Source organism: Streptomyces sp. NPDC057438 (assembly GCF_042802995.1).
Classification (GTDB): domain Bacteria; phylum Actinomycetota; class Actinomycetes; order Streptomycetales; family Streptomycetaceae; genus Streptomyces.
This window is the reverse complement of sequence record NZ_JBHVDD010000037.1, coordinates 1-57,671: the sequence shown is the minus strand read 5'-3', so window position 1 is coordinate 57,671 and position 57,671 is coordinate 1. Positions and strand designations below refer to the sequence as shown.

Annotated in this window: 40 protein-coding genes and 8 pseudogenes; 21 read left to right on the top strand and 27 right to left on the bottom strand. The window is 68.9% G+C overall.

What is annotated here, in order from left to right:
- Positions 1 to 2,125 precede the first annotated feature (2,125 nt).
- On the top strand, positions 2,126 to 3,466 hold the full coding sequence (locus ACFU5F_RS21340) for a glycosyltransferase (protein WP_383889476.1): 1,341 nt from the start codon (positions 2,126 to 2,128) through the stop codon (positions 3,464 to 3,466).
- A gap of 7 nt (positions 3,467 to 3,473) precedes the next feature.
- Here the strand turns inward: ACFU5F_RS21340 and ACFU5F_RS21335 are convergent, their stop codons facing one another.
- Together ACFU5F_RS21335 and ACFU5F_RS21330 are read right to left on the bottom strand one after the other, a co-directional pair.
- Positions 3,474 to 4,424 carry a DMT family transporter gene (locus tag ACFU5F_RS21335; protein WP_383889473.1) on the bottom strand — a complete coding sequence of 317 codons (951 nt, stop codon included), beginning with the start codon at positions 4,422 to 4,424 and terminating at the stop codon, positions 3,474 to 3,476.
- Positions 4,425 to 4,457: 33 nt separating this feature from the next.
- On the bottom strand, positions 4,458 to 5,903 hold the full coding sequence (locus tag ACFU5F_RS21330; RefSeq protein ID WP_383889519.1) for a sigma-70 family RNA polymerase sigma factor: 1,446 nt from the start codon (positions 5,901 to 5,903) through the stop codon (positions 4,458 to 4,460).
- Positions 5,904 to 6,327: 424 nt separating this feature from the next.
- Between ACFU5F_RS21330 and ACFU5F_RS21325 the strand changes: the two genes are divergently transcribed.
- Positions 6,328 to 7,353 (top strand): nodulation protein NfeD, encoded by a 1,026-nt coding sequence (locus ACFU5F_RS21325; protein ID WP_383889470.1) that lies wholly within the window; start codon positions 6,328 to 6,330, stop codon positions 7,351 to 7,353.
- Positions 7,354 to 8,121: 768 nt separating this feature from the next.
- Here the strand turns inward: ACFU5F_RS21325 and ACFU5F_RS21320 are convergent.
- Complete coding sequence (locus tag ACFU5F_RS21320) at positions 8,122 to 8,619, bottom strand: nitroreductase family deazaflavin-dependent oxidoreductase (RefSeq protein WP_383889467.1); 498 nt, start codon at positions 8,617 to 8,619, stop codon at positions 8,122 to 8,124.
- Positions 8,620 to 8,780: 161 nt separating this feature from the next.
- Between ACFU5F_RS21320 and ACFU5F_RS21315 the strand changes: the two genes are divergently transcribed.
- From ACFU5F_RS21315 to ACFU5F_RS21305, 3 genes are all read left to right on the top strand, one after another.
- A complete protein-coding gene (locus ACFU5F_RS21315; protein ID WP_383889464.1) occupies positions 8,781 to 9,869 on the top strand; it encodes a PP2C family protein-serine/threonine phosphatase in 1,089 nt (362 codons plus the stop codon).
- A 63-nt stretch (positions 9,870 to 9,932) separates the two neighbouring features.
- The gene (locus ACFU5F_RS21310; RefSeq protein ID WP_383889461.1) at positions 9,933 to 10,436 is read left to right on the top strand and encodes a MarR family winged helix-turn-helix transcriptional regulator; all 504 of its coding nucleotides are present in this window, start codon (positions 9,933 to 9,935) and stop codon (positions 10,434 to 10,436) included.
- Positions 10,437 to 10,490: 54 nt separating this feature from the next.
- A complete protein-coding gene (locus ACFU5F_RS21305) occupies positions 10,491 to 10,628 on the top strand; it encodes a hypothetical protein (protein ID WP_383889459.1) in 138 nt (45 codons plus the stop codon).
- A 390-nt stretch (positions 10,629 to 11,018) separates the two neighbouring features.
- On the opposite strand, the gene ACFU5F_RS21300 is transcribed toward ACFU5F_RS21305, so the two are convergent.
- A complete protein-coding gene (locus ACFU5F_RS21300; RefSeq protein WP_383889456.1) occupies positions 11,019 to 11,771 on the bottom strand; it encodes a DUF4142 domain-containing protein in 753 nt (250 codons plus the stop codon).
- A 783-nt stretch (positions 11,772 to 12,554) separates the two neighbouring features.
- On the opposite strand from ACFU5F_RS21300, the gene ACFU5F_RS21295 reads away from it, so the two are divergent.
- From ACFU5F_RS21295 to ACFU5F_RS21285, 3 genes and pseudogenes are all read left to right on the top strand, one after another.
- Positions 12,555 to 12,932 carry an STAS domain-containing protein gene (locus tag ACFU5F_RS21295; RefSeq protein WP_383889454.1) on the top strand — a complete coding sequence of 126 codons (378 nt, stop codon included), beginning with the start codon at positions 12,555 to 12,557 and terminating at the stop codon, positions 12,930 to 12,932.
- A 338-nt stretch (positions 12,933 to 13,270) separates the two neighbouring features.
- On the top strand, positions 13,271 to 13,672 hold the full coding sequence (gene mnhG, locus ACFU5F_RS21290; protein WP_383889451.1) for a monovalent cation/H(+) antiporter subunit G: 402 nt from the start codon (positions 13,271 to 13,273) through the stop codon (positions 13,670 to 13,672).
- Positions 13,673 to 13,886: 214 nt separating this feature from the next.
- Positions 13,887 to 14,398 (top strand): annotated as a pseudogene (locus ACFU5F_RS21285) (thiamine pyrophosphate-requiring protein); the annotation flags it as partial.
- Between the two features lie 241 nt (positions 14,399 to 14,639).
- Here the strand turns inward: ACFU5F_RS21285 and ACFU5F_RS21280 are convergent.
- Positions 14,640 to 15,524, bottom strand: coding sequence for a universal stress protein (locus tag ACFU5F_RS21280; protein WP_383889448.1), 885 nt, complete (start codon positions 15,522 to 15,524; stop codon positions 14,640 to 14,642).
- A gap of 124 nt (positions 15,525 to 15,648) precedes the next feature.
- Here ACFU5F_RS21280 and ACFU5F_RS21275 point away from each other — a divergent pair.
- Positions 15,649 to 16,053, top strand: a pseudogene (locus ACFU5F_RS21275) (hypothetical protein); the annotation flags it as partial.
- A 382-nt stretch (positions 16,054 to 16,435) separates the two neighbouring features.
- Here ACFU5F_RS21275 and ACFU5F_RS21270 read toward each other — a convergent pair.
- Positions 16,436 to 17,716: a hemolysin family protein gene (locus ACFU5F_RS21270; RefSeq protein ID WP_383889445.1), complete on the bottom strand. Its 1,281-nt coding sequence runs from the start codon at positions 17,714 to 17,716 to the stop codon at positions 16,436 to 16,438.
- A gap of 311 nt (positions 17,717 to 18,027) precedes the next feature.
- Here ACFU5F_RS21270 and ACFU5F_RS21265 point away from each other — a divergent pair.
- Together ACFU5F_RS21265 and ACFU5F_RS21260 are read left to right on the top strand one after the other, a co-directional pair.
- Positions 18,028 to 18,458, top strand: a pseudogene (locus ACFU5F_RS21265) (S1C family serine protease); the annotation flags it as partial.
- Positions 18,397 to 18,985 (top strand): annotated as a pseudogene (locus tag ACFU5F_RS21260) (AI-2E family transporter); the annotation flags it as partial. The pseudogenes ACFU5F_RS21265 and ACFU5F_RS21260, both read left to right, overlap by 62 nt.
- Before the next feature lie 372 nt (positions 18,986 to 19,357).
- On the opposite strand, the gene ACFU5F_RS21255 reads toward ACFU5F_RS21260, so the two are convergent.
- From ACFU5F_RS21255 to ACFU5F_RS21240, 4 genes are all read right to left on the bottom strand, one after another.
- Complete coding sequence (locus ACFU5F_RS21255; protein WP_383889443.1) at positions 19,358 to 19,774, bottom strand: copper chaperone PCu(A)C; 417 nt, start codon at positions 19,772 to 19,774, stop codon at positions 19,358 to 19,360.
- 399 nt (positions 19,775 to 20,173) lie between these two features.
- Positions 20,174 to 21,061 carry a universal stress protein gene (locus tag ACFU5F_RS21250; protein ID WP_383889440.1) on the bottom strand — a complete coding sequence of 296 codons (888 nt, stop codon included), beginning with the start codon at positions 21,059 to 21,061 and terminating at the stop codon, positions 20,174 to 20,176.
- A gap of 96 nt (positions 21,062 to 21,157) precedes the next feature.
- Complete coding sequence (locus tag ACFU5F_RS21245) at positions 21,158 to 21,484, bottom strand: DUF3040 domain-containing protein (RefSeq protein WP_383889437.1); 327 nt, start codon at positions 21,482 to 21,484, stop codon at positions 21,158 to 21,160.
- Positions 21,485 to 22,235: 751 nt separating this feature from the next.
- On the bottom strand, positions 22,236 to 23,477 hold the full coding sequence (locus tag ACFU5F_RS21240) for a hypothetical protein (protein WP_383889435.1): 1,242 nt from the start codon (positions 23,475 to 23,477) through the stop codon (positions 22,236 to 22,238).
- 644 nt (positions 23,478 to 24,121) lie between these two features.
- On the opposite strand from ACFU5F_RS21240, the gene ACFU5F_RS21235 reads away from it, so the two are divergent.
- The 4 genes from ACFU5F_RS21235 to ACFU5F_RS21220 all read left to right on the top strand — a co-directional run bounded on the left by ACFU5F_RS21235 (position 24,122) and on the right by ACFU5F_RS21220 (position 28,480).
- A complete protein-coding gene (locus ACFU5F_RS21235; protein ID WP_383889433.1) occupies positions 24,122 to 24,631 on the top strand; it encodes a hypothetical protein in 510 nt (169 codons plus the stop codon).
- Between the two features lie 342 nt (positions 24,632 to 24,973).
- On the top strand, positions 24,974 to 25,330 hold the full coding sequence (locus tag ACFU5F_RS21230) for a hypothetical protein (protein ID WP_383889430.1): 357 nt from the start codon (positions 24,974 to 24,976) through the stop codon (positions 25,328 to 25,330).
- A gap of 194 nt (positions 25,331 to 25,524) precedes the next feature.
- Complete coding sequence (locus ACFU5F_RS21225; RefSeq protein ID WP_383889427.1) at positions 25,525 to 26,979, top strand: FG-GAP-like repeat-containing protein; 1,455 nt, start codon at positions 25,525 to 25,527, stop codon at positions 26,977 to 26,979.
- Positions 26,980 to 27,055: 76 nt separating this feature from the next.
- Complete coding sequence (locus tag ACFU5F_RS21220) at positions 27,056 to 28,480, top strand: FG-GAP and VCBS repeat-containing protein (protein ID WP_383889424.1); 1,425 nt, start codon at positions 27,056 to 27,058, stop codon at positions 28,478 to 28,480.
- A gap of 730 nt (positions 28,481 to 29,210) precedes the next feature.
- Here ACFU5F_RS21220 and ACFU5F_RS21215 read toward each other — a convergent pair.
- Positions 29,211 to 31,052: a glycoside hydrolase family 15 protein gene (locus tag ACFU5F_RS21215; protein WP_383889421.1), complete on the bottom strand. Its 1,842-nt coding sequence runs from the start codon at positions 31,050 to 31,052 to the stop codon at positions 29,211 to 29,213.
- Positions 31,053 to 31,852: 800 nt separating this feature from the next.
- The gene (locus tag ACFU5F_RS21210; RefSeq protein WP_383889418.1) at positions 31,853 to 32,932 is read right to left on the bottom strand and encodes a TerC family protein; all 1,080 of its coding nucleotides are present in this window, start codon (positions 32,930 to 32,932) and stop codon (positions 31,853 to 31,855) included.
- Between the two features lie 694 nt (positions 32,933 to 33,626).
- On the opposite strand from ACFU5F_RS21210, the gene ACFU5F_RS21205 reads away from it, so the two are divergent.
- On the top strand, positions 33,627 to 34,523 hold the full coding sequence (locus ACFU5F_RS21205) for a universal stress protein (RefSeq protein WP_383889415.1): 897 nt from the start codon (positions 33,627 to 33,629) through the stop codon (positions 34,521 to 34,523).
- Positions 34,524 to 34,850: 327 nt separating this feature from the next.
- Here ACFU5F_RS21205 and ACFU5F_RS21200 read toward each other — a convergent pair whose 3' ends face one another.
- The 11 genes and pseudogenes from ACFU5F_RS21200 to ACFU5F_RS21150 form a co-directional block, all read right to left on the bottom strand.
- Positions 34,851 to 35,741, bottom strand: coding sequence for a MerR family transcriptional regulator (locus tag ACFU5F_RS21200; protein WP_383889412.1), 891 nt, complete (start codon positions 35,739 to 35,741; stop codon positions 34,851 to 34,853).
- A gap of 511 nt (positions 35,742 to 36,252) precedes the next feature.
- Positions 36,253 to 37,428: an amidinotransferase gene (locus ACFU5F_RS21195; protein ID WP_383889409.1), complete on the bottom strand. Its 1,176-nt coding sequence runs from the start codon at positions 37,426 to 37,428 to the stop codon at positions 36,253 to 36,255.
- A 339-nt stretch (positions 37,429 to 37,767) separates the two neighbouring features.
- Entirely contained in the window at positions 37,768 to 38,259 is a 492-nt protein-coding gene (locus tag ACFU5F_RS21190) for an Asp23/Gls24 family envelope stress response protein (protein WP_383889516.1), read from the bottom strand.
- A 475-nt stretch (positions 38,260 to 38,734) separates the two neighbouring features.
- On the bottom strand, positions 38,735 to 38,863 hold the full coding sequence (locus tag ACFU5F_RS21185; protein WP_383889406.1) for a universal stress protein: 129 nt from the start codon (positions 38,861 to 38,863) through the stop codon (positions 38,735 to 38,737).
- Positions 38,864 to 39,491: 628 nt separating this feature from the next.
- Positions 39,492 to 39,932, bottom strand: coding sequence for a PRC-barrel domain-containing protein (locus ACFU5F_RS21180; RefSeq protein ID WP_383889403.1), 441 nt, complete (start codon positions 39,930 to 39,932; stop codon positions 39,492 to 39,494).
- 5 nt (positions 39,933 to 39,937) lie between these two features.
- Positions 39,938 to 40,507 carry a PRC-barrel domain-containing protein gene (locus tag ACFU5F_RS21175; protein WP_383889401.1) on the bottom strand — a complete coding sequence of 190 codons (570 nt, stop codon included), beginning with the start codon at positions 40,505 to 40,507 and terminating at the stop codon, positions 39,938 to 39,940.
- Positions 40,508 to 41,103: 596 nt separating this feature from the next.
- Positions 41,104 to 41,668, bottom strand: a pseudogene (locus ACFU5F_RS21170) (DM13 domain-containing protein).
- 456 nt (positions 41,669 to 42,124) lie between these two features.
- Positions 42,125 to 42,634, bottom strand: coding sequence for a gluconokinase (locus ACFU5F_RS21165; RefSeq protein ID WP_383889398.1), 510 nt, complete (start codon positions 42,632 to 42,634; stop codon positions 42,125 to 42,127).
- Between the two features lie 42 nt (positions 42,635 to 42,676).
- Positions 42,677 to 43,723 carry a glucose 1-dehydrogenase gene (locus tag ACFU5F_RS21160; RefSeq protein ID WP_383889395.1) on the bottom strand — a complete coding sequence of 349 codons (1,047 nt, stop codon included), beginning with the start codon at positions 43,721 to 43,723 and terminating at the stop codon, positions 42,677 to 42,679.
- A 189-nt stretch (positions 43,724 to 43,912) separates the two neighbouring features.
- Positions 43,913 to 44,129: pseudogene (locus ACFU5F_RS21155) on the bottom strand (hypothetical protein); the annotation flags it as partial.
- Positions 44,130 to 44,956: 827 nt separating this feature from the next.
- Positions 44,957 to 46,288: a DUF2254 domain-containing protein gene (locus ACFU5F_RS21150; protein ID WP_383889392.1), complete on the bottom strand. Its 1,332-nt coding sequence runs from the start codon at positions 46,286 to 46,288 to the stop codon at positions 44,957 to 44,959.
- Between the two features lie 374 nt (positions 46,289 to 46,662).
- Here ACFU5F_RS21150 and ACFU5F_RS21145 point away from each other — a divergent pair.
- Positions 46,663 to 46,844: pseudogene (locus ACFU5F_RS21145) on the top strand (ISNCY family transposase); the annotation flags it as partial.
- Positions 46,845 to 47,507: 663 nt separating this feature from the next.
- Here ACFU5F_RS21145 and ACFU5F_RS21140 read toward each other — a convergent pair.
- Positions 47,508 to 48,228: pseudogene (locus ACFU5F_RS21140) on the bottom strand (PP2C family protein-serine/threonine phosphatase); the annotation flags it as partial.
- A 484-nt stretch (positions 48,229 to 48,712) separates the two neighbouring features.
- Here ACFU5F_RS21140 and ACFU5F_RS21135 point away from each other — a divergent pair.
- Positions 48,713 to 49,765 carry a S1C family serine protease gene (locus ACFU5F_RS21135; RefSeq protein WP_383889389.1) on the top strand — a complete coding sequence of 351 codons (1,053 nt, stop codon included), beginning with the start codon at positions 48,713 to 48,715 and terminating at the stop codon, positions 49,763 to 49,765.
- 118 nt (positions 49,766 to 49,883) lie between these two features.
- On the opposite strand, the gene ACFU5F_RS21130 is transcribed toward ACFU5F_RS21135, so the two are convergent.
- Both ACFU5F_RS21130 and hpnR read right to left on the bottom strand, forming a co-directional pair.
- Entirely contained in the window at positions 49,884 to 50,309 is a 426-nt protein-coding gene (locus ACFU5F_RS21130) for an SPW repeat protein (RefSeq protein WP_383889386.1), read from the bottom strand.
- Positions 50,310 to 51,229: 920 nt separating this feature from the next.
- Positions 51,230 to 52,726 carry a hopanoid C-3 methylase HpnR gene (gene hpnR, locus ACFU5F_RS21125; RefSeq protein ID WP_383889513.1) on the bottom strand — a complete coding sequence of 499 codons (1,497 nt, stop codon included), beginning with the start codon at positions 52,724 to 52,726 and terminating at the stop codon, positions 51,230 to 51,232.
- Between the two features lie 304 nt (positions 52,727 to 53,030).
- Between hpnR and ACFU5F_RS21120 the strand changes: the two genes are divergently transcribed.
- Positions 53,031 to 53,873 (top strand): SDR family NAD(P)-dependent oxidoreductase, encoded by an 843-nt coding sequence (locus ACFU5F_RS21120; protein ID WP_383889383.1) that lies wholly within the window; start codon positions 53,031 to 53,033, stop codon positions 53,871 to 53,873.
- A 385-nt stretch (positions 53,874 to 54,258) separates the two neighbouring features.
- Positions 54,259 to 54,717, top strand: a complete 459-nt coding sequence (locus tag ACFU5F_RS21115; protein ID WP_383889380.1) for a hypothetical protein — start codon at positions 54,259 to 54,261, stop codon at positions 54,715 to 54,717.
- A 287-nt stretch (positions 54,718 to 55,004) separates the two neighbouring features.
- Here ACFU5F_RS21115 and ACFU5F_RS21110 read toward each other — a convergent pair whose 3' ends face one another.
- Positions 55,005 to 56,189, bottom strand: a complete 1,185-nt coding sequence (locus ACFU5F_RS21110) for a magnesium and cobalt transport protein CorA (protein WP_383889377.1) — start codon at positions 56,187 to 56,189, stop codon at positions 55,005 to 55,007.
- A 260-nt stretch (positions 56,190 to 56,449) separates the two neighbouring features.
- On the opposite strand from ACFU5F_RS21110, the gene ACFU5F_RS21105 reads away from it, so the two are divergent.
- Positions 56,450 to 57,580: a winged helix DNA-binding domain-containing protein gene (locus ACFU5F_RS21105; RefSeq protein ID WP_383889373.1), complete on the top strand. Its 1,131-nt coding sequence runs from the start codon at positions 56,450 to 56,452 to the stop codon at positions 57,578 to 57,580.
- Positions 57,581 to 57,671: the final 91 nt, after the last annotated feature.

Genomic DNA, 57,671 nt, shown 5'->3' with positions numbered 1-57,671 from the left:
GCTCGTGTCCGGAGCCGACCGCGGCCGCCCGCCTCCGGGCGGGCGGGCGACGGCGGTCGCAATGGCCGTGAGCGCGGACTGCTGGCGGGGCCTCCGGCGGCCGACGCGTCGATGTGCACCTCGGTGTTCTGCCGACGTCACTCCCGGGCGCCTGGCAGTCGGCCGCCGGACGGGCCCCATTCGATAATTGCACAGTGCAAGCGAGAGGGCCAGTAGTTGGACTGTCGGCACCGAGGTCGCTATTCGGCCGGTGGTCGTCACGTAGTCGTCAGAGTTGTCACGAGAACCTGACGCAGGGCGGAATCGCTCCAGTCACAGGCATCTCGACAGCAACTCTGAATCCAGTCACCACCGTTCGGGGTGGCGAAGGGCCTGAGGAGCGACGTATGAGAAGGCACACCACGTGCAGGTCCTCGTTACAGGTTCGGCTGACCGTCGGGGCAGCCGCGGTCCTCGCTGCGGCGGCCGTAGCCACGGTGACCGCCTCCTCGGCAGGGGAGACCGGCTGCCGGCCCGCCGGGTCGGGGGAGGCTGGTGCCGATCACGCCGTGTTCCTGCAGGGCAACGAACGCGACGGCAACACCATCCATGTCTTCAAGCGCGGCGACGACGGCACTCTGACCGCCGCGGGCCGATACACCACCGGAGGTCAGGGCGGCGACCAGATCGACGCGCCGACCGACTCCCTCGCCTCCCAGGGCTCGCTCGTAACGACGAGCGGTCGGGGCGGCTGCTGGCGGTCGACGCGGGCAGCGGCACGGGGACCTCGTTGGCTCGAGGGCCAGAAGCTGACGGACCGGCAGGTGGCGGATTCGAGGGCGACTTCCCGGCGGCGTTGGCCGTCTCCGGCAACTTGGCGTACGTCATGTACGTGGGCGAAGAGGGAAAGGTCCAGGGCCTCCGGATCACCGCCGACGGGCTGGAGGCACGGCGGGGTTCGCAGCGCTCCCTCGGGCTGGACAACGAGAAGGTTTCGCTGTTCAGTAGCTCGCCCGGCCAGCTCGCGTTCACCCCGGTCGGCCGTGCGCTCGTCGTCACCACCAAGTCCGCCAATAACGTCGAAATCTTCCCTCTGTGGCCTGACGGGCGCCCTGCGCGGCGGCCGGTTGTCAACGACTCCGCCGGCGGGACGCAGTTCGCCATCACCTTCGACCAGGGCGGCCGGATGCCGGTGGCCGAGGCGGAGAAGTCGACGGTCAGTACTTACGAGGTGTGTGTCGACGGCACCCTGAAGCGGACAGCACGACTTTCCTGTGCCGGAGCGGGACCGTACTGGCTTCGGTCGTGCTGCACGGTGTCGCGGCGGGGCCGGTGGTGGCCCGGCTCGACCGGCTACGGACTGACATACCCCCGCGGCAAGATGACACGGGTTGATGGCGCGAGGCGGTGGGTCTGCCCAGTGCAATCGAAGTGCTCGGACCGACGCCGGCTTGGCTCCCCTCATCCGGCTTCTCTCGCGGCGGCCTCCACAACGGCCAGCGCAGCGCGGGAGCCGTCCACTCCACCACGACACGCGTGGGTAACACGCTGTTTCCTCCTCGCCATGCCGTCCATGCCGTCCATGCCGTCCATGCGGGCATCGGCCCCCGGACCCGCTATGCCAGCCTCTCGCGCGGGCCCACACTGGCGCCACCGGACGTGGGCCTGTTGCGCCTCTCCATCGCCTCGGCCGCTGGCGTCGGCTGGCTGAGCGACGCGTCGACGCGCACCGCGTGCCTCCGGGCGCGCCCGGTGTGCCGCACTGGCCCCACGCCCGCATAGGAGGCATACCCCAGGAAACGGGAGAGCACAACGAGGGCGGGCCTTTGCATGCGACCAACAGCAACGCCGACCACTTCGAGTACTACCCGCGGCCGGGGCGTCGACCGAACGGCCGAGGGCGGCCGCGGGTAGTCGGCCGCCGTGCGCTGTTCTCCGTACACCGCAGCGTGCCGAAACTGCCACGACGAGCAGGGGAGCGACGGACAGGGGTGGCCTGAGCGAGGCCGGTCGGCATCGAGAGGCGGACAGCACGGACAGTGTCAGTCCCTGTGCGAGGGTCCGTGGCGGGCGGGGGAGCGGGGTCCACGGCCAATACCGCGGCTGCGGGCGGATGGCCAAGCCATTTCCGGGTACTCCGACGACCATGAGTACGAATCCGCCACAGGTGCACGGCGGTCGGGATCGGACGCCCCCGGACGTCACCTCCGTCGCGGTCCTGGTGGAATTGTTCAGGGGCGACGCATCCGGCGGACACGTGAAGTGCTGGGAGCGGTTCGCCGAGGCGGCGGCCCGGCGCGAGGGCGACGGAGCGGGAATCGACCTGACCGTCTACGTGCTCGGACATCGTGAACACGTCGAGGAACTGTCGCCCCGCGTGCGGTTCATGGCCGTTCGGCCGGTCCTGAGCACGGCGGCGGTCATGCCCGTCGTGGGCGGCGTGGACATCACCGACCTCGCACCTCACCATCCCCGCCTCGCCGAGCTGCTGCCCCGTCACGACGTCTGGCATCTCACTCACAGCTTCGCCTTCGCCGGGACCGCCGTCCGTCTCGCTCGCCGTAGGTCTGCGGTGCCATGTGCGGGCCTGGTGGGCTCCCTTCACACGGACGTCCCGGCGTTGGCGGCCGTCTACACCCGCCAACTGGTCGGCATGGTGCCCGGTATGTCCCGGCTGCCCGACGGGTTTGCCGCCGCGCTGCCCCATGCGGTCGAAGAGCTCATCCGGCGACGGCGCGACCGGCTTCTGCGCCACTGCGACCAGGTCCTCGCCTCCTCGCCGCACGCATGTGAGGAGATGGGCGCGATCACCGACCCCGGCCGCGTGTCCCTGCTGCGCCGTGGCGTCGATCACGAACGGTTCCGACCCGATCCCGAGGCGAGGGAAGAACTGGCACGCCGCCACCGCCTTCCAGAGGGCCGGCCCTTGGCGCTCTTCGTCGGCCGTGTGGACGCCTCCAAACGTGTCATGTGCCTCGCGGAGGCGATCCGCCGCCTCAAACACCTAGGGCACCGCGCGCACCTGGTGGTCGTCGGTTCCGGCGCCGACGCCGACCGCGTCACGGAACTGCTGGGACCCGACGTGACACAGCTCGGTGACCAGCCACAGGAGCGACTGGCTCGCGTGTACGCGGGCTGCGACATCTTTGCGTTCCCGTCTCACACCGAGACCGTCGGCAACGTAGTCGCCGAGGCCATGGCATGCGGCCTGCCCGTGGTCCTGCCGGAGCACGCCGAGACCTCGCAGTGGCTGGCCGCCGCCGGATACGATGGCCTGCTGGTGCGGGACGACACCCCTGAAGGCTGGGCCCGGGCGTTGCGGGAACTGATGGTCCGGCCGGAGTCCCGACGCGTGATGGGACAGCGGGCGGCCCTGACCGCGCGGACCAGGCACCCCACGTGGACGCGGGTTCTGGAGGAGGATCTCCTGCCTGTGTGGCAGCAGGTTGCCAGGATCGGGGGAACACAAGCGACCGCCCGTTCATGAACCCTGCTCACCGAGGTGGCGCGCCATGGTGCGGCCTCCCTTCGCACGCCGACCGGCCGACCGTCCCGCGGTCCGCCGCGGACTCCTGGCGCCGTACATCCCGCCGGTGCAGTGCGGCCATCGCTGACGACGTGTTCAGGGCGAGGATGCCCATGACGGTCGCGGCGACTCCCGACACGGTGAGCACAGTGAGAGGCCATCCGACGTGCAATGTCTCGCCGAACAACGTGGCCCCGACCATTACGGCGACGACCGGCTCGGCCGTGTCGATCACCGTCACCGAGGCGGCGAGCGGTCCCTCCCGGAACGCGCTCTGGATCAACAGAAGTCCGCCGACGCTCGCGACGACGAGGAGATACGTCTGCCAAGCCGAAGCGACAGCGAGGAAACCCAGGGGCATACGGGCCACGGTGGAGCTCAGCAACACCGACTGGAAGCCCATCACCGTACCGGCTGCCAGGGCCATGAAAGACGCCCGCCATACACCGGTGACATACACATACGCGACCAGGGCGCCGACGGCCACCGCGGCGACCGCTCCGAGCGCGAGAAGCCAAGGCCCCAAACGCGCCGTCGCCGGATCCCCGCCACCCGGCCGGGCCGTGGCCAGGGCAGCGGCCAGGCCGCCCGCCACGGCCAGGGTGCCGACCCATTCCCGCGTCCCCAGTCGCACCCCGTGCAGCCGCGCCGACAGTGGAATGGCGAAGACAAGCTCGCAGACGATCAGGGGCTGCACCAGACTGAGCGGACCGAACGCCAGAGCCAGCGCCTGAAAACCGTACGCCACGACCGCCAGTCCGATGCCGGTCACCCACAGCCGTTGCCGCAGCAGGTGCCACACCAGCCGCCACGACAACGCCTCGTCGGCCGGCCGTGCACTCGCAGCCCGCTGCTGCAGAACACCGGCCCCCGCGAAACAGGCCCCGGCTCCCAGAGCGGCGAGAACGACGACGATCACGCGGTAGCCGGCGTTCCGATACGGCGGAACGTGTCAGCCTGGCGACCGCTGCCGCCCTGCATGCCGGCAAGACCGTCGTCGGTCGCTGACACCGGCGGGCCGGGACAGCGGAAGCGCGGGACGGGCAGGGCGGCGGCCGATGAAGAGCCGGGCTTCGGGGCCGTAGAAGGCGTCGCACTTCCATCGAACACGGGGGGCGCTCCTCTGGCCCGGAAGGCGCATGGTTCCCTCGCGGCATGTGAGCGGTCCGGGAACCGTCTCGGTGCGGCGGGCGGCTGGACGGTCACCGGGGCGTCGCCACCGCGTGCAAGGGGAGGGGGTCGGGCGACTTCGCCGGTGTCCGTGGCATGGACGGGAGCGGCGGTACCGGCCGCCGAGGCTCTCCGCACGTCTCGCAGAAACGACCGGCGTGCCATGCGCGTGGGACCACACCCCATGGCGGAGGCAGGGCGCGGACGAGAGACCAAGGGCCCGCATGCAAGTGCGGCCCGTTTCCTGCCGACGACAGGGCCCGGTCTCCCGGAAGCCGCAGCACTGACCCCCCAACCGCGCTGGGACGGGCTCCGCAGAGCACACCGTTGCGGCCTGGTCAGGGCAACTGCCTGCGTGCGTGGACCGGGCGGCCCGGTGACCGACCGTCCGGCGCTCGTTCTCCGAACGTACCGGAAACGGTCCTGTCCCCAGAAACCCCTCCGTGAGCCGGTCGAAGCAGCGACGCAGTATGCGGGAGACCTGCATCTGGGAGACACCGATGACGTCCGCGATCTGCCGTTGGGTTTGCTCCCGGTAGAAACGCAGGTAGAGGACTTGGTGGCCCTGCTCTGGCAACCGCTTCATCAAGGACGCCAGGGGCAGGGTGTCCACGACGCGGCCGAGAGCGGTGTCCTCGGCGCCGATCAGGCAGGCGAGAGGGGAGGCCTGGTCATGCACCATCGGCTCCTCCAGGGAGCGCAGACGGCATTCGTGCGCCGTACGCAGTGCGGAGAGCACCTGGCCATGTTCGAGCCCCGTGTGCTCGGCGATCTGTCTGGTGGTGGGCGAACGTCCGCCGAGCCGCTGTTCGAGGTCCTCGACGGCCTGGAAGACGTGGGCGCTCGCCTCCCGGAGGGACCGGGGCAACCGAACGGCACAGGTGCGGTCGCGCAAGTGGCGCCTGAGCTCACCGGTGATGGTGGGAATCGCGTAGGACAAGAAGGCGTGCCCCCGCGCCGGATCGTAGCCGTCGACGGCCTTGACCAGCCCGAGGGACGCGACCTGAACGAGGTCGTCGAAATCCTCCCCGTGCCCTTGGAACCGGCGGGCCACGCGGCGGGCAAGCGGCACAAGCAGGCGGATGACCTGATCACGGAGGGCGGCCGGCTGCGGTCCCGGCCGCTGATCGGATATCGCGCGCAACAGGGCGTCGAGATGGTCCGAGGGCGGCTCGGCGACGGCGGCGGCATCGCGTGTCCGAAGCGGGTCGGCGGCTGGGGAAGACATGGGCCTCTGGGAGTGTCTGATCGAGTGAGGTCTAGGGGAGTACGAGCCATGACGTGCCGCACGCGGAAGCGGCGAGGAGGGACCGAGCGGCCATGGATGACGCTGCTGTCGGTGACGTCCGACCACGGGCACCATCAGTGGAGACCGCTGACCGTCACCACCAGTACTCACCCGGCACGAGTGCTCTGAAACCGTCCTCACTCATTCGCGGCGCTGCTCTGTCGGACAGATGGGTGACGTCGGACGTGAGGACATGGATCTGGCCGCCCGACCCGCATGCGAGGACAGTACGCAAGCCGATCCCGGAGGTCGCGCACTCGTTGCGGCCGGTACTGCGACGGGCGTCAGAGTTCGGGCATTTATGATGTTCTGTCGATAATGCTGCTTGATCGCGCGGGAGATCGATGCCGGGGTCCTCTCAGGAGTGCCTCGCGCATATATCACGCTGTCCTCGCACGTCGCCGCCATGGCGCCCGGTACCCACATCGGGGCGGGCACGCCCGTGACGGGGCAGGGGGAAGAGGCGAGCGAGAAGGTGGTCAACGACGCGGTGGCCTTCTCGGTGTCGATCGCTGAGCAGCGCGGCCGGAGCACCGACTTCGCCCGGGACATGGTCCGCGACGGAAGAGCCGTGTCCGACCAGGAGGCTGTACGTCTCGACGTCGTGGATGTCGTGGCATCGTCCCGTGATGCTCTGCTCGCCGAGGTGGACGGCCGCCGGGTCGCGGTCGGCCCCCAGGGCGCGGAGCGCGAGGTCGTGCTGCACACGGCGGGAGCACGGGCCGTGGAGCACGGGCTCGGGTTCTTCGGCGAGCTGCGGCAGTGGCTGGCGAGCCCGGAGCTGGCCTACCTCTTCCTGTCGCTCGGCACACTGACCGTGATCTACGAGTTGGCCAGCCCGGGCATGGGTTTCGCCGGGGTCATCGGCGTCGTCCTGCCCGTCCTGGGATTCGTCGCGCTCAGCATGTTGCCCTTCAATGTCGGAGGGCTGCTGCTAGCCCTGGCCGCCGCCCTGTTCGTGGCGGAAGTGTTCACCCCGGGGGTGGGGATCTTCGCCGCTGGGGGAACTGTCGCCCTGGTGTTCGCCGGAGTGCTGATGTTCCGCGGTGAGCTCGGTGTGGATCCCGCGGTGCTGTGGCCGACGGCCCTGGTAGTGGGAAGCGGCTCGGTCTTCGCGGGGCGACTGGCCTGGCGGGCCAGGCAGGCGGCGCCGACGACCGGGCAGCAAACGTTGCTGGATCGTGTGGCGGTCGTACGCCGTGCCCAGGGTGGCAGCGGACAGGTGCTGCTCGAAGGGGCGCGGTGGACCGTCCGCGGCCGTGACACCCCGGTCACCGAGGGCCAACACGTACGCGTGGTGGACCAGGACGGTCTGGACCTGATCGTCGAACCAGCCGAGCCCACCGATCCCTTGGTGGAGCAGGACACCGAACAGGAGGACGGACCATGAGCGCAAGCCTGCTCGGCATCATCGTCGGCGCGGTCGTGCTGCTCCTGCTGCTGATGGCCGCCGTGAAGATCGCGCCCGAGTGCGAGCGCGGTGTGATCTTCCGTCTCGGGCGGAACACTGAACCAGCAGTTTCCCGACAAGGAGGGCGGCTCCGAGAGCGGTATCTCCGACAGTCACAACACGGACAGCCAGGACTCCGGCGGGAATGGCATCGACCGTGGTGATGACGACGTCGGACGGGTCGACTGGCGCTGGAGGGTCGGCGTAGCCCTCGCCATCATCGGGGTGCTCGGCATGATCCTCACGGCGCTCTTCGGAAGATCGCCCTGGCCCGACGACGACCTGGTGCCGCGCAGGAGCCTCCCTGCGGCCGTAGTCGTGCACGCGCAGCGCAGGAGCCTCCCCGCGGCCGTAGTCGTGCACGCGCAGCGCCGCGGTTCTTGCCCTGGGGCACCTGTCGGGCCCAAGCCGGGGCGGCGGAGAGCAGGCACTGATCGGCGCCCAAGAGGGCGAGCACACCCTCCAGGCAACGGCCTGCGAGTGGGAACGTCAGTGCTGGTGGACGACGTGCATGCGGCTCCGTGGACGTCTGGCCCGTGGGCCTCGGTCTGCGGATGATCGTGATGCGGGCCAAACGATCCCGTCGACGACACTCTGAACGACTTTCGAGAACAGTCCGGCTGCCGCTTCTGTCCCTGTTCGCCCGGGATGCCTGCCGAGCCGCGCAGACGGTGGTTCGTGCAAGGCGTCTCGAACTTGCTGCGCCGGTCAGTGCCGGTGGTGTCCGCTGACGTCGAGCCGTACGAACGGGATGACCCTGCCCGCCTCGCGGAACGATGCTTCGGTGCCGTCCACGGGCAGGCCCATGAACGCGTATAGACGGCGGGCAATCCGCGGATGCCGTATCGCGTAGTGGGCCATGATCTCGGCCCCTTCTTCCGGGGGGAGGAACCGCGCGTCGACCGCGTAGTGACTGTTCCTCACCTGGACGACGGTCTGCGGCCGGCGGCGCAGGTTGCGGTACCAGTCCGCCGTCGGTCCGTAGCCGGACGCCACCGTCCAGCTGCCCCCCGCCGGATCGCGGGCCACTACCTCCAGGACCACATGGCGGTCGGCTCCGGTGACGCGACCGGTGTGGTGCAGCAACAGGAACCGTCTACCGAAGACCGGTCCCAGGCCGGCGCGGAACAGCAGGATCGGCAGGCGTAGGGCGAAGCGCCGCCATCCGGCAGGGAGTTGGGGGTTGCTGGTTCCAGGTTGCTGCATCGTCGCCTCCAGGTCCGGGGAATGTCGGCTCTCGGCATCGATTGGGTAAAGGGCCGGAGCGAGAGCCGTGCCATCGCGGCAACCCTTGCATAGCCTAAAGGTTGGGGAGGGGCGTCTGGGCAGGGCGGCTCTCCAGTGCCGCGACACCGCTGGAGTACGCCATGACCATGAAGGAGCCGCCGTCGACCGGCACGTTGCTGTCCTGGATGCCGGTCGCGGTGATGGCCGTGGTGACGGGGGTGGACGTCGTGGCCGGGCCCGGGGTGGGATTGTTGCCGCTGGTGTCGCTCGGGCCGGCCTTCTCCGGGCTGGTCGGAGGATGGCGGCGTACTGCCGTGATCGGCGTGGTGGCGCTGCTGCTGTGCGTGGCACTCGGTCTGTACAACGGGCTGTTCGAGGAGAGCCGGGGTTTCGCAGCCATCGGGTCGGTGGCAGGTGTCACCGGTGTGGGTATCGCGGCCGCCGTGATGCGCTCGCGCCGGGAGACGGAGCTGGCCGGCGTCCGCTCGATCGCCGAGGTCGCCCAGCGGGTGCTGCTGCGGCCCGTGCCTCTGACGGCGGGACCGCTGCAGGTGGCGGTGTCGTACACCTCCGCCGTCGCCGAGGCCCGAATCGGGGGCGATCTCTACGAGGTGGTCGCCTCCCCGCACGGCGTCCGGGTCATCGTCGGCGATGTCCAGGGCAAGGGGCTGGCCGCGGTCGAGACGGCCGCCGTGGTACTCGGCGCCTTCCGGGAGGCCGCCCATGACGAACCCGACCTGGTGGGGCTAGGTGAGCGGCTGGAGCGCAGTGTGGCCCGGGAGTTGGAGGGGGAGAAGTTCGTCACCGCGATCCTCGCCGAGATCGGCTCCGACCGCGAGGCCGTGTTCCTCAACTACGGCCATCCTGCCCCACTGCGCCTGCGCCGGGACGGCACCGCCGACTTCCCGCAGCCGCCCTCCTACGCGTTGCCCCTGGGGCTGGGCGCCCATGGAAACGAGGGTCCCAAGCCGTACCCGGTGGCGTTCCACCCCGGCGAGCAGCTGCTGCTGTACACCGACGGTGTCACCGAGGCCCGCGACGAGCACGGCTCGTTCTTCCCGCTCGCCGACCGGGCGTACCTGCTGAAGGCGGCCGACCCGCACAGTGCGCTGGACGCGTTGCGCGAAGACGTGGTGCGGCACTCGTCCGGGCCGCCGCACGACGACGCCGCGATGCTCCTGCTGCGGTATCACGGTCATGGAATGGGAGAACCTGCTCGGGCCGATTGAGTGTGCGGACGCTTCGGCGCGTAGAAAGGGAGCATGGCGGAACACAGGGCCCCCCTGGGGGACATGGATGATGTTGATGTGGTCACTCGTGCGGTGCTGACCGCGTCACGGCTGCTCGTGGCGGTCTCGGCGCGCTCTCTGGCCGAGGTGGAGGAACGGGTGACGCTTCCGCAGTTCCGCATGCTGGTGGTGCTGTCCACTCGTGGTGCCACGAAGTTGGTCGTGCTCGCGGACCTGCTCCAGGTGGCGCCCTCCACCGCGATGCGCATGGTGGACCGCCTGATCGCCGCCGGGCTCGCCGACCGTCAGGTCAACCCCGACAATCGCCGCGAGACCATGCTCCAGCTCACGGACGAGGGGCGGCGCACCGTCTCGGACGTCACCGCGAGGCGTCGTGCCGAGATCGCGGGGATCGTCGGGAGGCTCGGGTCGGAGCAGCGGGCGGCTCTCGTCGGGGCGCTCACCGCGTTCAACGAGGCGGGTGGCGAGCCCTTGGCCCCGGTGTCGGACGACCCGGAGTTGTATCCGCTGGGATGGGTGGACACGGCGGCCGCGCGCGGCGCCTGAGGGCGCCTATCGTGGAGTCGGCGGCCGGCCCTCGCCAGCGGTGGGGCGGGGCTGGTGACCGCCGTCGCGCTGGGCGTGCATCTGCTCGTCACCGGCGCCGGACGGGCGCTCGTCGGGATCGTCGTGGTGCTCGGGGTATGCCTGGCACTTCGGACTCTGCAGGTCGCCGTGGGACTGCGGGACTGCTGCTGAGCAGCGGGGCCGGGCGCAACCGGTAGTGGTGACCTCGGTCGAGGGTGGGCCCGGCGAGGGCGCCCGGGACGGCCGCTACCTGTGCTCGGTGGCCCGTCCCGAGGGGTCGGTCTCAGTAGGAGGATCTGGCGGGGCTGTGGGCGGTCGACCCGGCCGGGGGATGGGCTCGCGATCGTTTACGAAGGGAGGGTCCCGCCGCGCGGCGTGGCCCCAGACGGGGAGCACGGCCGACTGGTCGGCGTCGCCGCCCTGGCCTGCGCGCTGGTTGCCGGGTGCGGGGTCGCGGCCGTGCGCTCCTTCCGGCTGCTCCCCGCCCCTACGGCGACCGAGACGTGGCCGCGTCCTCCGGCCGATTGAGGACGAGGCCGGCGCGGTGAACCGGCGGCCGCGTCACCCCGACGGCGACGGCGTCGGCGACGCGCCGGGTGTCGGGGCGGTGGTTTTCACATCGAGGTCCGGGCGGGGGGTCAGGACGACCATCGGTGCGCCGGGCTGAGGCACGGGTGGGGTGGCCTGTTCGCTGGGGAGTTTGGGCGGGTTGGTCTGCTGGTAGTTGACCTGGTCGTGGTTGACCAGGCCGGTCTTCTCCAGCACGGTGATGTGGTCGAGCACGGTGTCGTTGGCGAGGTCGGCCAACTGGCGCACGAGGGTGTTCCGCGTGCTGGCGCGGATCTTGGCGATGGTCGGAAAGATCTGGCCGTGCGTGACGCGCATGATCTGCACCGCGGTGGAGTCGAACTCCTTGCCGGTGGCCGCGTCGACGGTTGCCACGAACTGCTCCTGTTGCGGGCTCGCCTGGTTGTTGAGCGTGATGTTCAGCTCTGGAGCGATCTTGCGGCACATCTCGTCGAGACCCGCGTGCCCGACGACCAGATGCTCGCCGGCCTCCTTCATCTCCGGCGTCGTACCGCGCTCCATGGCCATCTCGCCCAGCGGGTACTCCCACAGTCCCGCGGCGCGGACCTTGATGACGAAGTCCCGGTCGGCCTCCGTCAGGGGGCCGTACCGGGTGTTGGCGATGATCCGGTCCGAACCTGTGGCTGCTTTCTCGACTCCCAGCAGGGCGGGGTAGGCGAGCACGGCGACGGTCAGCAGCAGACCGCCGCTCAGAAAGATCGTTCCGAGATTCCACGTACGGCGCATGGCGGCTCCTGGCAGGGGGTGGCCGCTCCGGCGAGTCCGGCATGGTGCGGCGGACTCGCCGTGCGGCTGGGTCGCCAGGGGGTACGGATGAGATCGGCGGATCAATCATTGCGCTGGGTAAAATTTGCAGTGTGCCTGGGATGGGTGTCTCGGTGATTCGGCGTGGTCCGCGCTGACCTGCGGCAACGTAGTAGGGCGACACCCATTCGTGCTGAATCTGGTTGGTCTCAGAGGGGTGTCGGCGCGTCGGCGAAGTCATATGCTCGTTTCGCGGCAGGGGTGCCGCGTCATCCGGCACGCGTGCGGTGAGGGAACCGCCTTCGTGTTCTTCGGCGACCAGGGTGACGGAGGGCTAGGGAGTCCCTGTGTGGGTGGCCAACCCGGTCGATGCGCTGTTGAAGCCAGCCGTCCCGCACGAGTGGCTGCGGTTGCTGGAGGTATCCCCGGCCCGACGATGCCCTGGTTGTGGAAGGTCGTGCCGCCCGCTGTCTAGTGCGCAACCTGGCCTTTCCTGAAGGTGTTGTCTGCTACGCGCGGACCGCGTCCCTGCGGGCAGCCGGACGGCCGCCGGAGGCGCCGGTCTCCGCGGTGCTCCGAAAGTTCTCGTGGGCGGTTGATGCCAGCCTTTGCCCTGTGCAAAGATTGCGGCGTGGAGGCGTCGTCGTACGTGCTTCCTGGAGCGCCGGGAAGTCTGGTCGGCAACCGTCGCCGAGCTGTCCCGGGAAGTCGATGCCACCGCCTCAGAGCACCCCACAAGATGATGAGACGGCCGCCGCCGCGCCGGTGAGCGGCGATGAGCCGACCCTGCTCCAAGGGCCCCATGCGTCGTTGTGGAGACTGTCCGTTCGCCGGGAATTCGAAGGGCGCCTCCCGCCGCGACTGGAGTTGCACCTCGCGGGAGAGCTCGATGCCGACACCGCGCCTGGACTCCGTGAGGATCTGGCTGTACTCGCTGCCCGCTCCAACGAAGGCTTGCTGGTGCTGGACCTGTCGGGTATCACGTTCTGCGATTCGGCAGGGCTCTACACGTTGCTGGGCATTCGCCAGACCCTGCCACTGGCGGATATCGAGGTGCTGTTCACCAGGGCCAGCGCGGTGCTCCGGGCCGCTGCGGACCGGGCCGGTCTGACCACCCACCTTGCGTTGGGCGAAGATACCTGAGTGTGGGGAACCGGGTAGACGCCCACTGCCGAGCCGGCACGGTTACCGGCGCCGGCAGAAGCTCGCGCATGCGGGGTTTCCTGAAGGGCATGGAGGGCTCTGCCGCCAGCCAGGGCACTGGGACCGTGGCCAATGGCCGGAGCATGATCGGTGCGCGCGGCCCGGCTAATGGCTCGTCACGCATCGTCGGCCGGGCAATCGACCTGCTGCTCGTCCCGCGACACTGCCGGAGTGGGCGTTGACGCTCCGCGCCGGGCAGGAGCTGGCCGTGCGGTTGCGCCGGGATACCTCTGCCAGCCGGTATCCCTCAGCTGACACCGGTCTCGAGGCCACACTCCGTGCCTGGCGACGCTGGGCCTCCGTCGTGGTCGCGGACGTTCCACGCTTTCACCGGTGCGGGCTTCTGCCTGCTCGGCGCCCTGGGCCTGCTCCGCTTCCCGGACACCGTGAGCCGTCTCCACGCCGCCGCCAAGGCCCAGGCCCTCGGCCTGCTGCTCACCTTGGTCGGAGCGGCCGCGCAAGCGCCCGCGCGCCATGCCCCCGTCCTGCTGCTCGTCGCCCTCTTTCAGCTGCTCACCGCTCCGATCACCAGCCAGATCATCGGCCGCACCGCCTACCGCACCCACGGCCTCGACCGTGACCTGCTGCTCCGCGACGAACTGGCGGACCGCCTCGCGCGCGAGGGCACCCCCATCCACGAACCCGACCGGCCCGAGCGCGATGAGGACTCCGAACGCTGAACGCGCCGCTGCGAGCTCACGGTCATCGGCGGGCCGTCGGGTCTCAGCCGCCGCGGCACGAGCGGGGCGCCGCCGGCAGGACCTGTGGCAGCGGCGGACGGGTGCAGTGACATGTGCGCCGGTGTCGCCGGGAGGCAACCCGTCAAGCCCTCAGGATGGCTACGCCCGGGCGGAGCGGGTGTGCATCAGCGGAGGCGGAAGGGGCCGACGGCGCATGAAGGTATCCGACTACATCCTCCCGCGGTTGCGTGAGTGGGAGGTCGACGGCCTTCGCCTATGCCGGATGGCATCAACGGTCTGCTGACGGCATGGGGGCGCACCGACAACCACCCACGGTTCGTTCAGCCCCGGCGTGGAGATGTCCGCCTTCCAGACTGTGGGGTACGCGAAGTTCTCCGGCAGCCTGTGCGACGCCAAGCTCGACCATGTTCCCGTGGTCGCGCTGGTCGGACAGACCAACCGCAGTGCGATGGGCGGCTCGTACCAACAGGAAGTCGACCTGCAGAACTTGTACAACGACGTGGCCTCGGACTTCTGCGAGACGTCGATGGTGCGGAGCAGCCGCCGAACCTCATCGAGGCGATGCGCACCGCGTACGCCAAGCGCACCGTCACCGCGATCGTCATCCCCGCCGACGTACAGGAGCTGGACTACAGCCCGCCGTCGAACGTCTTCAAGATGGTGCCGTCGAGCATGGGGCTCAGCCACTATGCGCCGGTGCCCGCTTGCACGGGCCATCTCCGGCATTGTCCGCGCCCTCGTGATCGGCGTCGCTATCGGTGTGCTGGCCGGCCTGTCGTGCCGGTCAGGCAGCGTATCGGCGTGGTGGGAGATCCTCGTTCGGGGATCACCGCCGCGTTCGGCGGATCATAGGGCCAGGGGGATCGGGGTACCCGGGGCTCGCAGTCCGCCTGCCCCAGCAGGCGAGCTTCTTCCGCACAGGTACGTGGCCCCCTATGGGCTGGCGTCATATTCGGCCGGAGCGCACCACGGTGACCGGACAGTGCGCATGATGGAGCATGGCCTGACTGACCGAGCCCAGCAGCAGTCCGGTGAATCCGCCACGCCCGCGCGCGCCGACCACCATCAGCTGGGCGCCACGACTCGCCTCGATCAGGGTGGGCCGCGTACGGCCTCGCACGGCACGCGTACGTACAGTCACCTCGGGGTGCTCCTCCCGGTGCCCCGACAGGGCCTCGTCCAGGAGCCTCTCCTCGTGTGCCTGAAGAGTCTCCACGTCACCGATCAGGTCCACCAGGTCCATCGGGCGGGCGTCTCCGTGGTCACTCCATGTCCCCCAGACGTGCAGCGCCACCAGGCCCGTGCCACGCAGCGAAGCCTCTTCGAAGGCGAACGTGATCGCTCCCCGGTTGTGGGGAGTATCGTCCACCGCCACCAGCACCGGGCCCTCCGCCGCCATCTGGTCCCGCACCACCATCACCGGGCAGTGGCTGTGAGCGGCCAGGTGGACCGACGTCGACCCCAGCAGCAGCCCGGCGAAACCGCCCGAGCCGCGGTGGCCCACCACGATCAGCTGCGCCGTCTTCGACTCCGTTTCCAGGGCTGTGACGGCCTCGCCCGCGATGACCGCGCGGTCGGCCACTACCCCGGGTGCAGCGGCCAGGGCTCGTTCGACGGCTTCGGAGAGCAGATGGGAGATGGATTCCCGTACGCCCCCCGTGGGCGGTCCCAGCGGCGATCCGCCCGGCGGAACGTGCATGGCGGGCCAGACGAAGGCATGCACGACGCGCAGCTCCGCCCTCCTGATCAGCGCCTCTCGTGCCGCGGCCTCCACTGCGGCCAACGCGGAGGGTGAGCCGTCCACTCCCACCACGACCCGCCTGGGCAGCACGCTGCGCCCTCCTTGCCACGGCCTCGACGCGGGGGCAACAGCCCGGCGTCCTGCTCTTCCAGACTCTCGCACCGCCTCAACCGGCGCTACCGCAGGCCGGTCGTACCGTCGGCTGCACGCTCGGATGCCCGTGACGGTCAGTGTTCGCGACTCCGCGGTTCGGGAAGAGGGAGTTGCCGGTGTGTCGCTGACGGTGGGCATGCTGGCCCACCGCGTGGCGCATGTCATCGGGTTCGAGGAGGAGGCGGCCTGGAGCGTTTGTGGGTCGGCCTCGCGCTACTCTTCGGCGGTGTCGTCTTCGCCGTCCTCGGCACCGCGGCGGGAACGGAGTACACCACCGCCTGGCTGCTGGAGAAGAGCCTGTCGGTCGACGACCAGTTCGTCTTCGCGGTGATCTTCGCCTACTCCAAGGTCCCCCGCGCCTACCAGCACCGTGTGCTGTTCTTCGGCGTCATCGGCGCCCCTGGTCTTCCGCGCCGTCTTCCTCTCCCTCGGCGTCGCCGTGGTGAGCCGTTTCACCGCTGTCCTGTAAGGCTTCGCCGCTTCCCTCTTCTACAGCACATACAAGCTCTTCAAAGAGGAGGATCTGAGTACCTTGAAACCCCCGAGCGCATCAGGACCAAGGATCACCCCTGACCCCCTTGCGTTGCCGCAAAGGGAACGCGCGGGCCTGCACCCCGGTCGGAGGTCCTGGGCTATGGCCGCGTCCCGTCGCTGGTACCAGCCGCCATGCCTCTGAGGACGGGAAGCGAGGGGCGGCGCGGCGTGGAGCAACGGTGAGCGCCAAAGGCTGTCCCCTCCCAGCTGGTGCAGAAGGGCAGAAGGGCCTTCGTGTCCGGGGAGCCGACGAGTGACGGGTGCTGTAGCCCGAGCCCTCATGAGGGCTCATGCAGGGACGTGCGGGTGCAAGGCTAGCGCGGTCGGGGCGGTAGGAGACGGACGGTCGTGATGGCGTGCCGGTGTATGCCGGTGATCTCGATGGTCCAGTCCGCGAGCTGGATGCTGTCCCCAGGACGCTGCGGCAGATGCCCCAATCGGGCCAGGACGAGGCCGGCGATCGTCGTGTACGGGGGATGGTCGAGGTCGCCGACGTCGACCCCGATGTCGGGCAGGTCGTGGAGGGGGAAGCTGCCGGGCAGGACCAGAGATCCATCGCGTTGCGTGTGCACGGTCATCACGTCGCTGTCGGTCTCGTCGTAGATCTCGCCGACGATCTCCTCCAAGAGATCCTCGATGGTCACGATGCCCCCGACAGAGCCGTGCTCGTCTACGACGACGGCGAACTGTTGGCGGGCGGCCATCAGGCGCCGCAACGCCTCGGAGACCTTCATGAAGTCGGAGAAGAAGGGCGTGGCCTGGGCGAGATCGGCGACCGAGGTGCTGTCCTCACTGGTAATGAGGTCGCGCAGGTGAACGATGCCGATGACCTCGTCGATCTGGCCGGCTCGAAGGACCGGGGCGCGGGAGTGCCCGGAGTGGGCCAGGTCGAGGCGGGCCTGGGCGGCCGGCATGTCGTCGGGCAGGGTGAAGACCGAGCGGCGCGGGATGAGGACGGCACGCAAGGGGCGCTCGTGGATCTCCAGGGCGCCGGAGATGATGGTGCGCTGTTCAGTGGTCAGTCCCCGGTGGCTGACGACCATGTCGCGCAGTTCTTCGGGGCTGGGAGGCTGCTCCTTCTCGCGCGGGTTGCCGCCGAGCAGCCGGACGACCAGGTCGGTCGTCCGGCTCAGGGCCCATACGGCCGGACGGGAGGCGGTGGCCAGCACGTCCAGGGGCGTGGCGGCCAGCAGGGCCCACCGTTGTGCGTACTGCATGGCCAGACGCTTGGGCGCGAGTTCGCCCGCCACCAGGGTCACAAAGGTGAGGATCAAGGTCACCAGGGCGATCGCCAGCGGCTCGGCGGCCCGCCCGGCGAAGCCCAGAACGGGCATCAGGGGCTCGGCCAGCGACACCGCTGCGGTGGCCGAGGCCAGGAATCCCGCCAGGGTGATGCCGATCTGGATGGTGGCCAGGAACCGATTGGGGTCCTCCGTCAGGCGCACCAGCCGAGCGGCAGAGGCTCCCTCACTGCGGCCCAGGCGTCTTACCTGACTCTCCCGCAGGGAGATCATCGCGATCTCAGTCCCGGCGAACAGTGCATTCAGCACGATCAGCGCGGCAACGAGGATGAGGGTCAACCAGGAGCCGTCCATAACGCCACAGTGCCATCAGAGGGCACCTGGCGCTGTGTGCGGCGGCCGGGCTTCCTGCCCCGACGCGGCGGGGACGGAGACCTGCTGCGGGAAGGACCTGTGCCCTGATCGAAGGGGAGACCTCGCGCTGACTCCGGTTCACTTCCCGACCGGACTGGCAGGCGCTGCGGCAGGGCCGGCTGTGCCGCTTCGGGTGCTGCGCCAGCACCTGCTCCAGCACGTCAGCGGCCCGCTGCACGACGACGCGGCCATGCTGATGCTCCGCCTCCGCTGGCGCTCGCGGGCCCCTCATCCAGGCCTGCAGGCAGTGGAAATTGGACCAGATCCCGGCCGGCGTGAAGCCTGCGACGCTCGGCGACTCGTCGAAGGTGGCAGTGGGGCAGATCGTCCTGGCCATGGGATCGCCGCTGGGCCTGTCCCAGCAGCGTCACTCAAGGCGTCGTCTCAGCAGTCGGCCGCACCGTGAGCGAGAGCCGCGGGGGCGGCGGCGCCCTGCGGTGACGATCGCCAACATGGTGCAGACCTCGGCTTTGATCAACCCGGGCATCAGCGGGGCGCGTTGGTCAATCCGGACAGTGAGGTGATCGGCATTCCGGCGCTGGCGGCCAGGGATCCGGGGCGGGACGACAGTGCGGCACCAGGGATCGGATTCGCGATTCCCGCCGCGATGGGGAAGAGCAGTGCGGCAGCTGGCCGATCAGCTCGGTGCGCCCGGCACGTCACTGGAGGATCTCGCCGATGACGCCCTGGACCTGTTGGGCAGGTTCGGTGGGGCGCCAGCGTCCGGCGTCGCTACCGGGGTCGGCCTCGCCGTCCAGGTCCTCGGCACGGCAGTGCTGGCCCCGCTGTTGGTCTTGTTCTTCCTGCGTGACTCCGACCGGGCCGCCGGCACCCTGCGCGCGCTCGTCCCGGGCGGCAGCACCGACACGGTCGAGGCGATGGCCCGGCGGGCCTTCGAAGGAGTCGGGTCATGCGGGGCACCACCGTGGTGGCGCTCATCGACGCTGTCTTCATCACCATCGGCCTGCTGATCCTGCGTGTGCCGGGTTGCTTTCGGGCCCCGGCGCGATCGTCTTCATCGGCGCCTACGTGCCCTACATCGGCGCCTTGATCTCGGGGGCCGCGGCGGTACTCGTCGCGCTCGCCGACCGGGGGCTCGCCATCGCGCTGTGGGTACTCGGGGTGGTGCTCCTGGTCCAAGTTCTGGAAGGGAACGTACTCCAGCCGGTGGTACAGAGCCGCACCGTGCGGATCCACCCTGCCGTCATCCGCGACGCCGACCCGCACCGTCTGGCCGGCCGCTGACCCCGGTTGCAGCGGAGTGATGCGCACCGGCAGCCACACGGCGGCGAGCGTCAGAGCTGAAAGCCCAAGACCGTACATGGCGGTGACCGCCACGCGACGCCGGCTGGATTGCGGTGGGGCTGGTCGCTTCCGCCTCAACCTCAGTGCTCCCACCTCCGCCTCCCTGATGCGCTGCGGGCACGACCGACATGGGTAACGAGCGTGGTGAAGGAGGGAAACGCGGACGGTGTAGGTCTCTGCTGTCCGCGCGGACCGGCGAAGTAGGAGGTGGGCACGACGACTTCGCCGTGCCCACCGTTCTCCGGTCTTCATAGCCGGCGATCTGCCTTGCCGGCGTCATTCATCCGGTGAAGGGGATGTCAGTCCTGGTGCGTCGGTCGCGTCGTCGTCGACATAGGTGGGGATCTGGGAATGCACCTGCAGTGCGATTTCGCCGGCTCGTTCGAAGCGCAAGGTGATCCACACGTAATCCCCGCCCCGGATCTGCTGGCGCAGATCCCTGAGCAGCAGGTGGGTGCGCCCCTTCTCCAGCTCGACCAGTCTCCCGCTGGGCACGTCCACCGGACCTCGCACAGTGCCGTCCGCGTCCACGATGTCCACGGATCGTGCGACGGCCGTCTCCGCACCGAGCAGCCTGTCCTCGCGTTGTCCCTGGTTGAACAACCAGAGATAGAACGGGGCGTCGTCACCCGGCTTCCACGGGCCGTCGGGAGGTTCGGCGATATGCGCGTACCGGATCAGGACCGGTCCCACACGGGCGTTGGCACCCGGTGGGTTGTACTCGCCCTCGGTACTGCCACATCCTGTCGCCCCCCACATCGCCGCGAGACAGCCCATCACGAGGAAGAGGACTGCCCTCCGCCACGGTTTCGATGTCCTTGTCCACACGCCCAAGCCACCTCGTTCCTGGAGTTCCATCAGCACACAGGGCGCCGCTGTTACGCATGCCCCGCCTGCCGTCCTCGGCCTCACTCCTTGGGCCAGGCGAGTGGATCCAGGACGGGGATCGGCCGCCTACGGGCGGCGAAGCCGGCTTGCGGCGTGCTTCTGGCTGACCCGAACAGAGCGTGGATGGCTTGTGGACGCCCCAGGAAGAGCCGGCTGCCAGGAAGCCTGCATCCCTCCGAGCCGGGCATCCTGAGCCAGATGTCCTTATCCGTCCGCAGGTGCCGGCACGAGGGCGACGGGGCAGTGGGCTGTATGCAGGACCTCGCCGCTCACCGAGCCGAGGAGCAGCCTGCGCAGGCCCGCTCGCCCGCGTGAGCCGACCACCAGCAGGGCGGCCTTCTCGGACAGCTCCGTCAGGTACGTCGCCGGATGGGTCCACTTGAGACGCAGCCCGACCGGTACATCTGGGTACCGGTCGCGGAGCTGGGCGACGCGTTCCTGGAGGAAGTGCCGGGCAGTGTCCTCGGTCTGGCGCATATCCGGTTCCAGTGCGGTGCTCGTTCGTGGGAGTGGCAGCAGCGCGGGCTGGTGAAGGGCATGCACGACCTGAAGGTGGGCGGTCCGGCGGTGGGCCTCCGCGAACGCGAACTCCGCTGCCTCCGGCGAGTAATGCACGAGGTCGGCACCGAAGACGATGGGTCTGCCCGGGGTCTCGGCTGGTCGGCCAGGACGCATTACGAGGACCGGGCAGCGGGCATGCGTGGCCACCTGAAGGCTTACCGAGCCGAGAGGCAAGCGGGGGAAACCGCCGGCGCCGCGATGACCCAGCACCACGAGCGACGCCTCTGCCGAGCGCACTACCAGCGTCCCGGCGGGATCGCCGAATGGCAATTCTCCCGCGACGGTCAGCTGCGGGAACGCCGACCGGGCCACTGCCTCGAACCGGTCCACGACAGCCGCGCCCCGCTGCACGGCGGACCTTCCCTCAGTGTCCTTCTCATCCGCGTTCCCGAACGGCCCGGGCAGTTGCACGGCGTGGGCGATGTGCAGCGGAACACCACGCAGAGCAGCCTGATGGGCCGCGTACCGCACGAGAATGTCCTGATCGTCGGCGTCGTCGACACCTACGATGACGGGTCTCGCGTCCACCATCTCGCCTCCCGAGATTTCTCAGAGCGTGCCGGGTTCGGGCTGGCCCCCAAGGAGGTGCGATGGCGCGGGCAGAGCCACCCCGCCCGGCTGGGGCGACTACTGTTCACCGCCGCCGGGCACTGACAGGATCGCCGTGAGCAGCACTCCGACAGCGGCCAGGACGACCAACGCCAGGGCGACCTTGACCGTCCACGAGCGCTCTTCACCGTCATCAAGGCCCAGACCGGTGACCTCCTCATCGTCCTTGTCGGCGCGCCCGGTGACCGCGCCGAGGTCCCCGCGGTCCGTAGGCCGGTCGTCACCCGTTGGCTCGGTGAACTGCGCGTTGAGGTCTTCGATGCGCCGTGCCATCTCTGGATCATCACTGGCCAGACGTTGCTCGATCCGAGCGAGTACTCGCTCCTCGTCCTTTGGTGCGCTCATGTCGGTCACCTCGTGTCAAGTGACAGCCGACGTCACCCGCCTCCACTGCAGCCGCGTGCCGGGTACCCCATGACCAGGTGCACCAAGCGCGCCCATGAGGGGGCTGGCCTCAGGAGCAGCGCGGCCCTCGTCCGAACCACCTCTCATCTGTCGCCACGGTCCTGTTCGGCAGCGTTGGGGGCTTGCGCGACGGTTCAGATGTGGGTCTATCGGGTGTTGCTCCGGCGGAATCGCGGCGCGAGGATGCGCCGCCCGGATTCTTTGTCGCCGGGTCGTCGGCGCGGCCGGAGGGGGCGGGGGGCGGGACGCAGCACGCTGAGCACGACGGAGCCGGCCAGGACTGTGACGATCACCGCGAGACCGAGGAGGGACGCATTGCCCCGTCCCGCCAGCCGACCAGCAGTCCCGTGCCCGCCTACGACCCGAAAGACCTTGGAGAAGCCGGCCACCGCGCTGGGACTCCGTTCTGCCCGAGCAGCCAAAACACTCGCCCACCCGACAGATGACGATCAGCGACGTCTCATCACCCCAATGGAAACGCGAGGTCAGTGTTGAAGTCCTGATAGCCAGGGAAGATCGACTCCCGTTGAAGGGAGGGATCGTCCAGGCAGATCAGGGGCAGGCGTGTGGAGGTGCGCAGCTCACCGTCCGGGTGGAGGCGGCGCTCACGGGGCCGGCCGAGCACCGGAGAAAGGCGCGCGCCTTGTTCGAGGAGATGGGCCGGGGGAGGTACGGGGCGCCGCGGTAACGGTCAGGAACGGCTGATCGTTCCGCACTCCGTGCCGTTGGACTCCTGGTCGTCACCCAACGGACGGCTGCGGTCGTAGGGGTCTTGGGCGGGTCCAGTGGGCGGCGCTCCGGTGGGGGTCTCGGCAGGGAAGGTGGGGTGGAAGTAGCCGTCGTGGACGCCGCATTCGTCGTTGTAGTACCTCGCGTCCCACTTCTCGAGCAGAAGTCTGCCTTCGGTGGCGATCAACCTGTGCGGGTCCGCCAGGGTCATGGTGAGGTCGCGGCGGATGACGGTGCGTGCCACCAAAGCGTCGCCTGTGTCACTTCCATGGGCCTTCACCAGTGGGTAGACGAAGGTGTAGTCGGCATGCACACGGACCTCGCCACGGCGCGCGGCGGTGAACGTCATGTGACCGCGCACTTTGATCACGTCACCGGCCAGGTCCACCTCCTGTGGGTCGAAGCGGCTGAAGAGCGCGACGGGGTCGTTGCTCCGGGTCGGCTCGTGCAGTGACCGTCGCAGTTGGGACAGGAGGGCCGGCTGCTTCGGTTCGAGCAGGGCCAGCGCCTCGTCGGGCTGTCTCCCGTGCAGGACGGCGGGATCGAGGTTGGAGGCGACCAGGAAGTCCTTCGTCCGGCGCAGGGCGAGCGCCACGTCGTGCTCGCTCAGTCCGGGGACCGCCTTCGGCACCGGCAGTTCGATGGCCTCCGCGCCGTCGGCCCATCGCTGGGCGGGTGATCCGAGGAATGGATGGTCGCGGGTGGGTAGCTCGGCCTGCTCCGCCTCGCCCGGTGCGGTGGAGGGCAAAGACGTCTCGGCGGGCAGGCGTGACGGGGAGGGGTCCGATGCCACCGAATCGTGGCCGGGGAGTCGGTCCAGCAGGAGGGAAGGACGGACGGCGACCACGGCGAGCGCCAGGGCCAGAGCCACGCCGAGGGCCGATCCCAGCTGACGGCTGCTGCTGCGCCTTCCGTTGACCTCCTGCCGGGCGGGGCTGGTACGCCAGCTGACCGGGGCCTGATGGTCTGTCCGGTGCGCGCCGCGCAGACGCCACCGGCGGCCGGGTCGGCCGCTCCGCTCCGCCGCCGCTTGTTCGCGCAGCCGCCGGGTCACCATCCGGGCCCGTGCCGACGGCTCCTTCGGCGAGGGCGCGCTACCGCCCTCCACGGACTCGCGCAGGAACGCATCCCACTGCTCGTCGGCGATGGCGGAGCCCTCGCCGGACCGCTCGTCGGGCTGGTCGGAGGGCGGGACGGTACTCACGGGCTCACTCTCATCGGACGGTCCAAGACGTGGCGTCGGCGCCCGGGCGCGGCCCTCTCGCCGCTATGGCGGGTTGCGTGACCCAGACGGCCCGGGCGTCCAAGTGTGATCATTCCTAGGTGGCGTTCTGGCTGGTCACAAGCCATGCACAGCATCATGCGCCGACTGTGATCGAACCGGTACGGGTTTGAAGCGCGGCGCCCGTACCAGGGGCCTCCGTTTCCCTCCTTGTGGTCACCCTGTGACGCGATCCCGAAGAACGCCCCTTGCACCCCGGGCGCGCCGCCGCGTCACACGCCCTCGACTTCACGGACTCATGCGAATACGGAACTGAGACCACCCTTCATGTCTCTCACCGCGCCCCCCCCGGAGCTGTCCCGTGTGTCCGGCAACGACCCGATTCCGCCAGGGGCATGGTGGCGGCAGGCCGCACGGCGCCGCACTTCCGCCGGTCAGGATGGTCACGCAGGATGGGGCCGTGGCTTCGTCAGTCGAAGAGAGGACTCGCCATGCCCGGCCTCAGAGGTACCTCGGTGACAGTGGTGATGGGCGGAGTCCTGGTGTTGACCGGATGCCAGGACGCGTCGATCTCCCAGGCCGGCCCGGGCACCCCCTCCTCTTCGCCTTCCGCGCACGCTTCTGCGGTGGCAGGCACCCCTGTGGACGGCCCGGCCATCACTACGCCCCCGAGAGCCGCCACCACCACGCCCTCGCCGTCGCGCACCTCCGCCGCCCCGGCCAAGGCTGTCTCCCCCGCCCCCGCCGGGACTCTCACCACGCCCGCAGGCGACTACGACTGTCGCAATCTGACCGCCGCCAACGAAGTGAAGGCAGCCGTGACGAGGGCATACCGGCGCAGCTTTCCCCGCTACGTCCATGTCCAGCCGGTGCCGCAGCAGTTCTTCTACGGCCAGTGCGGCGGCGTCCGCTACGCCGCCACCCGGTTCGACTCCACCCCCGGTGCCACGCACGAAGAACTCGTGGGCATGCAGGACGAGGGCAGCGCCATCAAGTACTTCCGCGGTACTTCCGGGGACAACTGGATCTACGTCGCCAGCGACGGCTTCCCCCGTGGACCACAGGGGTGCGGCGATGTCCCGCAGATTCCCGAAGAGTTGGCCGCGGCCTGGAGGAACTGCCCGGTCGTGCGGTGACCTTCGAACCTCGGCGACTTCGACCGGCCTTCCGGCCGGCGGAGGTCGGGGCCTCGTCGGTACGGGGCGTCGTCGTTGCCGACAGCACCAAGTCCCTTGCTCTTCGGCGGAGACCTGAAGGAGGCCCGAGCCGGGCGCGTCACGCCGGGCCGGTCCTCGCATGACCAGGCGAGGACCGACCAGGCGAGGACCGACCAGGCGAGGAACGACCAGGCGAGTCGTGGCGGCGGACTGCGGTACTCGCGCAGTTCGGCCGCTCGAAGACTTCCGGATTCCGGCAGTGACGGCAGGCCGCGCGTGGGGCAGACTTCGCGCCGGAGAAGCGCGGACTAGGAGCGGGACGTGACGGTTTTCCTGTGGTGCTGGATCGGCCTGTTCACGGGGGTACTCCTGCCTCTCGGTATCGCCATGCTCCGCGGCGGGGCACCGAGGAGGGCGCGCACACGGTGGTCCCCGGCACGGACCCGTGTGCAGGGAGTCGCCGTGCTCGTGCTGTACGGGGGCGGCATGGTGCCCGCAGTGGCCGACCTGGCGGGCATGCTTCGTGAGGCCGCCGACATCCTGCTGTCCGCGACCTCACCCCACCTGCTGTTCCTGATCCTGGGACTGCAGGGCGGCGCGGCCCTGTCCGACTGGTTCGGACGGCGGACCGGGCCGTGGCCGGGCCCGTCCACGGCGCAGTCGCGGCAGTTCGGCTGACCCACATCGCGCTGCTGCCCGCTCCTTCAGACCCCGCGGATTCCAGAAACTCACGTGCAACCCTCCGCCCCCACTGCGAGTCTCTGAGCGCCAACTGTTCGCAAAGCCAGGGAGATTCCAGGCGCATGTGGACGGTGTCGCTTCATCGGCCGCGATACCCACCCGCCAATCCCACCTGTCCCAGGAGAACCCACATGCACAGACGCACCCGTACCGCTCTGGCCGTGGCCACGGTCGCCGCCCTCACGGGCGGACTGGCAGTGACCGCCACGGGCACGGCGTCGGCGGACGACACCCCGGCCATCGCCCAGGCCGACTTCAACGCCGACGGCTACGGTGACGTGGCCGTCTCCGCCGGGCCCGCCTACGTGAACGGCCGGTCCGGAGCAGGAACGGTCACGGTTGTCTACGGTGGCGCCTCCGGCAACCGCTACGCCACCATCAGCCAGAACGCCTCCGGCGTCCCGGGCACCGCCGAGCAGGGCGACTACTTCGGAGCGGACACCGCGTACGGCGACTTCGACGGCGACGGCTACGACGACCTGGCCGTGGGCGCCCCGGGCGAGGACGTCGGCGGGGACACCGACGGCGGTACCGCGGTGATCCTCTGGGGCTCGGCGAGCGGTCTGAAGGGCGGCACCACCCTCACCGATCCGCGTCCGACCAAGCACGACTACTTCGGCGGCACGCTGGAGGCCGGCGACTTCGACGGTGACGGCAAGGACGACATCGCCCTCGGCTCCAGCGGCTCGACCATCGACATCCACCGTGGCGGCTTCGGCCGCACCAAGGGCACCACGGGCGGGCGCTACACCGCACAGGCACCCATCTACGCCGGCGCCGCCGACGGCGGCGGCCCGCTCAACCTGCACTCCGGCGACATCAACGGCGACGGCACCGACGACCTGATCGTCAACGGCTACGCCACCGACGACGACTACAACGCCAACTACTGGCTGCCCGGTGGCGCGAGCGGCGCCACAGGAGACGGCGCCCAGAGGCTGCCCGCCGGCATCATCACCGACATCGGTGACACGGACGAGGACGGCTACGGCGACATCGTCATCGGCATCCGCTGGGACGAGGGCGTCGCGGGCGCCAACCAGGGTGGCACGGCGCACATCGTGCACGGCACCGCCGACGGCCCGGCCTACGGCGACACGCAGACGTTCACCCAGGACAGCTCGGGTGTCCCGGGCGCGAGCGAGTCCGGCGACTCCTTCGCCGACGAGATCGACCTCGGCGACATCAACGGCGACGGCCACCTCGACCTGGTCGTCGGCGCCCCGGGCGAGAACCTCGCGGGCGTCGCCGACACCGGAGCGGTCACCGTCCTGTACGGCGCGGCCGACGGTTCCGGCATCACCGGCCAGGGCGCGAGGTTCCTCAGCCAGGACACCCCGGGCGTCCCGAACTCCAACGAGACGAACGACCTCTTCGGCTCCGACGTCCGCCTCACCGACCTTGACGGCGACGGCCGCGCGGACGTGGTCGTCGGCGCGTTGGGCGAGAACGGTGGCAACGGCGCCGTCTACGCTCTGCGCTCCGGCGCCGACGGCACCCTGTCCGCCTCCAGCGGCATCTACACCTCCACCGTCGGCATCTCGGCCAGCGGGTCCCCGCAGTTCGGCCAGAACTTCGCCGACTGACCCCCTCCACTCCTCGACAGGCCCGCCTGCCCACGGGCGGGCCTGTCTCCGCATCCGAGAACCGAAGGAGCCGCTCGTGCGCGCACGATCCTCCGTGCTGCTCACCGCCACTGTCGTCGTGATGGCCGCCGCGACGCCGGTGACCGCGGGCCCGGCCACCGCCACCGCGTCGACGCACCACGACGACTTCAACGGCGACGGATACCGCGACCTGGCCGTCGCCGACCCGTCCGCCACCGTCTCGGGCAAGAGCGCCGCCGGAGCCGTCGTCGTGTTCTACGGCTCGGCCGACGGAGTCAGCGCCGGCAACCGGCAGGTGATCACGCAGGCGAGCACCGGCGTTCCGGGCGCGCCCGAGAGCGGCGACATGTTCGCCGACACTCTCGCCGCCGCGGACCTCGACGGGGACGGCTACGCGGACCTTCTGGTCGGTGCGGAGCGCGAGGACATCGGCACCGAGAAGGACGCAGGGCTGGTGACCGTGGTCTGGGGCGGTGCCTCCGGGCTCGGCTCCGGCGTGACGCTCGACCCGGGCGACCTGCCCGACACCGGCTGTGGTTTCGGCCTCGCACTGGCCGCCGGCGACGGCGACGGTGACGGCACCGCCGACGTCACGGTGGGGTCCTACTGCGGCGCCACCCACTTCCGGGGCCCGTTCACCCGAGCCGGCGACGCCGCCGACCGCGCACAGGACGGACTGCTCGGCACCACCCGAGGTGTCCTGTTCGGGAACGTCGACGGTGACACGGCGCTCGAGCGCATCATGGTCCCGGGCCGGTACGGCGACGACCCGGGCGGCATGGTCTACGTCGACGACTGGACGCAGGGCCAGTACGTACGCACGGAACTCACCGACGCCGACGGCACCACCGGCGCGACGGGCGACGTCGACGGCGACGGGTACGGCGACCTCGTCCTCGGCGACACCGACACCCCGACCGCCGAGAAGCCGGGCGGTCACGTCGGGGGCGAGGTCTCGGTCTGGTACGGAGGCCCGGCGGGGATCGCCCCCGGGCAGCGGCCCACCCGCATCAACCAGGACACCGCCGGAGTGCCGGGAACCGGCGAGGACGGCGACGAGTTCGGGTCCGCGCTCAGCGCGGGTGACGTCGACGGCGACGGCCGCGCCGACATCGCCGTGGGCGTTCCCGGCGAGGCGCTGTCCGGCCGGGACCTGGCCGGCGCCGTCACCGTGCTGTTCGGCTCCGCGAACGGCCTCACCGGCAGCGGCGCACGCTCTTACCACCAGGACAGTGAGGGGGTCTCCGGTGCCGCAGAGAACGCCGACGCCTGGGGCACTGCCGTGCACCTGACCGACCACGGCCGCGACGGCCGGGCCGATCTCACCGTCGGCGTCCCGGGCGAGAACGGCTGGGGCTGTACCTGGAACGCGCGCGGCACCGCCGCGGGTGTCACGGTCACCGGCGCCTTCCACGTCTGCGCGGACAAGCTGAACCTCACCGGTGGCCACCGCGGCCTGGGCTCCACGATCGCCGACTGAACCCCGGCCCGGGAAACCGCCGGCCAGGCACTCATCAGCACCGCAAGCAGGGCAGCAGAAACGACGAACAAAAGGACGCGAGCCCACGCCGGTTGGCTAGATATGGCGGCCGTGGTGGCCAGTACGCAGAACGGCAGCAACGCTGCTGCCGTGGGCAGACGCTGGTGCGGTCGTTACTGTCTCATGCGCTGCCACCGGGCCGTGATGGGATTGCCATCCTCATCATGATCGACGTCTTCATACCGTAAGACACCGGTAGACGGCTTTGCAGACCGGTGGAACGGGGAGCGCGGGGGAGGCACTCACTCGTCCGACGTCGTGTCACATTGGCTGCAACCGGCAGAAAGGAGGAAATGGGCCTCATGGCGAGTTCTTCAGGTGCAGTGGGCCGGACCGTCACCCGCGAAGCCTATGAGCCGGGTTCATTTCGAGGGCGGACCGCCGGACCCGTGCACAACCGGTCTTGCGGAAGCGAGGCAGTCTGCGGCGGGGGAAGGCCAGCGTTGTTGCCGGGCGCCATCGACTGGGAAGAGTGGCCCGGGCCACGGAAGGCAGGCTCAGCGCTGATCGCCAGTGACGGCGCAACCCGGGTGTGCTGTAGCGCATCCGGGCTGGCCATGAGCCAGGAGGTGTCCCGACTGATGCGGGGGGATGTGATGATGCCCGCTACTAGGCCTCCTTCCATGACGACGGGTACTCCGGCCCGCCCGGAACCGGAGGCACCAGCCGGTCAGGCGAACCAGGCTTTCGTGGATCGCTCCGGATACGTTCCGCTGGTGGTAAGGGCGAGGGCGACGGCGCTGGAGATGAGGCCGACGTGGCTGATGGCCTGCGGAAAGTTGCCGAGGAACGCCCCGTCCGACGGGTCGATCTGCTCCGGCAGCAGTCCCAGGTGGTTGGTGCGAGAGCAGAGGCTGTCGAACAGCTCACTCGCCTGCTCGATGTGCCCCTGCCCCGTGAGGTTGTCCACGAGCCAGAAGCTGCACAGTAGGAAGGCGCCTTCCGGTTGATGGTCCAGCCCGTCCGGTGAGCGCTCCGGCAGATAGCGGTAGATCAGTCCGTTGCCCGTGCCTAGCTGCTCGGCGACCGCTCGGCACGTTGCCACCATCTTGGGATGGTCGGCCGGCAGTACGCGGCGCAGGGGCAGGGCGAGAAGGGAGGCATCGAGGGCACTGCCCTGCCCCAAGTGCTCGGTGAGAGCGCAGATCCGGTTGTCCCAGGCGTGGTGGAGGATCCGCTCGGTCAGGTGATCGGCTTGGCGTGCCCACTTGTCGGCGTCGCCCGGCAACCTCAGCCGGCGCGCGAGCCTGGCGGATCGGTCGAGGGCCACCTGGCACATGGCGGCGGAGTAGGTGAAGGGCCTGCCGGACGTGCGGACCTCCCAGATGCCGTGGTCGGGAGTGCGCCAGGCGTGGGACGCTCGCTCGGCGAGGCCGGCCAGCCACTGCCACAGCTGGTCGTCGATGGTCCCTCCGGTGGCGGCCCACTGGAAAGCGCAGTCCAGGATCTCCCCGTAGACGTCGTGCTGCGTCTGTTCGGCCGCCGCGTTGCCCCAGCGCACCGGGGTGGAGCGGCGGTAGCCTTCGAGTTCCTCGTCCACGGTCTCCGGTGGTGGAGGGTTGCCGTCGACGTCGTACAGCACACGTGGCTGGTCGTTGTGACGGGCGGCCGTCAGGGCCCAGTCCAGAAAGCCGCCGGCTTCCGACGGGAGCCCGATGCGGCGCAGGGCGAACACGGTGTAGGCGGCGTCGCGGATCCAGGAGTAACGGTAGTCCCAGTTCCGGGTTCCGCTGATGTGTTCGGGGAGGGACGAGGTGGGGGCCGCGATGATCGCCCCGTTTTCCACATAGTCCAGCAGTTTCAGGGTCAGGGCGGACCTGCGCACGAGGCCGGAGTGTGGAACGTCCATGACCACGAAGGAAGCCCAGCGTCGCCAGGCACGTAGCGTGGCCTCGAGCCCGGCATCGACCGAGGGATACGGGCTGGGGGAGGTATCCCAGCGCAGCTGCAGGGCCAGCTCCTGCCCGGCGCGGAGCGTCAGGGCGCAGTTCGGAGGTGTCACGGGGGTTGAGGACTTCAGGCGCAGGGTGATGTCCTGCCGTCCGCAGTCGAGCAGCCATTCCTCACCCCGGCGCCGGACGCGGGCACCGCCGCGCGGCTCCAGGCGGAGGCGAAGAGTGACCTCGCCGTGGATGATACGAGCGCGGCGCACCAGCTCTCCCGCGGCTGCCGGTGTGTCTTCCTCCAGCCTCGCCCCGGGACGCAGCAGAAAGGCATCCGTGATCTCCACCGTGCCGGTGTCCGTGCGCAGCTCGGTGACAAGGACGGCGGTGTCGTCCGTGTAGCGCTGACGGCTCTCGCGTACCCCCTGCGGCGCCAGCCCGAAACCGCCCCCGTGCCGCCGGTCGAGCAGCGAGCAGAAGACGGGGTCCTGGTCGAAGCGCGGAACGCACATGAAACTGATCTCCGCGTCCCGGCCGACCAGTGCGCAGCCGCGGCCGTCACCGATCAGTCCGTGATCTGCGATCGGAAGGTAGCCCTCTCGGCGTGTCAGCGGCTTCCAGAGCGTCATGGTGAGCAAGTACCCGCAATTGCCATGGTGAGCAAGTACCCGCAGTTGCCGGGTTGGCAGTTTTGCGCTGCTTGTGGCCCCTGCCTCCGTAAGCTCAGCGGTGCCGGAGCAGCGGCATGGCCGCGCGTCGTCGCGCAGCGGGCCGCTGATGTACTGCAGCAGGTCCTGGCGCAGCACCGCCCTCAGCGCTGGCTCCGCTACGCGCTCCCTGAAAAGTGAACGTGTACGGCGAGCGGATAGAAGCCGCCCTCAGCGTCGCATGCCTCGGTGATCCGTGGGTGTAGAACAGGGAGCTGGTCGGCTGGGCGGAAGTCGGTCCGGAACGGCGCGGCTCCATGACATCCGCCGCAGGCCGGGGGGAAGCGCGTAGGAGGAAGGCTCGGGTTGAGGAAGGTGACCTCCCCAGACCTCACTTCGGCGAGGACGGCGGTGTCGGCTCCCGGCTGCCGCACGACGGCTCGGCTCCACCTTGCAGCCCATGGCCGCCAGGTTGGCCTCGCCCGGAAACACTTCACGGAAGGCGTGTCCGTCAGCCTGGTGACGCTTGGGCTGTCAGCGCTCCTGGGAGTGGCTGGGCTCCGGCTCCTCCAGGTACTCGGGGCAGTCAGGGTTGCGGCAGGGGCTCGGGCCCCACACCGGCACGAAGACTCCCAAGGTTTTGTGCCGTCTTTTAACGGTCATCTGCAGAGGCCGCTCGCATACCGGACACACAAGCGTCCCCTGAGGGCCGGTCTCATGCTCGCGTTTGCTCATTCTTTAACCTTAGATTGCCTGGTCGCAGAAGGGGAAACGTCACGTACTCAATCATCTTCCCGGCGCTCGGAGTGCTCCTGAGGGCCGTCTCGCCGCTCCCACTCTTCGCGCGGAGAGCTGACAGGCCCAGGGTTCTTGGTAGCCGTGTCTGACCGTGGGGCTGCTTCCTCCGGGGCGGAGGGGGCGGTCTGGGACGGGATGGGCCTCCGCAGACTGAGGACGACCGATGCAGCCAGCACGACGACGATGACAGCGAGACTGATCAGCGAGGGGATTTCCGGGACGCTGGGGCTGATCGTCTTGTGGGCCGCTTGGAGGACCAGCTTGACGCCGATGAAGCCGAGGATGACCGCCAAGCCCATGTTGAGGTAGTGGAAACGGTCCAGCAGGCCCGAAAGCAGGAAGTAAAGGGCCCGCAGCCCCAGAATGGCGAACGCGTTGCTGGTGTAGACGATGAAGAGGTCGTCACTGACGGCGAGTACAGCAGGGACGCTGTCGACAGCGAAGACCAGGTCGGCTGCCTCAATGGCGGCGACCACCGCAAGCAGCGGGGTGGCTACGCGCTTGCCGGCCTCCTTGACGAAGAAACTCATGCCCGCGTACTCGTCCCGGACCGGGATGACCTTGCGGAGCATCCGCAGCGCGAAGCTCTTGCCGGGGTCGAATCCCTCCTCCTCGCCCTTGAGAAGCTTGTACGTGCTGTAGAAGAGCACCGCCGCGAAGGCGAACAGCACCGCGGTGAAGCGGCTGACCACGGCGACACCGAGGGTGAGGAAGATGCCGCGGAAGACCAGAGCGCCCATCACGCCGAAGAACAGGACACGGTGCTGGTAGGCGCGAGGCACCCTGAAGTAGGCGAAGATCACGGCGAAGACGAAGAGATTGTCCACCGACAGGCTCTTCTCCAGCAGCCACGCGGTGGTGTACTCGGTACCTGCCGTCGTGCCGAGAACAAGGAAGACGACCGCGCCGAAGACCAGAGCAAGGCCCACCCACACCGCGCTCCAGGCGGCAGCCTCCTTGAAACCGATGACATGTTCGGCGCGGTGGGCAAGCAGGTCCACCGCCAGCGACACCACCACCGTCGCGGCGAACGCCACCCACAACCAGAGCGGGATCTCCAGCACCCCGGCCACCCTCTCCACGGCCCACACCGCGCAGGCCCTTATACTAGGAGTCTCAGGCATCTCACCGCGCCGGGCGACTTCAGCAACCGACGGACGCCGAGCCCCACCGCGTGAGGCTCTGGGAGATGCCGTCCCTCAGGGCCGCCGTCTCGGGCGCGCCCTCATTAGGGCATCACGCCCCGACTCTTTGGCGATCACGCCCAGCGTGCACAGTATGGCCTGGTGAAGGTCCGGCGAGTGTACCCCCGCTGTCAGCGAGGTGGCTGGGGCGGGAGGGAGCCGGGGGTGGCGCGCTCGGCATGAAGGAGTCGATCTGTTCTGGATCTTCCATGACGCCGGACCTATCACCGGTCCCGAGCCGTGATCAGTGAAGGAGACCGCGTCGGCCCATGGTCATCTCCCGAACGACCTCGCTGTCCGTCTTGGTACCCGGAGAAAGTTTTGACGGGCGGCCGGGCCGGTCACATGACAGCGGGGTACCTGTGACGCACCCGGCGCGTTCGTGCGACGAGCGCATAGGGGGGTTGTTCCACCGTCGAGTTCCTGGATTCGCAGCCGGTTCACAGATCGCCCCGGCTCCCGTACAGGCCTCGTCGGCACACGCACGGAGTCGTCCGTCACCGGCGGGCGACTGGAGCAGCCGGGGTTCGGGTACCCGTGACGGCCCTGGGACCGATACCCGCCGGGAGCAGCCGTGACCAGTGCCATGGAGCCGCCGGAGCGCCCCATCGTCGCCGGTATCGACAGGGGGCCCGGCCATGAGGATCTCGTACGGTTCGCAGCCCGCGATGCGGCGTTGCGCAGACGCCCCCTACACATCGCGCACGCTTTGGAGCTGCCACTGCCCGGAGGGTCCATTTCGGACGAGGAGGAGAGCCGCTCCGCGGCCAAGGCGAGTGCCCAGCTCGTGGAGCATTACCAGCGACTGGCCTGCGAGGAGGTTCCCGGCCTCTCCGTCGGCGGCGAGCTGATCATGGGGCCCGCGGAGGCCGGGCTGGTCGAACGCTCTGTGGATGCGGAGCTGATCGTGATCGGCCATGGGGGCAGTGGTGGGTTTGCCCGGCTGCCGCTGGGATCGGTGAGCTGGCATGTGGCCACGCACGCCCAGTGTCCCGTCGTCGTGGTGCGTCAATCGGAGACGGCGGAGCGGCCGGACAATCGTGTGGTGGTCGGCGTCGACACCGACGACGCCTCACTGCAAGCCCTTGACCTGGCCTATCTGGAAGCCGATCTGCGCGGTGCTCGCCTGGACGTGGTGCACTGCGCCTTCGACGTCGCCACGTCTCCCACCGGAGCCATCACAGCGGCCCCCGTGGACCCCGCACTGGTGAGAAGCGGCCAGCGGGGGTTTATCGACACCGAACTCAGAAGGCGGTGTGATCGCTACCCCGGCGTAGAAGTGAACCTGCGCCTCGACCACGCCTCACCCGGACCGCTGCTGGTCGAAGCCTCCACCGGTGCTTGCCTGCTGGTCGTCGGATCTCATCGGAGAACCGGTGTCCGCCGGTTCCTGCTCGGGTCGGTCAGTGCCGAAGTGCTGCATACCGCACACTGCCCAGTCGCCGTAGTACCCGTTCAGCACGAGGGCTGATCCCGTGACGGGCTCCGGTCACGGCGGGGCGCCGGCACCAGGGGGCAGGCCAGACGCCTTTGAGCCTGCGCGGCGGGCTGACCCGGATGGGCCGGAGGCCTCGGCAGATGTTCGGCCGCGCCAATTTCGACCTGCTCCGCAAGCGGGTCCTCCTCGCAGCGTGAGGCCGTTCATGATCGCGGTTGTCGGCGGCCAGTTCGGAATCCCCACGTACGGCCAGTTGTGTGTCACTCTTGGTTACGGCCCGGGCTCGACGTCTGACCCGATCGGTCCCATGCGGATGAACGCGACCGGTTGTCGGGCCACGTCAGTGCCAGGCACAGTCGATCAGCTGTCCGCGGAGTGGGCGTGGGCAAGGGCCTCGCCGAAGAGCCGTCCGGCGAGTTCCAGGCAGCGCATCCGGGCAGGAGAGAAGTCGTAAGGCATCTTGGTGATCGCTGCGGCGGCACTCATCTCTGTGCCCTCCTCCCCTTTCAGGTCGGCGTCGTAGATCTCGAAGATCTTCTCCTCGGCCGCGTCGAGACCAGCTGCCTCGATGGCCTGATTCAGGGCCATTTGGTGAGCGCATCGCTGTACGGCGAGCTCTTCGACGCGCGGGTCGTCGGGTTCGACGCCGTCGTCGAGGGCGGCCTCGGCCGCCTCACGACGGTCCTCCTCGGCCCGCAGGTCGGGGTGGGTGGCCAGCACGATGAACGTGCCGGCCTGGATGGCGGCGCCCAGCGGCCCGAAGATCCGTTCTGTGACCAGCAGGGCGTCCAGATCGGAGGGGCGCAACGCGCCCGGGGGCAGGTGGCTGAGCCGGTCCGTGACCAGTTCGGAGAGCAGCCCGAGCGGGCTGCCCACCGCCCGCAGGCGCTGGACAGCCGCGCGTCGACGTTTGATGGCGGCCTCCTGCGCCGCCAAGGTTTCCTCCAGCCTGCTCAGGACCGACTCGATATCCGGGGCTTGGTCCAGGGCTTCGTCTCCAGCTTCGTCCCGGGCTTCGCCGAAGGCGGCCCGCATGTCGTCCAGGCTGATACCGGCATCAGCCATCTTGCGGATCCACAGCAGGCGGATCATGTCGTCATAGCCGTAGCGGCGGCGGCCGTCCCCGCCGCGCTCGGGCTCCGGCAGCAGACCGATCTCGTGGTAGTGGCGGATGGCGCGTGGGGTGATCCCGGCGAACGCAGCGGCATCACCGATCTTGACCTGCCGGGGAGGCGTGAGGGAGGGGTACATCGCAGACAGAGCCTTTCGTGCTGTGGTGCCCCGACCCCACCACATGCCGCTACGGCATGTGCAACAACCCCATCCAGGTGCCACCGGAGCCAGGCCCTAGCTGCCGCCGGGACCGATCAAGAACGACGAACCATCCGGGAAGCAGACTGACCACCGGCGGCCAGATAGTTCCCCGCCAAGTGGCCGCCGCTGGGGAATTCCCACCGACCGCCGACACGCGGTTGTGGTGACCCTCCGTGGCTCTGGCAAGGAAAGTGATCCAGAACCACGGTTCAAGGAACGGCGACAGACGTCGGGACTGCCGCCCGTCGGCACACCGTACGGCCGAGCCGCGGCAACCGCTTCTCCACGGTCTCTCCCCGCACTGCCGTACGCCCGCCGACATTCCGGTCGGACTCGATCCCGAGCCTGCCCGCGTCTCACCCACCTGGTGGCCCCGGTTGTTGAGCGCGTTTTGGCCTCGCCAAGACCTCGATTCCCCATTTTTTGGTACTTACGACCGGTGCGGCCATCAATCGACGTACGATTCGAGCGTGCCGCGGCGCCGGACGTCGAGTGTCGCGCAGTGGAATGAGCCGCCGAACGGCGCGTAGTGCAGCAGGTCGCAGGGAATCGGCTCGAAGCCCCACTTCTCCAGTGCCCGCAGCATGCCAGTGTGGTGCCGCTCAGCGATCACACGCTTCTCGTCGACCATGAGCACGTTCATGCTGAGCCACTTGCCACACATCGACGTCACCTTGAGCAGCCGCTCGTCGATCGGACGCGGCTCGGGGGCGATCAGGACGTCCCAGGAGTCCAGGACGCCGGGCAGGCGGTCGACGTCGATGTACTCGGGATTGACCAGCACCTTGCCGGGCGCGAGCAGGACGAACGTCGTGTCGATGTGTATGGGCGTGCGGCAGTGGCTCTCGATCTCGTGGATGCGGTACTCCGGTCCGAGGTGGCGACGCAGCCATGCGATGCCCATCCGGTTGGTGACATTACTGCGGGTGACGAACAGATCCCGCCCGGCCCGGACGAAGTCCGCCGCGTCGAAGACGGGCTCGAACTCGGTGAGGATGTACCGCATCGGCTCGCCGGGCCCGGGGACACGGAAGTCCGGATCGAACAGCTCGTCGGTGAGCTGCGGCTTGGGGGCCGCCGTCCAGCGCGCGCCGCGCTGGAAGTAGTCCTTGAGGATCGCGCGGTAGGAGTGCGTCTCGAAGTACCGGCACGGCCAGGCCATCGGGGTCTCGATGATCTCGTCCCCGATCACGAGCATGCTGTCGCGGGGGCAGGTGTTGCAGAACCCGCGCGACGACCAGTCGGGGGTGCCGAAGCGTCGCCGGTGGTCGACCGCGTCCGGGCGCCTGACCGTGATGCCGAGGGACTGCAGCAAGGCGATGAACTGATCGAGCTCCTGCTGCGCCCGTTCGATCAACAGGCGTGGGTACCGGGATCCTGCGGCAAGCCCCTGCATCCGCGCCGCCCATGGCGGGATATTGCAGGTCACGACCGGATGGCTGGAGGGAATCGCTGCGCCGTCGAGTCGTCCAACGATGATCTCCTCCAGCGGGTCCCATTCGTTGTGCGAATTGACCGGCGAGACGAGAGGCTCTGAAGTGTTATTAGTCGTGGCACATGGTGCCGAACGCGAATCGTTGTCTGCCGCTGCCGTCAAAATACCGGGCCTTGGCGCTACCGCCATGCTAAACCGCTTTCGATCGCAAAGGTCAGTAACTCACCATATCCGGCGTCTTGCGCAGTGGATGGGAGGGCTGGTCCATGTTGAGGAGAAAACCATCCGCTGCCAAGCCACTAACCCCGAGCCCAGATTGGCGGGAGGCTGAAACCGTGTTCAAGTCGGGGATCCGGAGGTCGAAGGACCTTTCAGCGGCGTCGAAGTTTGACGGGAATGAAGGCGCCTTTGTGCCCGCAAGTTCGGCTCGCCGACACCGTGCTCTGCGACATTGGCCGCCTTGGCGAAGCGCGCATGCTCTGCGAGGCAACTGGTATCCCTGGCAATGATGTCGGCCTGCTCGGGTGATCAGGCCACACGCCTGTCGCCTTGCTCGGCCTCTTCCTCCTCGTCCGGCAGATGTACATCGTCGACCGAGATGTTCACCTCGACGACCTCCAAGCCCGTCATGCGTTCGACCGCGTTGATGACGTTGGCCCGGACGTCTCCGGCGGTGTCGGCGATGGAAGCGCCGTACTCGACGACCACGTCGAGATCCACCGCGGCCTGACGCTCCCCGACCTCCACGCTCACCCCCTGGGTGATGTCGCTGCCGCCGCCGGGCACCCGCTCTCGCACGGCCCCGAACGCCCTGGCCATCCCTCCACCGAGCTTGTGAATTTCGGGGATGTCGCGGGCCGCCATGCCTGCGATCTTCGCTACGACCCTGTCTGCGACAGTGATGTCTCCGCGCATCCCCGGAGGAACGTCGGTGCCCCTGCGGCCCTGTTGTGTCGTTCTCTTCTCGTCCCGTGATCTCGTCGATGCGTTGGTATTGGTTCGCTCTGTGGTCTCCGACATGGCGGTCACCTCGCGATTCTGGAACATGTTCACGAGCGTCGTTCTCACCTAACGTAACGCAATCGGGCATAGCGGGCTTATTGGTGGATGGCCAGTGCGCGTCTGCCCCAGCAGCGTGAGCGCGGGCCAGAAGAGCTGTTCTGCCCCATCGGCGCAGCAACGCCAGCCGGGGGGTCGGCGACGGCGGTAGCCAGTGCTCCGACAGCCCCTCGGGTGGAACGGGGCACGGTCCGCTTCTTTCCTGCACGTAAGGGTCCGTACAGCCGTGCAGTTCGAAGTCCGGCCTCACCGGGATGAAGCCGGACGTCTCGGCTCCTTGCCGCAGGACGGCATGTGAGGACCGCCAGACATGAGCGCGGCACCTGTGCCTTCCCCCGGTTGAGATCGTCGGCCACACCTGCCTGTGACCGTCCGTGGGGAGTTGCGACGTCGCTGTCCCGCTGCAGGAGGCTCGCCCAGGTTTCCGGGGCGTCGGTCAGGTCGCTGTCATCCGTCCTCCAGCGAGGGGGCGACGACCACGGGGCAGCGGGCTGTGGAGGACTTCGCTGCTCACCGAGCCGAGGAGAAGCTTGCGCAGGCCCGTTCTGCCGCGTGAGCCGACCACCAGCAGGTCCACCTCATATTGCCGTCAGCAGCAGTCCGACAGCGGCAACGACGGCAAGCACTACAGCGACCTTGACCGTCCATGAGCGCTCACCATCGGCGGCCGGGTCGGTGACTTCATCTCCCTCGGCCCGCCGGACGACCCGGTCTTCGTTGTTTCCGTCCCTGAGCAGGTCTTCACCCGCCAGGTGGAGGAACTGCCTCTTGAGGACAGCGATACGCCTTGCCAGTGCCGGATCATCGCCGGCCAGATGCTGTGCGTGTCGGCGTACTCCTGTGAGTGCTCCACCAAGTACGGAGATACGTGCACCAGCAGGGAGGCCGTGAGTGACGGAGCCCTTTCCGTGGCCAGGTGGGTGGTTGGCGGAGCGATGTCTCGATGGCGCTCACCTTTACCACTAGCAGGCGCCAAGTTCCCCCAGCCAGGTGCGCCAAGCGCCGCTGGGGCAGTGGCCAACCTTTCTGGCGGCTGTCTCTATCGGTATGGGGAGGCCGGACGACGCCCAAGGTGTCACCGCCCGTTCCGCTGTAGAGCACCAGCGGCCGCCACAGCGGGAAACGGGACGATCCTTCGGACATCGACGTTTGGCCTAGGGGTAGACCAGACGGTGAGGAAAGGCCGTTGCTCGTCAATCCGGGGCGGTGACGATGACGGCGTAGCTGCCGACTCCGAGGAGTTCCTCGCCTGGGATTTGCTCCTCAGCGGTAAGCAATTGCCTGATGCCTCCTGATTGTTCGTCGAACTCGATGTCGATCACGGTGCCCTTGTTGAGGCCCGTTTCGGTCAGCACAGCTTTCCCGATCGGGTCGTGCGTGGCGTGGGCGTGGTTGCCCGGATCGATGTCCTTGTCGTCGCGGATCCGACCGGCCTCTTCGACGGCGACCGCGTCCGGGCCGAACGACTGGACATCGTTCCATTCGAGCGTGTGGTGTCCGCGGCCTCGGGTTTTCAGGCGCAGTCCGGCAATACGCGGCGGTGACGGGGCGACGGTGCACGCGGCGACCGTCCCGACTGTCTCGGCCGTCGTGAGGTCCATGACCGCCTTGCCCTGCGCCTTGGTGAACAACATCTGCGTCAGTCCTCCTGAGGGGCGTGCTGGAGACGGTCGCGCAGGCTCTCCGTGGCGGCGCCGAATGCTCCCAGGTCAGCCGCGCTGTGCTGTGCGGTGGCGTCCGGAACGAGCACTCGTTCGCCGGAGACGGTGACAGGGCCGACCACGGGGAGCAGGACGCGGCGGTGCTCGGCGTTTTCGATTTCGTATCCCGCCACCACCGGTGTCCTGCCTGTCGCGACGACGGCGTCGGTGACGTTTCCGAGGCGTGCCCCGCTTCGGGTTGTCACCGCGAGACCCAGTACATTCCCACCGCCCGGCTCTTTGGTGTCCGACCGGGCGGCTGTGTCGTCCTCCTCCAGCGCGCTCTCGTCGCGCACCATGACCGCGTGCGGACCCAGGGCGTGGACGTTGCTCCACAGCAGGGCACGGTGGAGCGGGCCCGCCAGCAGACCGCGGCCGGCGAGGGTGAAGCTTCGGATACTGCCCGTCGAGGCGTCGAAGACGAGGTCTTTGACCTGTCCAAGGTCTTCTCCCGCCAGAGTGACCACCGGCTTCTTCGTGATCTCGCTGGCTCGCATGTAGACGGTCATGACTTCGGCCCTCCCCTGCGAGGCCGGCGGCCCTGGGCCATCACGCCACCGGAGCGGCGTCGAGCCTGCAACGACACGAAGGAAACGGCGCCCACCAGGACAATCACCAGAGCGATGATGAGCCAGGTCCACCATTCCATCTCCGCACCCCTTCGCTCGCGTATCGCTACGTGCCTCTATTCCAGGGTCGGTCCCCCGTGCTCGGGTGTCGACCGCAGCAGATGAGAGCGGCCTAGGCCTCTCGCCGGTGTGCCGACCGGAAGGGGTGCCCCGGACCCTGCATGCCGACCGGAGAAGCCCCGCACCGCGATAATCGTCTCGACCGGCGGTTGCGCACGCTCGGTCGGCGCCGTCGGCCCGTGCTGGGGTCGTGCAATGCCGTGGCGAGTTCGTGTCTCATAGGGGAGCTTCCTCGGCTCGGCAGACGCGAGTTCACCGTCCAGCAGCACGACGCGCTTCCAGGCCGGCCTGGAAGACCGCTCCGGCGGGCGACACCCACATCACAGCAGCATGACGAGCGGCACGTCTTCACCCTCATGCCTCGCCGCGATCGAAGCGGCAGGCCGCCCCTGCCGGTACCCGGTAGGGGGCCGACGTCATGCGCGGCCGAGTTCGGCGGCGCCGAAGGACACGTCGAAACGGTCGCACCAGCTGGTCACGCTGGTGTAGCGGGGCAGATCGACGGCACGGCGTGGTTCTGGCTTCGCTTGTTGCCCTTGAGTTTGCCGAGGCTGACGTACTCGCGGTCGTCGAAGACGTGCCAGCCGACCTGTCCCTCCTTCACCGGCGCGTCGGTCAGCCGTACCCGCAGGTCCGGTCCGTTGCTCGTGCCGAGGTTCTCCAGTCGGACGACATGCGAGCCGTCGTCCAACCGTAGGAGCTTCACCGTGCCCAAGGTCGCGTGCTGCTGGCCAACGTCTGGGGCCCGGCCGGGGAGGAGGGCACCGCGGACGGCTCTGCCTCGGCAGGCCCCCGGGCCACCGGTTCCTCCTGGGCGAGCCCCTGGGTCACCTGGGCCGCGGGCAGGGACTCCTCCACGGTTTGGTCCTGCCACCGCTTTCACGGCTGGAACCAGTGCAGCCCGAAGCCGACGGCGGCGACAGCCGCCACCAGCACCCCGATGCCCGACGGCCTGCCCAGTGTCTTCCGTACGCGCACCATGTCCGCTGCTCCTCCCCACGGTCAATCCGCATACATTCAACGGGCCGCTCGGCCGTTCCCGTAGCCGAGGAGATGACGTAACCCTTACGGCGCACCCACGATCAGGGCAGGTGCCCTTTGCCAGCCGCCTGGGACACACGGACGTATCCCTGGCAGCAAGGTTCGGCAGGCGACAGGAAGCGGACCCGGGGACAGGCGCGGCCACCGCCGACACCGCCCCACCAACACCGAGCCAGGCACGCAGGTAGTCGCGTCGGTGCCGGCGCCGATGACCTCAGTCACGCTGGCCTGCCTGCGGTATGTGGCGGCCGCAGATAGGCCCGGGCGGTGGTTCAGCGCATCACACCGGCTCGTCGGCAACAGGGATCACCGAGACACGGTACGAATATCCACAGGAATCGGATACTGCTCTCAAGCACTGCTAGCAGGTCGACGGCGGACTGCCATGTGAACCGCTCAGGAGGAGGTGACGGCGGCATGGGCGAGGGCGGCGGTCTGCTGCGGCGTACCGTCGATGGGGATGGCCGCGCCCGCTTCGTCGTCGCCCAGTGGTTCGAGGTCGGCGAACTGCGTACGGAGCAGGTCGGGTGGCATGAAGTGGCCCTGTCGGGCGGTGATCCGGGCGGCGATCAGCTCGGGCGAACCATCGAGGTGGAGGAAGAAGACGTGCGGCGCGGCGGAGGCCAGACGGTCACGGTAGCGGCGCTTGAGCGCCGAGCATGTCACCACTCCGCCGCTGTCCGCCTGACCGACCAACCAATGTGCGATCTTGTCCAGCCAGGGACGGCGGTCCTCATCATGGAGGGGGTGGCCCGCTCGCATCTTCGCCACATTGGGTGCGGGGTGGAAGTCGTCCCCCTCGGTGTAAGGAACATCGAGGTGCTGTGCCAACAGTTGGCCCACTGTGGTCTTGCCCGAGCCCGACACGCCCATGACCACCACCAGTGGAGCGGTGTTGTAAGACATTGAGAGCCTTCTTTCGGATGAGCTTTCCTTTGGATATGTCGCCTACAGCTCGATGACCACCTTGACGTCGTCCCGTTGTGGCGTGAACGCCTCCGTTGCGCGCTCCAGCGGCACCCGTCGGGTGATCATGCGCTCCAGCCATGACACGTCGGCCTTCGCCAGCGCGTCGGCAGCCTGACGGTAGTGACGCAAGTTGGCGTTGACCGAGCCCACCACCGCGTCGTTCTGCAGCACGATCTCCCTGTTGAGGGCGCCCGCGTCCACGGTCATCCTGCGGCCGGCGGGCGACACACCGGTCAGGCACACCACTCCGTAAGGTGCGGTGCCCGTCAGTGCGGCGAGGACGGGCTCGTTCATGCCCGTGGCTTCGATGACGATGTCCGGGCACACGTCGGAGATGACCTGCTCGGCGTTCTCCGCGTGGTAAACCGCGCCCAACTCCCGTACCAGAGAGGGCTTGGGCCCTTCGGTCACCCGGTCGAGCACATGCACCTCCAGCCCGCGCTGGACACCTAGGAGGGCGGCCAGCAGACCGATGGGTCCCGCACCGGTCACCAGGACGCGACGCGGCTCGAACCACGAGCGGGCACCGACACGTTCGACCTGCTCCCACGCCTTCGCCACCACGGTGGTCGGCTCCATGAGCACACCGACGCGCTCCAGATGCGGCTCCAGCTTCACCGCGTAGTCGGCCTCGACGCACCACATCTGTGCGCCGTAGCCGTCGATCTCCTTGATGCCGCGTTCGGTGTAGCGGCCGTTGCGGCACATGTCGAACTCGCCGCCTGCGCAGGCCCCGCACGGCTCGGGGTCCGGCCGGCGCACCACCCCGGCGACAAGCTCGCCGACCGAGAACCCGCTGCCGGGCGGCACCTGCCGCACCCGCCCGACGGACTCATGCCCCAGTACCAGCTCCTCGCGGCCCGGTGGGGCCCAGCCGTACTCGCCCCGGACGATCTCCCTGTCCGTTCCGCACACGCCCACCGCCAGCCCCTGCACCAGCAGCTCGCCGGCAGCCGGGGCAGGGTCAGAGACGTCCCGTACCTCTAGGGATCCCTTCTCGCCGGGCCTCACGGTCAATGCACGCATCGCCAACCTCGTCCCTCTCACCACGCGGCGCCTCATGCCCGTGCGCGCCGCTGCTCGACGTCTGTCCGCCCTGTATGTGTGTCCCGCTCAGACCTGTTCAGCACCAGCCGGGCGGAAATGGAGGGCCACGTCCGTACGCACTGCGCTGTCACCCGGAATGGATTCGACCGCTCAAGGCCGCTGACGAACCCGCAGCGGACCGTCCGTCAAGGGCACGGGCCGCCGCTGGGCGACCTCGGCGATCGAGCGGACGTCGGCCAGTGTTCCGCCTCCCGGCGCGAACGCATCACGGCGGGGGCGACGCCCCACGCCGGTGACACCTGCCACCGACCCGACGGCCGCGAAGCCCCGGCGCTCCTCGAACTGCCCGTTGTACAGCCCCGAGCCCCACGCACAGCGGCAGCGCCACCACGCGGGTCAAGCCGCTCACCGACGCCGACCGGGTGGAGATCAAGGAGACTGCAAGGCAAGGCCCTGCTGCACACTGCGGAGCACCCCACTATCACCTTCCGTTCCACCAACATCATGGGAACTCCGCAGTCCTTCGAGATCACCAGTGAACGACACCGTTCTCTGGTGGTAATCCCGGTGACTGGGCATGCCACGACCGCGCCGCATCCGGCCCCGTCGCACCAGGTCCACATCCGGTGCGGAGACAGCCGGGTACGGCTGCATATATCGCGAGCGCGAGGACTGAGACCCCGCACGAGGAAGTCGCGTCGGGCTGGGAGTCTGATGACGGGCGCGCGGTGACCCCATCGAGGCCGACCTCGCCGATCTGCCGCTACCGCTCGCCCCGGGTGATCGAGGCCCTTCGCACCCGCGGACCCAGATCGACCCGCTGATGCTGAGTACAGCACGGGCGGCAAAGGCCACCGTTTCCCTCCCGTTCCGAGCGGCTGCACCGGCCGGGGCTGGAAGCTGAAGACTGCCAGACTGCTACACACCCAGGAAGCTGACCAACGGGCGTGGAGCACCCTCACATGACCGGCTGAACCTTTGCCCAGTGCCATCCCGAGGCACAGCGGCCCACGAAAGCGACCCTCGTCATGGTCAGTGTCAGGGCCATCGACGTGCGCTGGTCGGAAGTGGTCAGGCTCTGCGCGGCCTCACCGTCGTGTGACGACCAGGCTCCCACCGCGTCCTTCCAGCTCACCCGGTTCGCACTCGACCACCGACAGCTCCTGCGTCACCTGGCCCCCAACAGCAGAAAGCGCAGTCGCAACTGCGCGGTCAGTGAGCCCCCTCGTGCGTCCAGCGCCCGGCCAGGGCTTGCTCGACCTGCTGAGCCAGTTCGGTGAGCCGGGCCTGCTCGGCGGCGTGGAAATCCTGGCCGGTGATCGTGGAGCGCAGCCGGGCGAGTGCGGCGACGACGGGCGGGTGCTGATCGGGCGCGCTGCTCCAGGCCAGTTCGCGCAGCAGCATCAAGATGCGGGTCAGGACAGCGGGCTCAGCGGCGCCGTAACGCAAGGGCTGGGTCACTGCCAGATCGAGGAGGATTTCCAGGTCCGGGCGTTGCAGCACGACTCTGACCTGGTGCTGGTCGTCGCGCAGCAACCGGGTGCCGAGGTCGCGGTGCGCGAGCTCGCACAGCAGAGCGGAGGAGTGGGACAGGGCGTGGACAGCGGTGGTCGGGTCGTTGATCCCTGGAGAGAGCGCTTTGGCGATGACATCGGTGAGCTGGCGGAGCCCGAAGGCGACGTCCTGGGCGTCGGTGCGTTCGGCACCGGTGATGACCGCTTCGGCGGCCTTCCGCACCAGACGTGTCCGGGTTTCGGGACAGAAGGGCTTTCCCGTGCGGGGCCAGGCGGCTCCCATGGGTGTGCCGGCGATCAAAGAGCTGCCGGGGTGGCGGTCGATGAGCAGGACGGCGTCGGCTTCGACGGCTGCTTCCAGCAGAGCTTCCCCGTCCACGGCGGTCAGGAAGCCGGAAGTACCGACGGGCAGGAGCAGGGCGTCGGCGGGCGGTTCCGGTGGGGCGTTCGAGTCCCTGGCAGCGGACTCTCTTTCGAGGAGGAGCCGGTGGATGGTGCGTTCGGCGGCGGAGTGGACGCTGCGCAGCATCGTCTCCACCCGGATCTCGCGCGCCAGGTGGGACAAGAACAATACGAGGCCGAGCACGCTGGCCAGGGTAAGGACGAAGGCCACCGTGACCGACACCTGCGGGACGAACATGACTTGTTCGTCCTCGCCGGTCCGCACGGTACGCAGCACGGTCAGGGCGTAGGTGAACGTCGCGAGGAACAGTGCCAGGGTCGTCTGGACGTACCGGTCCGCTGTGAAGGTCCGCAGCAGACGCGGGGAGAACTGGCTGCTCGCCAGTTGCAGCGTCACCACCGTGAGCGAGAAGGTCAGCGCCGTGACGCTGATCAGGGAGCCGGCGATCGCCTCCAGTACGGTGCGCGCGGCGTCCGCGCTGCCTCCGAACAGGTAATCCGTCAGCCAGGGCGGGATGTCGCGCTCGATCCGCGCGTCCAGACGCGGTAGTCCCACACCTGCGGCGACGGCGAGTACGACACCCAACGTCGGCAGCGGCCACAACTGCGCACGGACCGTGTCACGCATGTGCGGAAGGGGCGTGGCGCGCGGACCCGGCCCTGGCGCAGCGAACAGTTGGAGAAGGGTAGTGCCGCACAGTCCACGACGGCGAGGCCGGTACATGCGGTGCGCGCACTTGGGCCGGAGCGACATCGAGAAGTGGTAGAGGGGTGAATGGGCCGGTGGCGGTTTCTGGGGTGATGACGTGGCACATAGCGCCGGGCGAGGAACCCGTGCCTACGACGGCTGGCTGCTGCGGTTGCCTGCGATGTCCCATGACACGTCTGCCCTTCGGGAATGTCACAACGGTAGTCCCACCATGCGCTCGGCCGCGGAATCTCGGGACGACGACACACCACCTTCCGTATGCGTCGTTCGCTGCCCGCCCGGCAGGGTCGGCTCAGTGCCGAAAGCTGCGCATCGATACCACCGTGATTGAGGCCGCCACCGACCACCCCGCAGACGTTGACCTGCTGGAGCACGGGGCGTGCAAGTTGGGTCGGCGGTAGGTCGGATTAAGGCCGCCGGCACCGCAAGGCGCACCCGTCTCCTGGACCACAACCCGAAGCACGCGGGTTCCAGGGATTCCGGAAGCCCTGAGGCCCTATCGGGGTTCCGAGGGAGCTGCGGGCGTTTCTGGATGTCGCGTCGCGAGGGTCTCGCCTCGCCGGAGGAGCGATCACCATCAACTGCTGGTGTGGTGGGACGGCAACTCGTACGGCCGCGAGACTACCGAACTCCTCAGCTCCTCGTCGGCGCCGAGGGAGCGGCAGAACGGGCCGCCGTCGCAGAGCGGGCCCATCGCCGGACGGGCCGGCGCACAGCGCCCAGCAGGTCCGGCTGCGGTGTGGCGGCAGAGGGACCAAGCGAAGTCGATCGCTACGTGGCCTGGTACCGCCACATCGCACTGCCATGCTCCCGTGCACCTTCCCGGCCGCTATGGTGGCCGCTCACGCCCTCGAGAGGGGAGCCGAAGAGCGAGGAAGTGGTCCGAGCAGTCTCGTTCCCCTCACCGTGTCAGAAGCGCGACAGCTCCTGGATCTTGGCCATTCCCCAGCAGCCCGGCTACCGCGGCCCGGGTACCAGCTTCACTGGATGTACTGGCGTCGACGCCGTCAAGACGTCGCCCGCCATTGCCGCTACCAGTGCCGCTGGCGCCCCGATCGGGTGAGTCACGAAGGACCACCGCCCTGATGCGGCGTCATCTCTTATTCGAAGCAAGGCAAGCTGACCAGGAAAGATGCAGGAACTCGGCGGTGCCGTCCCGGCGTACGAGCATCAATGCCGGATGGCCGCAGTTGAGAAAGACAGCCTCATGGTCGGCTCTGACCTCGGCGAGGATCGCCGTCACGAGCTTCTCATCCTCCAACTCCCGTGCCACGCTGCGCTCCAGCCGGTCACCGAGTCCCAGCAGGTCGGGTTCGTCATGGGCCGCTTCCCGGATTGCGCCAAGCATCACGGCGGCCGTCTCGACCGCGGCCAGCCCCTTGCCCTGCACATCGCCCACGATTGCTCGGATCCCATGGGGCGAGGAAACCACCTCGTACAGATCTCCTCCGATCCGTGCCTCCGCGACGGCCGAGGTGTACGACACCGCCGCCTGCAACGGGTCGGCCGTCAGCGGGACCGGCCGCAGCAGCACGCGCTTGGGCGGCTTCCGCGATCAAGCGCAGGTTGGCCAGCCCCGCCGCCCGGCGGGAGCGCATCACAGCGGCCGCGATCCCCGCGCCGGTCACGCCCACCACCGACCCCATGGCCGCGAAACCCCGGCGTTCCTCGAACAGTCCGTTGTAGAGACCGAGCCCTACACACAGCAGGAACGCCCCCGCGCCGATCACTGCCGTACGGTGCCAGCCCCCGACCAACGCCGCGAACGCCGGCCCGAGCGAAACCAGCGGCAGCAGCCCCACTCCGGGACCGGCCACGACGTCCACACACACCACCACCGCCATCACGACGACCGGCATGCTGGACAGCACCCAGGTACTGGACGGCGGCTTCTCACAGTCATGGCCAACTCCAGCGGCTTCACGACACCGGAGCGCCACGGACCTCCGGCGGCCCTCCCACGGCTTTAGCCTATGCAAAGGCGGCTACGGCGATGGCTCTCGTCACGGCCCTTTACCCAATCGAGGCCGCGATCGCAGGGGCATGATGGGCGCGCTGGAGGCGTGCGGGACGCAGGCTTGTCCAAGAGCCCCAACAACGAGGCTTCCCCCGGCGGAACCGCACACAACCGATGAAAGCACTGGCGAAGGAGGACTCGGCTCGGCTGCATCCCGCCGTCGAAGAACTCACATGGCCCACTGGCTAGCGCGGGAAGGACCGCTCAGGTGCCCGCCACACCGGACAACTGCAGGCCCATCTGCCCTGGAACGAAAGCCGCTCGCCTCAGACCAGGCCCTCGTGGTGCGCCACCTCTTACGGTCCGACAAATGTGATACTCCGGACATGGCTCCATTGCTTGCGCGCCCGTTTCTGCTGCTGCCCGTGACCGCTGCAGTCGTCGCCTTGGCCGGCGGCTGCTCCGGTAACCCGGCGCCGAATACTGCTCCTGCGCGTGCGGCGGCTCCGCGGGTCGAGAACGATCTACAGAACGACTACCAGACCGTGATCGAGAACGTGCTGCCCTCAGTCGTCCAGATCGAGACGGAGGAAAGTCTCGGTTCGGGCATCGTCTACGACGACGCGGGGCACATCGTCACCAACGCGCATGTGGTCGGTGTCGCCAGAGAGTTCAGGGTCACCGTTGCGACCGGCGAGCAGCCGCTGACCGCGAAATTGGTCGCCTCCTATCCGGAGCAGGACCTGGCCGTCGTGAAGCTGGACCGGCTCCCGGCCGGCCTGAAGCCCGCGGCGCTCGGCGACTCGTCGAAGGTGAAATTGGGCCAGATCGTACTGGCCATGGGCTCGCCGCTGGGCCTGTCCGGCAGCGTCACTCAAGGCATCGTCTCAGCAGTCGGCCGCACCGTGAGCGAAAGCCGCGGAGGTGGCGGCCCCGCGGTGACCATCGCCAACATGGTGCAGACCTCGGCTCCGATCAACCCGGGCAACAGTGGGGGCGCATTGGTCAATCTGAGCAGTGAGGTGATCGGCATCCCGACGCTGGCGGCGAAGAGTCCGGAGCTGGAGGACGGTGCGGCACCGGGGATCGGATTCGCCATCCCTGCCTGGACGGTGAAGAGGATCGCCGACCAGCTCATCAGGGACCGCAGGGTCACGGACTCGGGCCGGGCAGCGCTGGGCATCACTGCCCGCACGGTGCTCAATGACAACTACGAGCCCTCAGGTGTAGTGGTGGTCGAGATGACGGAGGGAAGCGCGGCGGACCAGGCAGGGCTGCGGTCCGGGGACGTCATCACGAAGGTGGATGACACGAAGATCCGGATCCTTACCTCTCTGGCCGAGGCACTGGCGTCGCGCAGACCGGGTGAGACAGTGCGGGTGATGTTCCTGCGGGACGGAGAGCCGGGAGCGGTGAACGTGACATTGGGCGAGGCGTGAACCGACGGACCGACTCCGCGTGATCAAAGGGCCCGGCCGACACCCGAATCTGCATACTCGGCGAGCCATGCGGCGATCATCTCAGCCAGAGGCTGGGTCCTCCTCGTCAGATCCTGCCTCAGGCCCGCCGCACCCGCGCCAGCAACAGCGAGACGGTGGCCAGCAAGATCAGCACGCTGCCGGTGGCTATATCGTTGATCCGCGCCGCATCTGCTTTCGACGTGTCGCCGTAACTCACCACGAATGGTGCGGCGACGAGCCACGCACCTGCTGCCGCGACGACAAGGTCGGACACGGGCCCGCGCTGCCGCACCATGCGCGCGACAGCCACAAGAAACACCACCACACCGACGATCATCTCGTTCAGGTGCGCGTCCACCGCAGGCTCATTGAACGGGTACCCAATGATCCAAGCCCCGATGAAAAGCCAGATTCCCACCGCCAGCATCATCCCGCTGATGAGCGAGTTCCGCACCTCTCGAGTCAGTTCACCCCTGCGCGGCGGCGGGGCCGCGTGCTGAGCAGTGGAACGACTGCGCGTCATGGGTGCCTCCTGATCAGCGTCCGGGGCCCTGTCATGCGGCCATGCTTACGGTCGTTGCGTCGTCCTTGCTCTCCACAGCTGCCCCTGGGGGCCTGGGCGGTGGGCAGGGTCGAAACCCCGCGCGGAGGATCAGCCAGCCCGCGAACGGGCATCCTCCTCGGTGTACGTGCTCGGCGGACAAAGATGGCGCACTCCGCCAAACACGGTCTCTGCGTGGCCACGGGTTGCCATAGTCACAGACGACAAACGCTACCGATGGGTCCTGTCGCCATGAGGCCAGTGACAGCCGGAATTCTGTCTGCACGGCAGTTGCAGTTGGATGGGCCGATCTTGCGGCTCTTCCGGACCACGGGGCCGGATGACGTCGTTCCCAGACCGGATCATCTCGGGAGGACGTGAGCTCGCTCGTCGCAGGACCTGGGGTCCGTAACCCGGGCCGGCCTTGTTACTCGCGTCGAGGGCGGCGCCCGCCTCCCATTCCAGTGGGAGTGGCTCCTGGGCAGATGGGTGCCTTCACCGCGAGCACACTCAGGGTTCAGGCGATGTCGGTGGCCAGGGGTACGGCCCAGCCGGTCCACGTTCCGCCCGGCGGCCGCGAGGTACTGCGTTGAAACGGCGCCCCTCTCCGGCCCCCGAGCTGCCGTGTGTGACACCGCCTTGTGCACCGGCCCGGCGCCGGTGCACGCACCTGCGCAGGATAGGGCGCCCGGCCTGCCCGAGTTCCGCTGCGCCGCGGGGCGGGTGAGCGCGGATCGGCGGGGTTTCGGCGCGCGCCGAAGAATCGCCCTGACAGCCGCCGTACCCGCTCGTCCCCGCCTCTGCGAGGTCCCGCCATCCGCGACGGCGAAGCGGACGTCGGCCGCGAGCGCTGCCAGGACGGCGGCCGGCATTCCGGGGGCTACTCCTTCGTGGCGTGTCGGTCAGTCGGTGACTCCGGGATTTCGGGTGCGTGCCGGCCCGCGTGTGTGGACGTAGAGCTGGTGGCGGTCACCGACATTGATGGGCTGCGGTTCGGGCAGTTCGTAGCGGACGGGGAGCTGGTGGTCGGCGAGTTGCCGCCGAGGGTTGTAGACCTGGTTGAACTTCCACAGCATGCGGGCGAAGTTCGTCTGGCCGTGCAGGAGATTGCGGCCGAGAATGCGCGCTGCGCCGAAGGCGGTACGCAACCCCAGATGCTTACGGTTGATGACGGCCTGGGTACGTACGAGTTCCCGGTAGAATTCGTCCAGCGGCAGCGTGGTGGGAACCACGGCGTGCTGGATGTCGAAGAGGCGGTAGTCGCGTGTGGTGAGGCGCCGTGACTCGGTATGCCAGATCTCGGTACCGGGATAGGGCGTCATCACGGTGAAATGGACGATCTCGGGCACGGACAGCGCGAACTCCCGCACGACACGGAAGCGCTCCGCATCCCAGGCGGGATCGACGATGAGGTTGATGGCCACCTGGATACCCAGGCGGCGGGCCGTCTCCAGTGCTTTGAGGTTCTCATCGGGACTGACCCTCTTGCGGTAGAGGTCGAGTCCTTCCGCGTCGATGGCCTCCATTCCGAGGAACATGTAGCGCAGCCCCAGCCGTGACCAGCGCTCGAAGACTTCCGGATGGCGCAGGAGCACGTCGCTGCGGGTCTCCAGGTAGTACTGTTTACGGATTTTGCGGCGCTCCACCTCGGCGGCGATCGCGTCACCGTGCTCGGGCCGGATGAAGGCGACATCGTCGACGATGAACACATTCGGCTCGCGGATGTTCGCCAGGTCGTCGGCCGCCGCCTCGGGCGAGGCTTTGCGGTAGCTGCGGCCGTAGAACGTCCACGCCGAACAGAACGAACAGTCCCAGGGGCAGCCGCGGGTGAACTCGACGGAGGCGCACGGGTCGAGTTCCCCAATGAAGTACCGGCGGCGGTTGCGCATCAGATCACGAGCGGGGAGCGGTGTGTCGATGCTGTGGAGCATCTTCGGTGCCGGCCCGCGGCCGGCAGCGGTCACCACACCGGGTACGCCGTCCACGCCCTTGTCACGGGTCGCCTCCAGCAGCGGCGCGATGACCGGCTCGCCCTCGCCGCGGACCACCGCGTCCACCGAGCCGCCCGCCTGCTCCAGCACCTCTTCGGCTACGAAGGAGACGCTGTGGCCTCCGAAGAAGACGAAGCAGCCCGGTACGGCCTGCTTCACCTGCCCGGCGAGTTCGATCGCCTCTGGGATGTTCGCCAGGTAGTTGAGAGAGACTCCAAGGGCCTCCGGCCGGAAGGACGTCAGCTCGCTCATCAGCCGGGACCTGCTCAGGACCTGGAGGTCCACAACGCGGACCTCGTGACCCGCGTCGCGGGCGGCGCCCGCCACCCGTTCAAGTCCGAGTGGCTCCAGCCTCAGGAAGATTTCTGAGTACATCAGGGCGCTGGGGTGGACGAGCAGCAGACGCATCATCACCTCGCCACAGGCTCGGGAAACGGGGGCATCCCTTTCATATCCTGTCAAACCGTCTTTGCGTACCGCCATTCGGCGGCACTGGACATCGCGAAAGGAGTGGTTTCAGGCGCGTCGGGATGGGTGGCTTCGCGGCAGCGTGGCGGTGAAGAAGGCACCGGGTAGAGGAAGGGCACCGTGGGACTCGGAGGTGCCACGGTTGAGGAGCCGCTCCGGACGATGAGAACCGGAGGCGTTCAGCGGTGCCGCCCATACACTCCGGCGGCCCGCCGACCAGACCGAAGCGCAGGGAGACAGCCCGATGACGCACTCTGGCAATCTCAAGGCGAGTTCCGGATTTCCTCCGGCGGCCAGGGCTCGACCCGGCACGAACGCGAGAATGCAGGAGACGGCGTTACGGGGTGTGGGCGTGGCACTGGTGACGGGGGCTTCCTCTGGCATCGGCGCTGCGATCGCGAGACGGTTCGCCGCGGGCGGGTGGCAGCTTCTCCTCAACGGGAGGGACCGGCGCCGGCTCGAGGAGACGGCCGCCGGTACGTCGGCCGTCGTCCTGCCCATGGACCTCGCCGCCGCGGACGGTCCTCGCCTGCTGGCCGAGTCCGCGCTCGGCGTGGCTGGGCAGATCGACGTGCTCGTCGCCGCGGCAGGGATCGGCTGGTCCGGGCCCCTCGTCACCATGCCGCACGTGGCCATCGACAGGGTGCTGACCGTAAACCTCAACGCGACGCTCCACCTCGTGCGGGAGGTACTGCCCTCCATGATGGCGGCCGGCCAGGGGCGCATCGTTCTCGTCGGATCCGTCGCGGGAACGGTCGGCGTGCGGGAGGAGGCGGTGTACTCGGCCGCCAAGGGAGCGGTGGCCGTGTTCGCCGAAGCACTGCGGCAGGAGCTGCGGGGCACTGGAGTCCGTGTGACGCACGTCGTACCGGGGGCGGTGGACACGGCATTCTTCGAACGGCGGGGCACACCGTACCGCCGGACCCGGCCGCGCGCAGTCCCGGCCGATCGGGTCGCCGACGCGGTCTGGGACGGCCTTGAGCGCGGACGTGACGACGTCTACGTGCCGTCCTGGCTGCATCTGCCAGGCCGGGTGCGCGGCGTCGCCCCCGCCCTGTACCGTCGGCTGCTGGGGCGCTTCGGTTGAGCACTCAAAGTCCGCGGTGATCTGTCCGAAGTCGCTCAGTGCATGCGGGCGAAAGGGCCTGGTTCCCCTGAACTGCGCAGAGGTCGCTGCTGGCGGCTTCGAGAGGTCGGCCATCGCTTCCGTCAGCGTGTCCACCACCGGCCAATGTATGAGCAACCACTCCGGACGATCTTCGGGACACGCGCCCACTTGGCGCAGTGGGCGCCCTCATGCCCCACCTGAGATCTCGTGGCAACAGATGGTCGCCGTCGCGTTGCGACGGCGACACGAAGACCATGCTGACCGCGCTGACGTGCACGGTCGTCTTCACAGGGTCACTCCGCCAACTCCTCCTGGTCGCCTCTCCTTCACGCTTCCCAAGGGAGGCAAGACCCGCGTCGTCGACATGCCTCCCTCGGTTGCCTCGGCGCTGGCTGAGTACTTCATGGAGTACCCGGCCGTCGAGGTCGAGTTGCCGTGGGGCGGCCCGGGGCCGGATCGGGAGAAGCAGAAGGTCCCGCTCACCCTCACCACGACGTACGGCAACGCCGTCCGCGCGAACATCTTCAACGTCGAGGTGTGGAAGCCTGCCTTGGCGGACGCCGGCGTCATCCCCGTGCGGAAGAAGGGCGAGCGCTGGATGGCATCCCGCAAGGACGACTTCCACGTGCTCCGGCACACGTACGCCTCGGTCATCCTGGAAGCGGGCGAGTCCGTCGTCACCCTGGCCCGCTGGCTCGGCCACTCGAGCCCGACCATCACTCTGGACTACTACGCCCACTTCATGCCCGAGGTCGGCGGTAAGGGACGCAGTGCCATCGACGCCCTGCTGGGCGCGTCTTCCGAGGCCGCCGCGACTGCGTAGAGGAAACGGTTTCCCAAGGCCCACAAGGAGGAGGGCGCAGTGATACTGCGCCCCCTCCTGGGCGTTCCGCCGCCCGTAGGTCGATCACCTGCGTGACAGTGAGTGGTCCCGATGGCTGAGGCTGCGGCACTGGTGATCGAGGCTGGCGCCCCCAGCGGGGGAGGAAGCCACGAAGCGGAGCGGGTTTCATTCTCCCCGTAGATTCTCCGCAGCGCCCTCAGAGGCGTTCGAGACGCCCACCATCGGGTGCCTCCGACCTGCGGAATGGGCACTTCCCCGGTGATTACTCAGAGCCAATCGCGCCGCTTGAAGATGACGTACAAACTGGTGCAAACCGCAGCCATTAGGGCGATTGAGAGGGGGTAGCCGAGTACCCAGTGCAACTCCGGCATGTGCTCGAAGTTCATGCCGTAGACCGTCCCGACCAGCGTCGGGGCGAACAGGATCGCCGCCCACGAGGAGATCTTCTTGATCTCCTCGTTCTGTTCGAAGCCCGCCTCCGCCAACGCCCGCATCTCCGCGTTCTGTTGCTGGGTGACGAGGGTGGCGTTGACCGTGAGGATCTCGGTGAGGGCCTGGCGGAAACCGTCGACGCGCTCGCTGGTGTGGGTGACGTGGTCGGCGACGTCGCGGAGGTAGCGCTGGAGTTCGTCGTCCGTCCTGTACTTGATGAAGCCCGCCATCAGGCCGTGCAGCATGCCGACCAGGGGGCGGGTGGCGCGCTGGAACTCGACCATCTCGCGCGAGAGTTCGTAGATGCGGCGGGAGACCGCCGGGTCGCCGCGGAAGACCTCCGTCTCGATCTCGTCGACGTCGTTCTGCACCCCGGCGACGACGGGCGCGTACCCGTCGACCACCGCGTCGAGAATGGCGTAGAGGACCGCCTCGGGGCCGAGCCTCAGCAGCTCCGGGGTCTCCTCCATACGGCGGCGGACGGCCGACAGGTCCGGGGCCGCGCCGTGCCGGACCGTGATGACGAAGTCCGGGCCCACGAAGACGTGCAGCTCGCCGAAGTCGACCTCCTCGGGGGCGTCGAGGTACCGGGCGGCGCGCAGGACGACGAAGAGGGTGTCGCCGTACCGCTCCAGCTTGGGACGCTGATGGGCCTCCATCGCGTCCTCCACGGCGAGCGGGTGGAGGTCGAACTCGGCTGCCAGGGAGAGCAGTTCGCCCTCGGTCGGGCGCGCCAGCCCGATCCACGCCATCCCGGCCGGCGCCTCCCGCAGCTCACGGTAGGTGTCCGCGAGCGTGGCGGGGGAGGAGACGCGTACGCCGTCCTGGTACAGGGCCGCCTCCACCACGCTGGCCGCCCGCTCGGCAGGAGCCCGCTCCGCCGGTTCCCGGGTCCGGTCCGCGGGCGGAGAGGGTGGCGTCGACGGAGGGGGCAGGGCGCGGCGCCAGCCGGACTTCCGGCCGCTCCTCGGAGCAGGCCCGGCACTCTTGGGGGCCGGGCGTGCGCGTCGATCGGCCATCGCGGATGCCTCCCGAGTTGCGCGTACACGTACGACTGTGCGATCACCGAGCAGGATATACGGGGCAAAGGGTCCGGGAGCGGCGAGGGGGCGGTGGGTGAGGAGCGGTCGGGGAGAAGCGGAGACGTGAGGCATCACCCGGGGGCGTCGTGGGCCGGAGGCCCAGGTGGGCTCGACAGCAGCCGGTCCGCGGAGACACCGACCGCGTCCGGGACCATCGCGGACAGAACCTGTCCGCGACTCCCGCTAGCGTGCGCAGCATGACGAACAAGGCGACCCAGACCGCCCCCCGGATCGGCACCCTCGCGCTCAACCGCGCGACCCTGGCCCGCCAGCTCCTGCTGCGCCGGGCTCCCCTGTCCGCCCGCGCCGCCATCACCCACCTCCTCGGGCTCCAGGCACAGAACGTACGGCCGCCGTACTACGCCCTCGCCGCCCGGCTGGACGGCTTCGCGCCCGAGCAGCTGTCGGCGCTGATGGCCGACCGGGACGTCGTACGCATCGTCACCATGCGGTCCACGATCCACACGCACACCGCCGAGGACTGCCTCAGCCTGCGGCCGCTGGTGCAGCCGGCCCGGGAGCGGGAGCTGAACATGTTCCGCAAGGGGCTGGCCGGGGTCGACCTCGAACGGCTGGCGGCGATCGCGCGGGAGCTCGTCGAGGAGGAGCCGCGCACCCTGAAGCAGTTGCGCGAGGCGCTGCTCGTGGAGTGGCCCGACGCCGATCCGTTCGCCCTCGGTCTGGCCGCCCGCTGCCGGCTGCCACTGGTGCAGGTCACCCCGCGCGGACTGTGGGGCAGGAGCGGGCAGGTCGCCCTGACCACCGCCGAGCACTGGCTCGGCCGTCCCGCCGAGGAGGCCCCCGCCCCGGAGACCGTCGTCCGGCGCTATCTCGCCGCCTTCGGACCCGCCTCCGTCAAGGACATGCAGGCCTGGGCCGGAGTGACCCGCCTGCGCGAGGCGTTCGAGCGGCTGCGCCCGGAGCTGCTCGTGTTCCGCGACGAGCGCGGCACCGAGCTGTTCGACCTTCCGGACGCGCCCCGCCCGGACCCGGAGACCCCGGCGCCGCCCCGGCTGCTCCCCGAGTTCGACAACCTGCTCCTCTCCCACGCCGACCGCTCCCGGGTGGTCCCGCCGGACCTCAAGGGCCGTTCCTGGCAGGGGAACCAGGCCCATCGCACCTTCCTCGTCGACGGGTTCCTGGCCGGTCTCTGGAAGCTCGGCGACGGCGCTCTCACCCTCGAACCGTTCGGCCCGCTCACCCGGGAGCAGCGGGCCGACCTGGTGACGGAGGCGGAGCGCACGCTCACGACCCTGCGCGAGGACGCGGGCGGGGCGCACCCCGACCGCACCGTCCTCGACATCCGCTTCGGCACCGTGGCCACGTGACGCACGCGCCATGACGCCCCTGGTGGCCCCATGTCGCCCACCCGTCCGCCCGGACCATGGAGAGGGGGCGCCGCGAACCGCTCGTGGCAGG

Coding starts and splice junctions, on each gene's coding strand:
- ACFU5F_RS21340 (WP_383889476.1), top strand. CDS start 2,126: ATGAGTACGAATCCGCCACAGGTGCACGGCGGTCGGGATCGGACGCCC.
- ACFU5F_RS21330 (WP_383889519.1), bottom strand. CDS start 5,903: ATGTCTTCCCCAGCCGCCGACCCGCTTCGGACACGCGATGCCGCCGCC.
- ACFU5F_RS21320 (WP_383889467.1), bottom strand. CDS start 8,619: ATGCAGCAACCTGGAACCAGCAACCCCCAACTCCCTGCCGGATGGCGG.
- ACFU5F_RS21315 (WP_383889464.1), top strand. CDS start 8,781: ATGACCATGAAGGAGCCGCCGTCGACCGGCACGTTGCTGTCCTGGATG.
- ACFU5F_RS21310 (WP_383889461.1), top strand. CDS start 9,933: ATGGATGATGTTGATGTGGTCACTCGTGCGGTGCTGACCGCGTCACGG.
- ACFU5F_RS21300 (WP_383889456.1), bottom strand. CDS start 11,771: ATGCGCCGTACGTGGAATCTCGGAACGATCTTTCTGAGCGGCGGTCTG.
- ACFU5F_RS21270 (WP_383889445.1), bottom strand. CDS start 17,716: ATGGACGGCTCCTGGTTGACCCTCATCCTCGTTGCCGCGCTGATCGTG.
- ACFU5F_RS21250 (WP_383889440.1), bottom strand. CDS start 21,061: ATGGTGGACGCGAGACCCGTCATCGTAGGTGTCGACGACGCCGACGAT.
- ACFU5F_RS21245 (WP_383889437.1), bottom strand. CDS start 21,484: ATGAGCGCACCAAAGGACGAGGAGCGAGTACTCGCTCGGATCGAGCAA.
- ACFU5F_RS21225 (WP_383889427.1), top strand. CDS start 25,525: ATGCACAGACGCACCCGTACCGCTCTGGCCGTGGCCACGGTCGCCGCC.
- ACFU5F_RS21215 (WP_383889421.1), bottom strand. CDS start 31,052: ATGACGCTCTGGAAGCCGCTGACACGCCGAGAGGGCTACCTTCCGATC.
- ACFU5F_RS21200 (WP_383889412.1), bottom strand. CDS start 35,741: ATGTACCCCTCCCTCACGCCTCCCCGGCAGGTCAAGATCGGTGATGCC.
- ACFU5F_RS21195 (WP_383889409.1), bottom strand. CDS start 37,428: ATGGCGGTAGCGCCAAGGCCCGGTATTTTGACGGCAGCGGCAGACAAC.
- ACFU5F_RS21190 (WP_383889516.1), bottom strand. CDS start 38,259: ATGTCGGAGACCACAGAGCGAACCAATACCAACGCATCGACGAGATCA.
- ACFU5F_RS21180 (WP_383889403.1), bottom strand. CDS start 39,932: ATGTTGTTCACCAAGGCGCAGGGCAAGGCGGTCATGGACCTCACGACG.
- ACFU5F_RS21175 (WP_383889401.1), bottom strand. CDS start 40,507: ATGACCGTCTACATGCGAGCCAGCGAGATCACGAAGAAGCCGGTGGTC.
- ACFU5F_RS21165 (WP_383889398.1), bottom strand. CDS start 42,634: ATGTCTTACAACACCGCTCCACTGGTGGTGGTCATGGGCGTGTCGGGC.
- ACFU5F_RS21160 (WP_383889395.1), bottom strand. CDS start 43,723: ATGCGTGCATTGACCGTGAGGCCCGGCGAGAAGGGATCCCTAGAGGTA.
- ACFU5F_RS21150 (WP_383889392.1), bottom strand. CDS start 46,288: ATGCGTGACACGGTCCGTGCGCAGTTGTGGCCGCTGCCGACGTTGGGT.
- ACFU5F_RS21135 (WP_383889389.1), top strand. CDS start 48,713: ATGGCTCCATTGCTTGCGCGCCCGTTTCTGCTGCTGCCCGTGACCGCT.
- ACFU5F_RS21130 (WP_383889386.1), bottom strand. CDS start 50,309: ATGACGCGCAGTCGTTCCACTGCTCAGCACGCGGCCCCGCCGCCGCGC.
- hpnR (WP_383889513.1), bottom strand. CDS start 52,726: ATGCGTCTGCTGCTCGTCCACCCCAGCGCCCTGATGTACTCAGAAATC.
- ACFU5F_RS21120 (WP_383889383.1), top strand. CDS start 53,031: ATGACGCACTCTGGCAATCTCAAGGCGAGTTCCGGATTTCCTCCGGCG.
- ACFU5F_RS21115 (WP_383889380.1), top strand. CDS start 54,259: ATGCCTCCCTCGGTTGCCTCGGCGCTGGCTGAGTACTTCATGGAGTAC.
- ACFU5F_RS21110 (WP_383889377.1), bottom strand. CDS start 56,189: ATGGCCGATCGACGCGCACGCCCGGCCCCCAAGAGTGCCGGGCCTGCT.
- ACFU5F_RS21105 (WP_383889373.1), top strand. CDS start 56,450: ATGACGAACAAGGCGACCCAGACCGCCCCCCGGATCGGCACCCTCGCG.